This window comes from Paenibacillus sp. J31P13, assembly GCF_056269295.1.
On the sequence record NZ_JBWDNR010000007.1, the window covers coordinates 57,672 to 115,342 of the forward strand.

General features: G+C 43.2%; 55 protein-coding genes and 1 pseudogene (2 of these 56 cut by a window edge). 10 read left to right on the top strand and 46 right to left on the bottom strand.

The window, feature by feature from the left end:
* The 27 genes and pseudogenes from AC0YOD_RS21320 to AC0YOD_RS21450 all read right to left on the bottom strand — a co-directional run.
* Positions 1-1,313, bottom strand: partial view of a glycoside hydrolase family 3 N-terminal domain-containing protein gene (locus AC0YOD_RS21320; protein ID WP_475801354.1) — the 5' portion only. 6,193 nt of this gene lie to the left of the window's left edge; the window shows 1,313 of its 7,506 coding nt (coding positions 1-1,313); the start codon lies at positions 1,311-1,313; its stop codon lies beyond the left edge, outside the window.
* Between the two features lie 248 nt (positions 1,314-1,561).
* A complete protein-coding gene (locus tag AC0YOD_RS21325; RefSeq protein WP_475801355.1) occupies positions 1,562-2,152 on the bottom strand; it encodes a thymidine kinase in 591 nt (196 codons plus the stop codon).
* Positions 2,153-2,224: 72 nt separating this feature from the next.
* Positions 2,225-3,028 carry a TerC family protein gene (locus AC0YOD_RS21330; RefSeq protein ID WP_475801356.1) on the bottom strand — a complete coding sequence of 268 codons (804 nt, stop codon included), beginning with the start codon at positions 3,026-3,028 and terminating at the stop codon, positions 2,225-2,227.
* A 271-nt stretch (positions 3,029-3,299) separates the two neighbouring features.
* Positions 3,300-3,869 (bottom strand): hypothetical protein, encoded by a 570-nt coding sequence (locus AC0YOD_RS21335; RefSeq protein WP_475801357.1) that lies wholly within the window; start codon positions 3,867-3,869, stop codon positions 3,300-3,302.
* A 303-nt stretch (positions 3,870-4,172) separates the two neighbouring features.
* On the bottom strand, positions 4,173-5,267 hold the full coding sequence (locus tag AC0YOD_RS21340; protein ID WP_475801358.1) for a toxic anion resistance protein: 1,095 nt from the start codon (positions 5,265-5,267) through the stop codon (positions 4,173-4,175).
* 17 nt (positions 5,268-5,284) lie between these two features.
* Positions 5,285-5,980 carry a hypothetical protein gene (locus AC0YOD_RS21345; RefSeq protein WP_475801359.1) on the bottom strand — a complete coding sequence of 232 codons (696 nt, stop codon included), beginning with the start codon at positions 5,978-5,980 and terminating at the stop codon, positions 5,285-5,287.
* Between the two features lie 144 nt (positions 5,981-6,124).
* The gene (locus AC0YOD_RS21350; RefSeq protein ID WP_475801360.1) at positions 6,125-7,138 is read right to left on the bottom strand and encodes an ATP-grasp domain-containing protein; all 1,014 of its coding nucleotides are present in this window, start codon (positions 7,136-7,138) and stop codon (positions 6,125-6,127) included.
* A 51-nt stretch (positions 7,139-7,189) separates the two neighbouring features.
* Positions 7,190-8,017, bottom strand: a complete 828-nt coding sequence (locus AC0YOD_RS21355; RefSeq protein WP_475801361.1) for an HAD family hydrolase — start codon at positions 8,015-8,017, stop codon at positions 7,190-7,192.
* Entirely contained in the window at positions 8,014-9,111 is a 1,098-nt protein-coding gene (locus AC0YOD_RS21360; RefSeq protein ID WP_475801523.1) for a cysteine protease StiP family protein, read from the bottom strand. Before AC0YOD_RS21360 ends, AC0YOD_RS21355 begins: the two co-directional genes overlap by 4 nt.
* 34 nt (positions 9,112-9,145) lie before the next feature.
* Positions 9,146-10,537: a phosphoribosyltransferase family protein gene (locus tag AC0YOD_RS21365; RefSeq protein ID WP_475801362.1), complete on the bottom strand. Its 1,392-nt coding sequence runs from the start codon at positions 10,535-10,537 to the stop codon at positions 9,146-9,148.
* Complete coding sequence (locus tag AC0YOD_RS21370; protein ID WP_475801363.1) at positions 10,479-11,684, bottom strand: HpcH/HpaI aldolase/citrate lyase family protein; 1,206 nt, start codon at positions 11,682-11,684, stop codon at positions 10,479-10,481. Before AC0YOD_RS21370 ends, AC0YOD_RS21365 begins: the two co-directional genes overlap by 59 nt.
* A gap of 111 nt (positions 11,685-11,795) precedes the next feature.
* Positions 11,796-12,590: a TerC family protein gene (locus AC0YOD_RS21375; RefSeq protein WP_475801364.1), complete on the bottom strand. Its 795-nt coding sequence runs from the start codon at positions 12,588-12,590 to the stop codon at positions 11,796-11,798.
* A 25-nt stretch (positions 12,591-12,615) separates the two neighbouring features.
* Positions 12,616-13,908 carry a TerD family protein gene (locus AC0YOD_RS21380; RefSeq protein ID WP_475801365.1) on the bottom strand — a complete coding sequence of 431 codons (1,293 nt, stop codon included), beginning with the start codon at positions 13,906-13,908 and terminating at the stop codon, positions 12,616-12,618.
* 72 nt (positions 13,909-13,980) lie between these two features.
* Positions 13,981-14,559, bottom strand: a complete 579-nt coding sequence (locus tag AC0YOD_RS21385; protein ID WP_475801366.1) for a TerD family protein — start codon at positions 14,557-14,559, stop codon at positions 13,981-13,983.
* A 31-nt stretch (positions 14,560-14,590) separates the two neighbouring features.
* On the bottom strand, positions 14,591-15,169 hold the full coding sequence (locus AC0YOD_RS21390) for a TerD family protein (RefSeq protein WP_475801367.1): 579 nt from the start codon (positions 15,167-15,169) through the stop codon (positions 14,591-14,593).
* Between the two features lie 79 nt (positions 15,170-15,248).
* Entirely contained in the window at positions 15,249-15,830 is a 582-nt protein-coding gene (locus AC0YOD_RS21395; RefSeq protein WP_475801368.1) for a TerD family protein, read from the bottom strand.
* A 27-nt stretch (positions 15,831-15,857) separates the two neighbouring features.
* Positions 15,858-16,451, bottom strand: coding sequence for a TerD family protein (locus tag AC0YOD_RS21400; RefSeq protein ID WP_475801369.1), 594 nt, complete (start codon positions 16,449-16,451; stop codon positions 15,858-15,860).
* Positions 16,452-16,659: 208 nt separating this feature from the next.
* The gene (locus AC0YOD_RS21405) at positions 16,660-17,433 is read right to left on the bottom strand and encodes a VWA domain-containing protein (RefSeq protein WP_475801370.1); all 774 of its coding nucleotides are present in this window, start codon (positions 17,431-17,433) and stop codon (positions 16,660-16,662) included.
* A gap of 387 nt (positions 17,434-17,820) precedes the next feature.
* A complete protein-coding gene (locus tag AC0YOD_RS21410; RefSeq protein ID WP_475801371.1) occupies positions 17,821-18,630 on the bottom strand; it encodes a WD40/YVTN/BNR-like repeat-containing protein in 810 nt (269 codons plus the stop codon).
* Positions 18,631-18,721: 91 nt separating this feature from the next.
* Positions 18,722-20,818 (bottom strand): annotated as a pseudogene (locus AC0YOD_RS21415) (glycosyl hydrolase 115 family protein).
* Positions 20,819-20,894: 76 nt separating this feature from the next.
* On the bottom strand, positions 20,895-21,746 hold the full coding sequence (locus AC0YOD_RS21420; RefSeq protein ID WP_475801372.1) for a DUF4362 domain-containing protein: 852 nt from the start codon (positions 21,744-21,746) through the stop codon (positions 20,895-20,897).
* A 165-nt stretch (positions 21,747-21,911) separates the two neighbouring features.
* On the bottom strand, positions 21,912-23,756 hold the full coding sequence (gene abc-f / locus AC0YOD_RS21425; protein ID WP_475801373.1) for a ribosomal protection-like ABC-F family protein: 1,845 nt from the start codon (positions 23,754-23,756) through the stop codon (positions 21,912-21,914).
* Between the two features lie 369 nt (positions 23,757-24,125).
* The gene (locus AC0YOD_RS21430) at positions 24,126-24,905 is read right to left on the bottom strand and encodes a hypothetical protein (RefSeq protein WP_475801374.1); all 780 of its coding nucleotides are present in this window, start codon (positions 24,903-24,905) and stop codon (positions 24,126-24,128) included.
* Positions 24,906-25,111: 206 nt separating this feature from the next.
* Entirely contained in the window at positions 25,112-26,359 is a 1,248-nt protein-coding gene (locus tag AC0YOD_RS21435) for a TraB/GumN family protein (RefSeq protein ID WP_475801375.1), read from the bottom strand.
* 232 nt (positions 26,360-26,591) lie between these two features.
* Entirely contained in the window at positions 26,592-27,791 is a 1,200-nt protein-coding gene (locus AC0YOD_RS21440; RefSeq protein WP_475801376.1) for a serine hydrolase domain-containing protein, read from the bottom strand.
* A gap of 310 nt (positions 27,792-28,101) precedes the next feature.
* Positions 28,102-29,082 (bottom strand): ring-cleaving dioxygenase, encoded by a 981-nt coding sequence (locus AC0YOD_RS21445; RefSeq protein ID WP_475801377.1) that lies wholly within the window; start codon positions 29,080-29,082, stop codon positions 28,102-28,104.
* 31 nt (positions 29,083-29,113) lie between these two features.
* Positions 29,114-29,527: a MarR family winged helix-turn-helix transcriptional regulator gene (locus tag AC0YOD_RS21450; protein ID WP_475801524.1), complete on the bottom strand. Its 414-nt coding sequence runs from the start codon at positions 29,525-29,527 to the stop codon at positions 29,114-29,116.
* A gap of 179 nt (positions 29,528-29,706) precedes the next feature.
* Here AC0YOD_RS21450 and AC0YOD_RS21455 point away from each other — a divergent pair, with 179 nt between their 5' ends.
* Both AC0YOD_RS21455 and AC0YOD_RS21460 read left to right on the top strand, forming a co-directional pair.
* Complete coding sequence (locus AC0YOD_RS21455; protein ID WP_475801378.1) at positions 29,707-30,342, top strand: M15 family metallopeptidase; 636 nt, start codon at positions 29,707-29,709, stop codon at positions 30,340-30,342.
* Between the two features lie 221 nt (positions 30,343-30,563).
* Positions 30,564-30,704, top strand: a complete 141-nt coding sequence (locus AC0YOD_RS21460) for a hypothetical protein (protein WP_475801379.1) — start codon at positions 30,564-30,566, stop codon at positions 30,702-30,704.
* A gap of 302 nt (positions 30,705-31,006) precedes the next feature.
* Here AC0YOD_RS21460 and AC0YOD_RS21465 read toward each other — a convergent pair whose 3' ends face one another.
* From AC0YOD_RS21465 to AC0YOD_RS21500, 8 genes are all read right to left on the bottom strand, one after another.
* Positions 31,007-32,023, bottom strand: coding sequence for an LLM class flavin-dependent oxidoreductase (locus AC0YOD_RS21465; RefSeq protein ID WP_475801380.1), 1,017 nt, complete (start codon positions 32,021-32,023; stop codon positions 31,007-31,009).
* A gap of 225 nt (positions 32,024-32,248) precedes the next feature.
* Positions 32,249-32,674, bottom strand: coding sequence for an RrF2 family transcriptional regulator (locus tag AC0YOD_RS21470; RefSeq protein WP_475801381.1), 426 nt, complete (start codon positions 32,672-32,674; stop codon positions 32,249-32,251).
* A gap of 67 nt (positions 32,675-32,741) precedes the next feature.
* A complete protein-coding gene (locus tag AC0YOD_RS21475; RefSeq protein WP_475801382.1) occupies positions 32,742-33,650 on the bottom strand; it encodes an aldo/keto reductase in 909 nt (302 codons plus the stop codon).
* A gap of 63 nt (positions 33,651-33,713) precedes the next feature.
* Positions 33,714-35,024 (bottom strand): PQQ-binding-like beta-propeller repeat protein, encoded by a 1,311-nt coding sequence (locus AC0YOD_RS21480; protein WP_475801383.1) that lies wholly within the window; start codon positions 35,022-35,024, stop codon positions 33,714-33,716.
* A gap of 133 nt (positions 35,025-35,157) precedes the next feature.
* Positions 35,158-36,561: a serine hydrolase domain-containing protein gene (locus AC0YOD_RS21485; protein WP_475801384.1), complete on the bottom strand. Its 1,404-nt coding sequence runs from the start codon at positions 36,559-36,561 to the stop codon at positions 35,158-35,160.
* Positions 36,562-36,607: 46 nt separating this feature from the next.
* On the bottom strand, positions 36,608-37,723 hold the full coding sequence (locus AC0YOD_RS21490; protein ID WP_475801385.1) for a nucleotidyltransferase domain-containing protein: 1,116 nt from the start codon (positions 37,721-37,723) through the stop codon (positions 36,608-36,610).
* Between the two features lie 181 nt (positions 37,724-37,904).
* The gene (locus AC0YOD_RS21495) at positions 37,905-38,318 is read right to left on the bottom strand and encodes a DUF2203 family protein (RefSeq protein WP_475801386.1); all 414 of its coding nucleotides are present in this window, start codon (positions 38,316-38,318) and stop codon (positions 37,905-37,907) included.
* 64 nt (positions 38,319-38,382) lie between these two features.
* Positions 38,383-38,778, bottom strand: a complete 396-nt coding sequence (locus AC0YOD_RS21500) for a DUF2500 domain-containing protein (RefSeq protein WP_475801387.1) — start codon at positions 38,776-38,778, stop codon at positions 38,383-38,385.
* A 236-nt stretch (positions 38,779-39,014) separates the two neighbouring features.
* Here AC0YOD_RS21500 and AC0YOD_RS21505 point away from each other — a divergent pair, with 236 nt between their 5' ends.
* Positions 39,015-40,772 (top strand): ABC transporter ATP-binding protein, encoded by a 1,758-nt coding sequence (locus AC0YOD_RS21505; RefSeq protein WP_475801388.1) that lies wholly within the window; start codon positions 39,015-39,017, stop codon positions 40,770-40,772.
* On the top strand, positions 40,769-42,562 hold the full coding sequence (locus tag AC0YOD_RS21510) for an ABC transporter ATP-binding protein (RefSeq protein WP_475801389.1): 1,794 nt from the start codon (positions 40,769-40,771) through the stop codon (positions 42,560-42,562). Before AC0YOD_RS21505 ends, AC0YOD_RS21510 begins: the two co-directional genes overlap by 4 nt.
* 91 nt (positions 42,563-42,653) lie before the next feature.
* Here the strand turns inward: AC0YOD_RS21510 and AC0YOD_RS21515 are convergent, their stop codons facing one another.
* Both AC0YOD_RS21515 and AC0YOD_RS21520 read right to left on the bottom strand, forming a co-directional pair.
* The gene (locus tag AC0YOD_RS21515) at positions 42,654-43,574 is read right to left on the bottom strand and encodes a copper amine oxidase N-terminal domain-containing protein (RefSeq protein ID WP_475801390.1); all 921 of its coding nucleotides are present in this window, start codon (positions 43,572-43,574) and stop codon (positions 42,654-42,656) included.
* 184 nt (positions 43,575-43,758) lie between these two features.
* The gene (locus AC0YOD_RS21520) at positions 43,759-44,679 is read right to left on the bottom strand and encodes a copper amine oxidase N-terminal domain-containing protein (RefSeq protein WP_475801391.1); all 921 of its coding nucleotides are present in this window, start codon (positions 44,677-44,679) and stop codon (positions 43,759-43,761) included.
* Positions 44,680-44,915: 236 nt separating this feature from the next.
* Here AC0YOD_RS21520 and AC0YOD_RS21525 point away from each other — a divergent pair, with 236 nt between their 5' ends.
* Together AC0YOD_RS21525 and AC0YOD_RS21530 are read left to right on the top strand one after the other, a co-directional pair.
* Positions 44,916-45,641 (top strand): hypothetical protein, encoded by a 726-nt coding sequence (locus tag AC0YOD_RS21525; RefSeq protein WP_475801392.1) that lies wholly within the window; start codon positions 44,916-44,918, stop codon positions 45,639-45,641.
* The gene (locus AC0YOD_RS21530) at positions 45,634-46,401 is read left to right on the top strand and encodes a hypothetical protein (protein WP_475801393.1); all 768 of its coding nucleotides are present in this window, start codon (positions 45,634-45,636) and stop codon (positions 46,399-46,401) included. Before AC0YOD_RS21525 ends, AC0YOD_RS21530 begins: the two co-directional genes overlap by 8 nt.
* A gap of 85 nt (positions 46,402-46,486) precedes the next feature.
* Here AC0YOD_RS21530 and AC0YOD_RS21535 read toward each other — a convergent pair whose 3' ends face one another.
* The 4 genes from AC0YOD_RS21535 to AC0YOD_RS21550 all read right to left on the bottom strand — a co-directional run bounded on the left by AC0YOD_RS21535 (position 46,487) and on the right by AC0YOD_RS21550 (position 49,756).
* Positions 46,487-47,473 (bottom strand): phosphotransferase enzyme family protein, encoded by a 987-nt coding sequence (locus AC0YOD_RS21535; RefSeq protein WP_475801394.1) that lies wholly within the window; start codon positions 47,471-47,473, stop codon positions 46,487-46,489.
* A gap of 36 nt (positions 47,474-47,509) precedes the next feature.
* Entirely contained in the window at positions 47,510-48,508 is a 999-nt protein-coding gene (locus AC0YOD_RS21540) for a phosphotransferase (RefSeq protein ID WP_475801395.1), read from the bottom strand.
* Positions 48,509-48,758: 250 nt separating this feature from the next.
* Positions 48,759-49,229: an oxidoreductase gene (locus AC0YOD_RS21545; protein ID WP_475801396.1), complete on the bottom strand. Its 471-nt coding sequence runs from the start codon at positions 49,227-49,229 to the stop codon at positions 48,759-48,761.
* Between the two features lie 71 nt (positions 49,230-49,300).
* A complete protein-coding gene (locus AC0YOD_RS21550) occupies positions 49,301-49,756 on the bottom strand; it encodes a hypothetical protein (RefSeq protein WP_475801397.1) in 456 nt (151 codons plus the stop codon).
* A gap of 353 nt (positions 49,757-50,109) precedes the next feature.
* Between AC0YOD_RS21550 and AC0YOD_RS21555 the strand changes: the two genes are divergently transcribed.
* Positions 50,110-50,319, top strand: a complete 210-nt coding sequence (locus tag AC0YOD_RS21555; protein ID WP_475801398.1) for a hypothetical protein — start codon at positions 50,110-50,112, stop codon at positions 50,317-50,319.
* Positions 50,320-50,364: 45 nt separating this feature from the next.
* On the opposite strand, the gene AC0YOD_RS21560 is transcribed toward AC0YOD_RS21555, so the two are convergent.
* Entirely contained in the window at positions 50,365-51,594 is a 1,230-nt protein-coding gene (locus tag AC0YOD_RS21560; RefSeq protein ID WP_475801399.1) for an RNA polymerase sigma factor, read from the bottom strand.
* A 215-nt stretch (positions 51,595-51,809) separates the two neighbouring features.
* Here AC0YOD_RS21560 and AC0YOD_RS21565 point away from each other — a divergent pair, with 215 nt between their 5' ends.
* The gene (locus tag AC0YOD_RS21565) at positions 51,810-52,475 is read left to right on the top strand and encodes an AlkZ-related protein (RefSeq protein WP_475801400.1); all 666 of its coding nucleotides are present in this window, start codon (positions 51,810-51,812) and stop codon (positions 52,473-52,475) included.
* A 65-nt stretch (positions 52,476-52,540) separates the two neighbouring features.
* Here the strand turns inward: AC0YOD_RS21565 and AC0YOD_RS21570 are convergent, their stop codons facing one another.
* Positions 52,541-53,350, bottom strand: coding sequence for an AAC(3) family N-acetyltransferase (locus AC0YOD_RS21570; RefSeq protein WP_475801401.1), 810 nt, complete (start codon positions 53,348-53,350; stop codon positions 52,541-52,543).
* Between the two features lie 110 nt (positions 53,351-53,460).
* Between AC0YOD_RS21570 and AC0YOD_RS21575 the strand changes: the two genes are divergently transcribed.
* Entirely contained in the window at positions 53,461-54,492 is a 1,032-nt protein-coding gene (locus AC0YOD_RS21575; RefSeq protein WP_475801402.1) for a matrixin family metalloprotease, read from the top strand.
* A 59-nt stretch (positions 54,493-54,551) separates the two neighbouring features.
* On the top strand, positions 54,552-54,923 hold the full coding sequence (locus tag AC0YOD_RS21580; RefSeq protein ID WP_475801403.1) for a hypothetical protein: 372 nt from the start codon (positions 54,552-54,554) through the stop codon (positions 54,921-54,923).
* An 81-nt stretch (positions 54,924-55,004) separates the two neighbouring features.
* Here the strand turns inward: AC0YOD_RS21580 and AC0YOD_RS21585 are convergent, their stop codons facing one another.
* The 3 genes in view from AC0YOD_RS21585 to AC0YOD_RS21595 are tightly spaced (each overlapping or abutting the next) and all read right to left on the bottom strand, a layout consistent with a single transcriptional unit that may run on beyond the window.
* On the bottom strand, positions 55,005-56,117 hold the full coding sequence (locus AC0YOD_RS21585) for a Ger(x)C family spore germination protein (RefSeq protein ID WP_475801404.1): 1,113 nt from the start codon (positions 56,115-56,117) through the stop codon (positions 55,005-55,007).
* Positions 56,114-57,214, bottom strand: coding sequence for a GerAB/ArcD/ProY family transporter (locus AC0YOD_RS21590; RefSeq protein WP_475801405.1), 1,101 nt, complete (start codon positions 57,212-57,214; stop codon positions 56,114-56,116). Before AC0YOD_RS21590 ends, AC0YOD_RS21585 begins: the two co-directional genes overlap by 4 nt.
* Positions 57,201-57,671, bottom strand: the 3' end of a protein-coding gene (locus AC0YOD_RS21595) for a spore germination protein (protein ID WP_475801406.1). 1,137 nt of this gene lie beyond the right edge of the window; the window shows 471 of its 1,608 coding nt (coding positions 1,138-1,608); its start codon lies beyond the right edge, outside the window; its stop codon occupies positions 57,201-57,203. The genes AC0YOD_RS21590 and AC0YOD_RS21595 overlap by 14 nt, the downstream gene beginning before the upstream one ends.

The following is a 57,671-nucleotide window of genomic DNA, read 5'->3' on the forward strand; positions in this document are numbered from 1 at the left end:
ATTGGAGCACCATTCACGACATCATTTTTCAGAAGCACGAGTGATTCGGCAACCGCTTGACGCGCAAGCTTCCGATGCTCTGCTGCCCCAAAGTAGCCTGCAAGATCAGAATCTGTTTTTGGAAACTCGAATAAACCAGAAGCTATTTTCACCTTCAAAATACGAAGCACCGCATCATTCAAACGTTGCTCCGAAATGCTCTTATCCTTCACTAGACTGATCAAGTGATCGAGGCTTGCTTTCCAATCACCTGTCAGCATGAACATATCCACCCCTGCGTTCACAGACACGAGCAGCTGATTTTCCAAGCCGCTAACCGCATGTCCGTCCTGATCACGGGTAATTTGCTGAATCGCGTTATAATCGGAAATAACAAAGCCTTTAAAGCCAACCTCTCCCTTAAGCACATCCGTCAGGAGCCGCTTATTGGCATGCATTTTCAAGCCTTGAATACTATGATAGGAAGCCATAACGGTTTGTACACCTGCATCAATCGCAGCCTTGTACATGGTTAAGTCACTAGCAAGAAGCTCGTCCTCTGTATATTTGGTGATATTGCCTTGGTTCGTGCCGCTATCCGTGTAGCCTTCCCCGATAAAATGCTTAGCTGCCCCGACCACATGCGTCGTTTGGCTTCGCTCGGCATCCGTTTCCCCTTGCAGCCCTTTGATATACGCTGCCCCAAGGACCTTCGAAATGGCTTGATCGCTGCTATAGCCCTCATAGGTACGACCCCAACGAATATCCTGAGGAGCAGCAATCGTAGGCGCGAAATCCCAGTTTGCTCCGGCAGCTCTAATTTCTTTAGCCGTTGCTGCGCCAATCGCCTTCACCAGCTCTGCATTATTCGCAGCACCGAGCCCAATATTATGAGGGAATAGAGTAGCTCCCTTCACATTGTTATTACCATGAACGCCATCAACCCCGTACAAGAGCGGAATGCCTAGTCTTGTTGAGAGTGCTCCGTCCTGATAGCTGTCAATTAGCTTTGCCCAGTTTTCACGGGTGCTGTCCGTTTGCTTCCCATTTGGGAAGGAGCCGCCTCCGCTGAGTACTGAACCAATAAAGTAGTTCTTTACTTCCTCCGGCGAAATATTACCTTTCTCAGGCTGTATCATTTGTCCTACACGTTCTTCAAGCGTCATTCTAGACAATAGATCCGTCGCTCTTGCTTCTACGCTTTTGGAAGGGTCCAAATACGCGGGTAGCGCCCCCGCTGCATGCACGGAAGTGGTCATCCCGGTTGAAAATAAGCCGGTAACCAATGAAACGATCAATAGCGTTGCCGTCATCATCGACATCTTTTTTCTCAAGCCCAATCCTCCTCAAAACGATAATTGCACTCTCTCGCGCTTCAGCTCCACTTGTTACAGAAACGGCATAAGCATGAGATTACATACAAGTATAGAATTGATGACCGCTTGAAAACATGACGCATTATTATGATCATATGTGTTGTTTTTTGGAAAATGTAATCGCATACATGAATAGAGACATAAAAAGAGCCTCCAGCCAATAACTCTGACTGAAGGCTCACAATCACCCAATTAATCCTCTATTACTATACTGTACGGAAGGCATTATTATAACAGCGTCTGCAAACCGGCTTATAATCCTCATTGCCGCCGATCTGAATTTGCTCGCCAGCATTCATAGGCTGTCCATTATTGAAACGAATAACCATCGTCGCCTTACGATCGCAATACCAGCAGATTGTCTTGATCTCTTCGATCTTATCTGCCTGCACGAGCAAATTATAGCTGCCTTCAAACAGCTCGTTCTGAAAATCATTTTTGAGCCCAAATGCCATGACCGGTATATTAAGCTCGTCCACAACTTGGGTAAGCTCAATAATATGATGTTTCTTCAGAAACTGTGCCTCATCGATAAGCACGCAATAAATTTCTGCATGAGTGGATGAATCAACGAACGCTCTCACACTTTCAAATAGATTCGTTCCCTCATATACGGGAATAGCATCACGTTGAAAGCCGACCCTGGAGCCTACGCGATCCGCCTCGCCACGCGCACTAATCGACGGTGAGTAAATCAGAACAGTCTTGCCTTGTTCCTCATAATTATATGCGACCTTAATAATTTCGAACGACTTGCCGCTGTTCATCGTTCCGTATTTGAAATACAAATGTGCCAAAAAAAATCTCCTCCAGAAAACAGTTCAATACGCCTATTATACAGGAAGAAATGTCAGCACCCAAGGACTTCCTTAAGCTGTTTTAGCGCTGCCTTCTTTTTCTTCATCTTTATCGCTCGACATAAACCATCCGCAAACGGCGATCAGAACGAGAACGATATAGAAGGTTGCTTTCCAGCCTGTCGAATGTGAAAATTCTGCAGGAATTACATTCAATGATGGATGGGATAACGTAATGACCGCTAGCTTAACCCCTACCCAACCTACGATAAAGAATGCTGCAACTTCAAGGCTAGGTTTACGTTCCAGCAGCTTGACGAATACGTTCGCCGCAAAACGCATAATGACAAGTCCGATGAATCCGCCTGTAAAGATAACGATAAAGTGTCCGCCATCCATGCCGCCGATCTTCGGCAGGTTTGTTGCAGGAAGTGCAACAGCGAGAGCAACCGCAGCTAGAATAGAATCGACCGCAAATGCAATATCTGCCACTTCAACCTTAAAGACAGTAAACCAGAAACTGCTTTTCTTCTTTCCTGTTTTCTTTTCTGTTGTGTCGCCCACAGCAGGTTCTTCTTTATGCTTATTGAATAATACTTTTCGGAAAATATGATTTAACGCAATAAACAATAAGTAGAGCGCACCTATTGCTTGTACTTGCCATACATCTACTAAGAACGAGATCGCAAATAATGAACCAAATCTAAAGACAAATGCGCCTGCCAACCCGTAAAACAATGCCTTCTTTCTTTCCTGCTCCGGTAAATGCTTAACCATAATCGCGAGCACAAGCGCATTATCCGCCGCCAGCAACCCCTCAAGCACAATCAAAACGAGCAATACCCAGCCGTACTCCATCAATAAGCCAATATCCATTTCCATTTCCTCCTCATTTTGGTTCGGTTAAAGGGCATAAAAAAAGAGACCTTTGCCTTGTGTAGGCAAAGGTCTCGCAAACAACGTCGAAACGTTGCCAGTAAAGCCGGGGAAGGTCAAATCCCGTATTGACGACTTTACTGTAGCAGCTACTCCCCTTTGGAGTTTGTTTTAACCGATATTGAACTAACTTGCTCCGTTCATATAGGTTGATACGCGCCTAGTAATCTTATGGTTCCACTTATTTAAAAAAATATTGAAATTTTTTTTATTAAATCGACTGCAGACGAGATTTCGCCTCACCATACGTTTTAACCACTTGCTGTATCCTTTGAAACTCCACATCTGATGGGCCTAAGTTAGCCATAAACATCCGATGCAGCACTTGATTATATATATTTTGACGTGATTCAATGAGCTGTATCTCCATACGAATAAGATCCTCCAGCTCATTTTCTTCGATGAGCTCATCAATGTCAATGGAAGGAGAGATGATGTCATTAGGCTTGTCTATAATGATATCAGATTGACGATCTAAGCGAGGCAAATCCTCATACCTGACCGTTTCCTCTTCCACTTCCTCTCTGCCAAGCGGTACAGATGTATTAAGCTCTGATAATATAATCCCTTCTTTAGCAAGCATAACCTGAAAGGGTTTATGTTGAAGCAGATCTGCAATGACGAGTCTGCTCATATCCTTATTACGGATTAGTGAAGAATCAAATGGATGAAGTATCCACTGTCCCTCCCGATTGAACAGGTTGAAGGTGAACCATTCCCCGCCATAGATGTAACGAACATTAATATTTGATTCCGAAATAATCTCAAAAGTAAATTCCAAAGGGAATCCCTCCAATCATTTAGTATCATTTCATACAGTATACCAAATGATAGAGGGATTCTAACAGTGACTAGTTATATTTTTCCAGAATAGCGTCCGCTTTTTCATAGCTTGCAACGATTATCAACAGCACAATGATTACGCCTAGAACAATACGTTCAAGCATGAGTGCTCACCTCGTTTTTTTCTTTAAAATATGCGGGTACGGGACCATTTATGAGCTACGAGCCCTCCAAGATAAACGCTGCCTGGCATACAAAAAGGACGAGCTCGCATAGAGCTCGTCCTTCATTAAAAGCTTTATTATTCCAAAAATCCTTTTGTCGCAGAAGCAGGAAGCTCGGTTTGGCTCGCTCCATTACCCGGTCCAATTCCGAGACGTTGTCCAACCTGTTGGTTGATTTGCGTCATCTTCTCGGTTTGCTGTGATACCGTTTGAATGATTTGACGATTTGAGTTCTCGTACTTATCCATAGCCGAGAAGAGATCTGTCATCGCACGCTCGACAAGCTCCATGCTCATTGCAGGCTTCGTAAGCGCTTGGTTAGCTCTATCGCTCGTTTCATTTAGAAGGCGCGCGTTCTCAGCAAACTGATTGCCAAGCATTTCATTCGTTGAATTAACGGCTTCAATCGCTTTCATCTGATCGTCAATGGCACTGGCGATGAGCACAGATACCGACATGAGATGCTGTGTCTTGTCAATGGAGCTATCCAGCGCATCCATCAGCTTATCATTCGTATCATTGATAATATCGGTAGCTGCGATAGCCTGCTGATAAAGCATAATCATTTCCGTATACGTCTGCAGCTTCGTTACTACTTTACGCAGACCTCGCTCTAGATACGATTTTCTATGCTCATTTTCAGGCTTAGCTATTTCATCTTCGAACATTTTCTTCAGTCGATTGCCGTATTCGACGAGCAGCTGAAGATCATAGACATTATCCAAGCTGCTCCGCTTTAGGTTTCTCATATGCACGACGTTCTCTTCTAACGTATCACGACCGTCACGCAATGATTTCACGATTGCCTGCACATTCGTTTTCGCAGATTGATATTTATAAATATAGTTCTTCATCGGGGCTTTACGAAGCAGCTTTTGAAACAGGCTTTGCTGTCTGCTCTTGCTAAGATCCTCGACTTCGCTTCGCAGCTTCAACATATTGCTTGCGACTTCCGTCCTTTTGCCGGACATAAGATCAGAGAGCGGCCTCTCCAGCATCGTGAGGGTTTGTCCAGAGCGCTCAAGCGTCTTCTGGCCTTTTTTCGTAATCTCATCCATCAGCGAATCCAAATTCATCGCATCGGTGGTAGCGACCTTTTGCATCGTGTTTTGCACTTCTTGCTCCAGCTTATTTAAATCTTCACTCTTCAATTGAACCAATTGTTGCGCCATTGCCATTTCCCCCTTGATTAGTCGGTAAGATGATAACGTTGATGCATTAATTCAGCTTTCGTTCTTAGCTCCATTAAATCCTTTTGTTCAATTGTTTTCGTATAAAAGGTTAGTTTCGAATCGACATCCTTAATCCCATCCAGCAGAAGCCGTCTGTTTTGACGTTTGGCTTCACCGCTTAAGCGCAGAAACGGATTAATGGTCGAATTTAGATCCTTCCTTACTAGTCGAACAATGTTGTGGTTTATGCTCGCGTCGCCCAAGGCAACCAAATCGGGTATCAAACGATTTAGACGCGCTAGCAATGCCAACGTTTTCTGCACAATCTCATCATCAAGATTATTCTGCTCACCTTCCAGTAGAATCATATCTTCAATAATGCCAATGTACTCTAACGCAGAAGCAAGCTCTGGATCACTCACCGCCGGTGTCGCAGGCGCTGATGCTGCTGCTTGTTGCACAGACTGCGGATTCGTTCCAGCAGCCGCGGGTGCTTCTATATGGGGCTGAGGGATTGCCGGATTCTGTGCTCCCTGCTGAAGCTCCGGTCCTCCTGTTTGCTGGACTATCTTCTTTAAGTCACGCTGCCTCCACATCAATGCGCCAAACATACCAATAGCAGGGATAGCAATCGCCAAATAAGGAGAGAACATCCAGTAAACAACAAGAGCAACCGCGTAGCTGCCTAAAGCAAGAAAGAATGTTTTTTTCATCGCTGCACCTCCATCTTGATTATGCCGTAACATGATGTTAGTAAAATCATTATGATTCAATTATCTCGTTTCTACTGTACACAAGTCAATTTTTAATCAAAAAAAAATGGGCTTTCGCCCGTTTTTTTCTTTATCGAACCTTATTTACTTCATAATTAACGGTTGCTCCACATATCCAGCCTGAATGCCGAACTGAGGTACGGGAACATCAACGACTTTGCCTTGCAGAGCTTGTACAGCCAGATAAGGCATATTTACCCCCGACAGACAAGTAATATAAAGCCCGCCAGACATACGCGGATTGATTTCAAGCAATTTTGGAATACCATTGTTATAACGAACTTGAATATTGAAGGCATAAGGAATCTTTAGTACTCTGGCGATACGTCTTGCAATGTCCAGCAGCTCTGGCGTATCCTCCAAATAATAAAGCCGTCCTGATGACTTTCGGCGCGGAATAGCTGTTAGCAGCTCACCTTCTGCAGTAGAAACGCAATCGATACTATATTCCGTACCGCTTAGCAGCTCCATAACCATCAAATTATCGAAATGCTCAACACTGGACAAGGTTTCATAAGCCTGTTCAAAGCTGGTAGATAAGGTTACATAACCATACAGCTCGGCAAGCGGATCACGATTATTGTCTATAATCCGAAAGCCCATTCCGCCCTCCGACTTTGTCGGTTTAAAGCAAACCTGATGGCCTGCAGCTGTAAGCTCCTCATACGCTTGCTTAAATTGCTCAGCCGTATTCACTACACGATAATCTGGAATTTCAACAAGCTCCATATCAGCGAGCGCCTCATAAAACTTATCCTTCTCTATCATTGAATCGAGCAGCTCAATATCACGACATACCATTACTTTAGTGCCAATATCATCAAACAAATGAGCATGCCTTGAAATATCCTCCATATGAAGCCTTGGAATGAATATGTCGATGAGATTTCGTTTGCAGAAATCCACACAAAACTCTACATACTCCAAGCCCGTTACTTCTGGCTCGATGTCCTTATGGTCAGCCGCAATGAGTGATAGATGATCAATATCAGGATGTGTCCCATAAAATACATATTTCTCGCCATTTGGATTATTCCGAATCATATTAATATAGTGGTACGCAACCGAAAACCAACGATTCATATAAACTCGTGTCATCTTTCTATTCCTTCTTTCGTCTCATCAAGGATAGGCATGCTAGTTTTATATTTATAATAATACGGTTTTTCTGCCCGCTGCTTCTAAGCCAGATCGATGCGCTATAATTGTGTCCAACAATTCCTCAGACGCTACGGCACCTCTTGAAGTTGTAAAGCGGATATGAGGATGCGACTCATAAGAGCTTCTCAGCTCGCCATGCGAAGGCGAAATCGCATAATCCGCCGCTAGAAGCAAGCTTTCATCCAGCAGACTGTCGCCTGCTGCATATACGAAGGAGGAAGACAGCTTCTCTTTTACGTATTGGATTGCCGCTCCCTTGCTTACCTTCTCCGGTACCAAATATATTTTCCTGCCCTGCAGCGAGTAGCTCCAGCCTCTTGCCGCAAGATCTCCCTTAAGCAGCTCTAGTTGCTCCAGCGGCAGATTGTCTCTTTCAATGGCAATGGAATAGAACAGCTCATCACAAAGAGTCGAAGATCTTACCCAGTGAGGAGAGGCAATTTTTTCGAGCAGTCCGCCAATTTCAGAACTGTCTGCACAGTGCTGTCTTACAGCCTCGCGTACAATGCTATTCCATTCCGCATCGACTTCTCCGTTCTTCAATATCTGGCCGCCATTGCTTACAATGACATATTGCGGCTTGAACATATCTTTGATACCGAAGAGACGATTGTATTGGGCTGGAATTCGTGTTGTAACCGGAACAAAAGCAATCTCAGACGCTAATTGCTTCAGCTTCTCAATGGCAGGCTTCGTCATGTAGGAAATATGTCTTCCTTCATAAAGCTCGACGGGAACCATCTCTTCCAAAGTGATATCTCCTTTGGAATTATCTGAATAAATGAGGGTTTGATCCAAATCACTAGCAAAAATCATTCGCTCTCCCCCTTAAGCGCCTTGATGATCCCACAGCAGGAATAGGTCATATTCGGATATTCCTCAACGGGAACTCCGCGATCCTTTGCCAGCAGCAGAACATGCTTCAGAAGGGGATTGTCTAGACGATCCACAAGAATTTTCCACGGTACTCTGCGCAGCAGAACACGTGTCGTTTCGCCTACTCCAGGTTTAATGAAATTAACATCCGGGACGGAAAACTCCTCCTGTATCTTCTGAATCGCCTTCATCCCGCTCCAGGTAACGAGACTCGCATTCGGATCGCTGTTTAACGTCTCCGCTTTCGCATCAGAAGCAGCCTGCACCTCATCGTAATGAGAGCAAATGGTATCAATAAATGAGTTGGAGAGATCCGCGTCCGCCCACTCGCTGTAATATTTAGCTCCGTGAAAGTCATCTGGACCTATTAGGTCATCCCGCAAAACCGTTCTGCTCACCAAGCCAGAAATAGTAGAGTTCAGACATGCGCTCGGTATTAGGAAATCATCTCGCGTTCCATACATGCTGGCGCAATAGGCAGGATCAGCGAGTACAGCCAGCTCATCATGAATATTAAGACCATGCTTCTGCTTCATATGTTGGCAAGCTTCGATAAGTACCTCTCTGATTGCTCCTTTTCCAGTCCAGCCGTCCACGAATTGAATTCGTTTACCCTCATGCTCCTGATTGATATAAAGCATCGCGTTCTCATCGATACCTTTGCCGCGAATAATGGAGATGCTGTAGTGAGGAAGATCAATGTCATACGCATGCTTAATATAACGCTTGATCAGAATGCCAATCGGAGTTCCTGCTCTAGCCAATGAAGCTAGCACAACATCGAATCCATGCTTCTTCACCATCCATTCTGCTACGATTCCGACAGCCTCTGCGATTTTCAAAGATGATTCTGCGAGTGTATTATGAAACAGCTCGATGTACTCTTTAGTCGGTTGATATTCGATGGGCAAGCTTTCGGAATAATGCCCTCCTGATTGAATGGTAGCTTCGCGATCTTCCGTTTTTCCCTCTAGCGGAACATGACTCAGATCCTTGAGAAGGAAAATAACGTCCTCCTTCTTATAGCTGCCCATCGGTGCTGGAGGATGGATTCGTTTCTCACTGGTGTTAGCTTTCAATAGGGGTAACCTCCTTATGCTTACTGAAATATACAACATGAATACGCGGTATCGCTAACGTCATTAGCATCTCTCTTAGCTCCGCGAATTGTCCTTCCGACACCTCTCGTTCCATAAATAGAAACATCTCATCATAATGCCCCTGAGGGATGTTATACATAAAATTCATTACGCCCTCATGCTCCGGTGAAGCAAAGCGGTAGGCTGATTTCACCGCATAATGCGCGCTCGTATGGGGATGAATAGGACTGCGGGTACTGGATTGATACCATGTATTGGAGCCTAGCTCCGCCGCAACTCGCATCGGAACATACATAAACTCACCTGTCCCCATACATAGAACGTTATTGCCTTGCTTGTACGATCTTAAGAAAGCAGCAGCATTCTCAACTTCCCGATCTAACATTTGACTCTCTTCGGCCGTCATGCCAAAGCGTCCTGTATGCGCAAGATAGGATACCTCCTGTCCGGAGGATGGCAGCTTTGCGAACACATCTTCCAGATGCAGATAATCAATAACGGTATCGTACAATTCCCTCGTCTGCGAATCAATCGTATTACTGCTTTCAATTGGCGTCCCCGTAACCGTAATCTGGCCTGAAACCAAAGATAAGCAATCAATGGTTACACCCAACTGCTCTTCAATTTCACGAAAACGCTGAATGTCTGCCTTGGAACGCCAGTCAAGCAAGCTAGCTACTACATATTTTGTCTTGCCGTATTTCGCATGCAAGTCATGAATGATGTTCAACGCGGTTTTCCCCGTAGTTATCTCATCATCCACAAGTATGATCGTATCTGCTTGCTGGAAGATCGAAGGATCACTGGCATAGCAGCGATGAGCAGTAGCATGGGAATGCTCCTCCTCAAAATCGATACAGGAAGAAATATAATCAATACTCTCCCTTGTCGTATGAAGAAAAGAGACCTTTCCATCAAACATATCAAACATGCTGTGTCCCAGTGCAGTAGCTGTTTCTGCGAATCCGATAAATAACGTTTTCTCGTTAACCGTCATTTTATTTCTCTTCATGAGATCATAGATCGTATGAGCTTCCTCCGGTGATTCAAACGCATGCAGGAGCTGTTCGATTGAAACGGGGAGTGTTTCGCCTTTAAATTGCTGATAGAGCAGCCCAAGAGTTGCTCCTGATAGAAGAGTGACATGCGGTCTTACCGGAATATGCTTGCCAAGCACTTTGCTTACGAATAGAAAGCTGCGCTTTTTATTTATTCTTGCTGCCATCTGGAATAGCTGCTCCAGCGGGATATGGAAAGGGTTATTCGTAACCTCTATAGCGATCTCTAAATCTCCTAAAATATTAAACGAATGCAGATTCTCGTTCTTCTGCGAGTAAGCAAGTGAAGTTTTGGTTTTCATTCAGCACCCCATATATGTTAGATCGGATCATAATCCGTCTTGCCCATGTTAGATGGGGCTTAAATTCATTCATTTTATTAGAGTAATGGCTTTTCATTACGCCAAGATCGCCTTGACTGTTTTCCATAATGTGCAGAGCATCCAAGTACTCCTCATGTGTAACGACAAACATCGATTGCACAGGCTTAATATGAGTGGGATGAATAATGGTTTTGCCGATAATACCGTTCTCCTTATCCATCGCTACCTCACGAATAAGACCGTCCACATATCGATTTATATAATCCATGCGCAATATTCGTCCATGCTTGCCCATGCTTTCCTCAAAAGGAGTTTGCCTTAGCTGCGGCTTGAATACACGATCGCTCTTGAAATATTCCCATACCGGTCCAGAAATAACATAATGATTATCCATTCGACCGAAGATATTAACGATATCCGCAATGCAATCCCGTATGACGCCGATATCATAAATTGTATTTTCCGGACTTCTGCGCAATCCGAACAGGCTTGAGAAGTCTGTTGCTCCAATTCGCACATTTAGTATATATTCCTTATATTGCTTCAAAAGCTCGGAAATAGCCAGCAGCGTTTCTGTCCTTTTCTCCCGATAAATAATATCTGCTGTTTCCAAAATCGGCATACCGTAGAGGATGGCGTTTGTTGCCCCTCTGTTTTGATTATACCGATCCAGCAGTTTCAGATACTTCGTTCCTGTCTCCACATTGAATTTAGGAAATACAATACCTGTAACATATGCTATTTCATCTCCGAAGAAGTCTAGTAATCTCTCCAACTGACTAACAGATCGAACTCGAATGAAAATAAGAGGAATATGGTCAGCATTAAGCAATCCGACTGAAATATAACGGCTGATTTTCATGAGTGTTGCTCTAAGCATTTCTTCTGCATATTCCAGTTGATTATCGCCTACTGCATCTTCAAGGTCTATCACCATCGACACGAGTCCCTCGTGCTTTTGAGCTATCAAGTCCTCTGCTATATTGTCCTTGGTTGCCGGCATATAAAGTGCAGCACCAATCGCATGGGCAATGACATCCTTATCCGCATAATTATCAAAATGAGTCGGAAGGGAGTGAAAGTAAGACTGCTCTTCTTCATTGGTAAGATAGTTAAAATACCTCAAAGCTATCCCTCCTTAACGTTTTTATTTGTAACAGAAGTCTCAAATCAAGGGCTAAAAAATATCCCTCACTTTCCATGAGGGATATTTCGACTACCTAGTTATGTGTGCATCTTAAGCTGCTTCGGATGCTCTTTTTTTACGGATAGAACTGTAAATAAGGGTTCCTCCGAAGACTGCGATCAATAATCCGAAGAATACAGCATGAGGGACATGGAAGCCATAAGCGCCTGCAATCATCTTCGCTGCGATAAGGATGATGAGAATGAAAGCTGCTTTCTCAAGCTCAGGAAACTTATCGATCAGCGCCAAGAATACTTGCGCAACGCCACGCATCATGAGTACGCCGAGAATACCGCCCAAGAACAGCACCCACACTTCTTCACTTACGCCAAATGCCGCAAGAACACTGTCAATACTGAATGCAATATCCATTACTTCAACGGCTAAAACGGTACGCCAGAAGCCATAGCCTTTGTTTTGAACTCCTTCTTCATGCTCTTCCGTTGATTTCTTGCCAATGTAAGGAATGAGCGGTATGCCACCGACTCTAGCGAGCTTAAATTCGAGATGGAACAGATTGCTGAGCGCGATCCATAGGAGGTATAAACCGCCCGCCACTTTAATCCACGTAATTTTAACAAGGTAAACACCGACGCCGATTGCGATAAATCGGAATATATAAGCCCCGATAATCCCGTAGAACAAAGCTTTCTTTTGTTCTTTCTTTGGAAGATGCTTAACCATTACAGCTAAAACAAGCGCATTATCCGCCGAGAGCAATCCTTCTAGAATAACCAGCGTTAAAATGATCCCCCAAGTACTTGGACTAGATATCACTTGGGATAAGTTATCCCAGTGAAAAAACTCGCCAAAGTTGGCCATTATATTTTGAAAAAAATCAACCATTCAAGACACCCTCCGAATATTTCAATTATTTGCTGCCTTGCACCCATTTAAGACCCCAATTATAGGCCTCGTCGAGCTGTTTGTGTCCTGAGAAGTACTGAACAAGCCGCTTGATACTGAACGTTTGATCACCGACGTTGTCAATCATTGCAATCGCACACATACCCATACGGTTATTATGCTCGTCCATTCTAACTTCTATCTCTGGACCTCCTGATTGCTTAATCGTTACGACACCGTCTGCCTCTGCCCAGTTCGTAGCCCCTTCGTAGATATAAGCATATACGACAATTCTCTGAATCTCGGAAACCTTGCTTCCGTTGATTCTAAGATTTTCTCCCGTCGTAATAGAGCCCGTCCGATCGTCACCGTCGAGTGAAATGTATGGTGCTCTAGAAAAGTCTCCAAAGCTGTTCCCTAAAGCTTGAACAGAGCCTTTCATTCCGTTCTTAAGCTCAAATAAGCAGCCTACATCCAAATCCACGCCGCCGCTGGATCTGCCGAAAAAGCCTTTTGCTGCTTTCTTTTGATTCCAGTTCAAATTAATAACGATCTCACCAAGAGAGCCTGAACCCTTTTGCAGATTAATAACATCTCCGCGTTTGGTTAATGAAATTTTACTAAGATTGATTGAAGCTGGTTTCAAATCTAACGGTGCTGCTGGAGGCTGTGGTGGTGCAGCAGCTGGTGTTGGAGCAGGTTTTGGTGCCGGGGTTGGTACAGGTGCTGGAGGTGGAGTCGGCGCATCCGCCTTCACTTCAATTCCAAAACTATTGCATAGCGCTGCGAGTCCGCCAGAATAGCCTGAGCCAATGGCATTGAACTTCCATTCGCCGTTATATCTATATAAATCTCCTACGACAATAGCAGTCTCTACAGAGAAGTTTTTTCCAAGTTCATAACGCAAAATTTCGCGTCCTGTCCCTTCGTCAATAATCCGAATGTAGGCATCATTCACGCTTGAAAAGCTTTGTTTTCTCGCTTCTCCTTCATAGACAGTTAGTGTAAAGGAAACTCTTTCAATATCTTTGGGAATGTCATGAATCCGTATCTTAACCTGTTCTTGATCCGTCTTTCCTGCATAACTTCCTTTATTCGCGCCAGCTATTTCGATAGCTCCGCTAGTATCCTTCGGATTGCCATAAAAAATTAAATCTTGATCACCAGCCGTTTTTCCGTTCGCACGCAAAAGAAAAGCTGAGAAATCGACATCAATGCCTCCTCCACTTTGCCAGCCCATTCCAACAAGGAGGTTTTTAAAGGATGGATTGTTTTTTGTAATATCGGCTTTTTGACCTTTCATTAGTGCAAGCTCCATATGTAAACCGCCCTTCACCCGTAATAGGATAGGGTGACAGACTTGTTCATAAGATGCCACCCTATTATCATTTTAAACCGTAAGTCCGTAATTTCTGCAGAGTGCAGCTAGGCCGCCTGAGAAACCAGAACCGATCGCTTGAAACTTCCACTCTGCGCCATGACGATACAGCTCGCAAAATACGATAGCTGTTTCAATAGAAAACTCTTCGCCAAGATCGTAACGCAGAACCTCTCTGCCTGTCGCTTCGTCTACCAAACGGACGAAGGCATTGGATACTTGTCCAAAGTTTTGTTGTCTTGAATCTGAATCATGAATCGTAACGGTAATGCCAATACGATCGATATGGGCAGGAATCTTTTGAAAATCAATTTTGATTTGCTCATCATCGCCATCGCCTTCACCCGTACGATTGTCGCCTGTATGCTCAACCGCGCCGTTATAAGCAATAAGGGCATTGTAAAATACAAAATCCTTCTCATCCTTGGCTTTGCCATCCTGATGCAATAGAAAAGCACTCGCATCAAGGTCAATTTCTCCGCCGCCTGTATACTTATTGGTATCCCAGCCAAGGCCGAGAACCACTTTCGTTAGTCCTGGATTGGTCTTAGTCAGATCGATACGTTGTCCTTTGGAAAGATTAATGGACATGCTTGTATTCCTCCTTTGAAATAGAACTCAATTAGGTTTGAACGCCAAAGTCATTGCATAGGCCAGTTAAGCCGTTTTGATACCCGCTGCCAACCGCACTAAATTTCCAGTCCGTTTGATGACGATAAAGCTCGCCTACAACAACCGCTGTTTCTACCGAGAAATCCTCACCCAAATCATAACGAATTAATTCCGCGCCAGTCTCCTCGTTTACAACACGCACATACGCATTTGCAACTTGACCAAAGTTTTGGTTTCTTTGCACAGCATCATGAATCGTAATGCAAAAGGCTACCTTCAGCGTATCAGCAGGAACATTCGCCAAATTAATTTTGATGCTCTCGTCATCCCCAGCACCTTCACCGCTCCGATTATCGCCTGAGGAAACAATGGAACCATTGGAGTTGGATTTGTTATTGTAGAAAATAAATTCTTTTTCGCTGTTCACCTTGCCGGAAGCATTCAAACAAAATGCCGTTGCATCAAGGTCAAATTCATTACCGCCATCGTATTTATTTACGTCCCAGCCTAGTCCTACTGTGATCTTGGCTAGGCCCGGATTTGATTTAGTTAAATCAACCTTCTGACCTTTAGATAAATTAACCGCCATTAGAATGCCCCCTAAGCCGTATAGGCTATTCAAGAAAAGGGCCGCCGTGGCGACCCTTCATTATACTGAATTCAAATGATTACGAAGTTGCTAGACCGTAATCACGAGCTAGACCGGAAAGACCGTCTTGGAAGCCGCTTCCGATTGCGCTGAATTTCCATTCGCCGGAATGACGGTAAAGCTCGCCAACCACTACAGCAGTCTCAACAGAGAAATCTTCACCTAGATCATAACGGATCAATTCCGCGCCGCTTTGCTCATCGACGATACGAACGAAAGCATTGGATACTTGTCCAAAGTTTTGGCTGCGTTCTTTGCCATCATGGATAGTAATGCAAAATGCGATTTTTTCTGTTTCAGCAGGAACAGCGGATAGATCAACTTTTACTTGCTCATCATCGCCATCGCCCTCGCCTGTACGGTTATCGCCAGTATGCTCAATGGAGCCATTTGAGTTTTTAGTATTGTTGTAGAAAATGAAATCCGCTTCGGAGCCAGCTTTGCCTTGACCGTTCAAGCAGAATACTGATGCATCAAGGTCGAAGTCTTTGCCGCCGTCGTATTTATTCGTATCCCAGCCAAGACCTACAGTAATTTTTGTAAGACCGGGATTTGTTTTCGTAAGATCGATTTTTTGACCTTTGGATAAGCTGATAGCCATTGTTAAATGCCCTCTTTCTTATTTAAATTATTGGTATTGACGAGCAAGAATGTCGACATGAGGAGCGTGAGTGCCCTCACCAATTGCATTAAACTTCCATTCACCATTGTTACGGTAAAGTTCACCGACAACCAATGCTGTTTTACCAGCGAAGTTATCCGTCAAGTTGAAACGAATAAGCTCACTATTATTAGCTGGATTCACAATACGGATATAAGCCGATTTGATCATACCGAAATCTTGTTTTCTAGATTCACATTCATAAATGTTTACTACGCAAAGGATTTTGTGAATGCCTGCTGGTACACGATCAAGTTGAACGATAATTTGCTCATCGTCGCCTTCGCCTTCACCCGTAATATTATCACCGGTATGAACAACAGATTGACAACCGCTCTGCTTGTTATAGAAGCAAACCAAATTTTTCTCGCCGCTTAGCTTTCCATTAGCATCCAATAGTAAAGCAGATGCATCACAGTCTACATTAGCTGCTTTTTTAAGGCCGAAGAAACCGCCTTTAGCTTCAAGAGGATCCCAACCTAAACCAACAATGACTTTAGTTAGACCTGCATTTCCTTTTGTTAAATCAATCTTTTGACCTTTAACGAGAGAGATAGCCATCGTTTTGCACCCCCTTTCCATGAGGCTTACTTCCTAAAGAAGCAATCTCATGTATGATTTCATACAATCTACCCATCAATACGCCTAAATGAAGTCCAAGTTCCAAAAAATTTTATTCAGTACATTATTCTACACAATAAGAGTAGTTCCTCTTACTGCTATGCGTTAAAATCGAAATTAATCATATTTTATATGATTATAGAAAAGTTTAACGTATAAGCTGTTTGCTGCGCGCTTCATTTATCCATGAAGGAAATTCTTGCAGTAATTTGTCGTACAATTCTTCGTCACTCGTTTTCGCTAAATTATTGATTGCGAAGAAGTTTGCATTGTCTATAAAGCGGCCTTTCAAATCATCGAGTTTCCTTAGGAAAGAGAAAGTCTCATTTCCTACTCCAACAAATTGAAAGAATATACCCAATTCGGATGCCTTTTGAATCACAGCCTCTGTATCGCCAGAATCAGAGCAGTTGCCATCCGTTACAAATAAAATATAAACGGGCTCTTGTTTCTTGTATTTTGCAGCATCTAGATGGAGTTCCTTCTTCCCGCCAATACCAAAAAAACCGCCGCCTGTTTTCTTCTCGATGAGTGCACCTGGAAAATAAAAATCTACTATTCTTCGAATGACACCCGCATATTGCGTGCCCGGCTCCAGCTTATATTTACTAGTAACCTCACGCTCAACAAACTCAAAAAAATTACGGCTTTGAATTTCGCCTACAGCATAATCCTTTATTCCGAATAGAAAGACGTCTGCTGCTCCGTTATCATCAAAATTCATAGCCAGTCCCAGCGTTCGCTCGCAGGTGTTTTGAACCATTCCGCTGCGGTAAAGCTGTCCCATAGAGCCAGAAATATCTAGTGCCAATCCAACTCTTGCAGTTACATCGGATAATCCTTTTTTCGTTAAAGAAATCGTCGCTTTCTTCGATAAATCAATTAGCTTTTCCTCTGCTTTTTTCTTCAAATCAATACTCACGCCAGCATTTCCTCCTTCAAAATGATTCTCAATCTTAATTTTATATCATACGTTGTCATAATTACAAATTACTACAAATATAGAAAGATAAAACGAAAGATTCTCACGTTACTGACAGCATGAAATGAATCATGTGACAATTTCATGTAGGATGAAAAAAAAGGTGGAAAAATCAAATAATTAGCGAGATAATTAAGAGAAGCAAATATTTCCTAAACGAGGTGATCTTATGGATTTCATAAGAAAAAATAAAACCGGTCTGATCTTCGGTGCCCTGCTGCTATTTAACGCTATTTTTCTATTGTCGATGCTTCTCTCTAAAGAATAAAAAAATAGATTCATTTCGATACTTTTGTTTAACTACGCCAATTTTTCTACTCTCCTCTCTTATTCGGCTTCAATCGTCCATGTCTCTCCACCGTCATTTGTCTTGTATTCAACCTTATCTCGCCGCTCGCCTCCTGTAAATTCAATAGGGAGAATGCCCATTTGCTTATTTGCAGCATCAAAGCTAGGCGGATATACGTTTCCATAATCGTATTGTCTCGGTAAATCTATTTCCTGTATATTCCAAGTTAATCCAGCATCATCTGTACGATACAAAGGGAGTGCAGGACCCCCATGATAGGTTCCTGTAATCCAACCTACTTTATCATCACGGAAAGAAATACCCGTAATATAGCTGCCGCTGATTACTCGGCTTAGATCCCCTTTGAAAGTCCAAGTCTTTCCGTTATCGATTGATTGATAAACCGATTTCGCCATTAATCCCATAGCAGCATCTGAAGTAAGCAGAAGCCAGCTCGGGATAGCCTCTTGCTTCGAATGCAAAGATACGAATAGCGTTTCCTTATTGATCTCCTTTTCCCATGATTCTTTAGCAGGCAGTGTTGACTGTTCCCAAGTTTGGCCCTTATCAGAGCTATGCCAAATGATTACCTCATTTTCAGCATCTTTTTTCTGAAGGTAAAAATACCATTTATCCGACTCGCCGATGGAATACGATTGAATCAGTTGAGCGCTCGGATCGACATCAGGCGGAGCTGTTATCTCAGGCACAGTTGCATCACTGGGAGTTGAGAACGGATGCGTTTCTGACTGAGCTGAGGATGGAGGTTCTGAGCCCTGCTTAGCCACTGTATTGCAGCCTGTTGTGATTAGTATTAAACAGATAATGAAAACGACTGCCCTTGTCATGAAAATCCCCCAACTCCTTTGAATGATTAAGCATGACCATAAAGGCAGCTTAATAAATGATGCTCTTGTCATAACAACCATTACGCCGCTGTTATATCAAACCGTCCTCCGTGAACTTGTCACGAAGCATAATAGCCAAATCGTCATCCTTAGGTGGATTTCGATGCGTATTTTCCAAATAAATATGCTTCTCGGTCTCTGGCATAATAAATTCCTTATACCAAAGAAACATGTCCGGACTATCCCCATGCATGCGTAAATAACGACGAAGAGTGTCGGTGTGCTGTATCGTATTGTCAATGTTGGTTAGCCAATCAGCTCGGTAGAACTGCGCCCATTTGCCATGCTCCGACTGCTTCAACGCTGATTGCCCGCTTCCATAGCTCCACATGGATTGAGACGCTCTAACGAAGGCAATCGCATACTCGCCTCGCTCATATGCCGCATACGCTTTACATAATGCTGCAAAGCCTTCACAGCCGCTAAGATGCAGCTCGATATGCAGAAGCAGATGGTCTTGCAGCCGCTGCGCTTCAGCGACCGGCATTTTCTTCATAAGTGATAGACAAGCTTCCCTCAGCTTTCTCCACCCTGGTATAGCTGCCTCCGTTTTCTCAGCGAACCAAACCACTTGCTGCTCGAATGGGATATGGCCTGTCGCCCAAATCAGACGTTCATCAGTGGTATGATTTTTGCCTTGCAGCCAATGGCCGATTATTTTACGAGCAGGATGGTGATAAAACTCATCGCCTGCTCTATCATCATCATTTGGTCCATAGGCAATTGTGGCTTCGAAATATTGATTAAATAAATCAAGAATGACATCATGCTCCGACTGGAACAGCCTAGCTATGAAACGCTTAAGATGCTCCTGTGTATTAGCCATGCCGTTATTCCAAAACTGTGCAACGAGGTCCAGCGTATAAATATGAGGTCGAATGTTACCGCAGTTAACAAGCACATACTCCGACGCGCCTGCGTTAAATGATGCCTCGAGCTGATTCGCAATCAGATCGGGCGGAGCTGAGAACATGGCGAGATGATTGGACGCTTGCAGATCATGAAACGTGACATGGTAGTAGATACCATGTTTCCCGCTGTCACTAGCAACCGGCAATGCAGGAATACGAAGGTTCAGACTCCCATGTCTGCGCGATACCATCTGTCCGTAGCCATTATCTGCCCATACTTTAATAATTCCATCCGGCACATCGATATGTCCGGCTTTGTACAGCTCTGCAATTTCACCATACATCGCCATGCAGCACACCGGTTCAGTGACAGCCTAGCGGACCATATCATATTGCCTGCATACTACAAAAGAAATCATTGCTCCGCGCTTCTCTGGCGTATCAAATGAAGGATCGTTTTCCCAAAACGGCTTATCTCCCTGTCCACGGAATGATAATACCCATACGATCCGATCATCCTTCTGCTTCTCAATGGCCTCCCGCCATAGCGTCTCGAATAACTCAGGATGATCCTTGTAGCTGGCTTGTCTGCCTGGATAGGCTCGTAGAAACATTTCTGCGCCAAGCGGCTCCGCATGGTGATGCGTCACCCACAGTCCCATTTCGGCAGCAAGCTTCGTATGAATACCCGACTTGGGCAAATCTGTACCCGGTATTACCATATTGCCGCCGCAGCGCAGCAGTGCCTCGAATACCGGAAGCCATACCTCTTGAGTGGGCGGATATTCGTCTTTCCACCCGAGCAAGCATACCTCGTCATTAACAAACCAGCCGCGATAGCGCACCTTAGGCTGCACAGAATCATAATCTTCAGCAGCTATTTGAATGCTGTCTCTTCTTGCCGGAGGCAAATCTCCCCAGAATGAAAAGGGATCAATACCAAGTACATTCTTACTATAATGGAGTAATCCATATATCAGTCCGAGTTCATCATTTGCGATAATATGCAGCTGAGGCTCATCGCTCTTGTCCTTATGCTGGAACCGAAATGCAAATGCTTCTGGCCAATTTGGACACCGATCCCAAGGCTCCGCATATCGGACGACGATGTCTGCACCGTCATTTTGACTATATTGCCATACAGGATTTTGCCCAAAAACAGCTAGTTGATCGGCCTCTATCATTCGAATAGCATGACCAATCGCTGTTGTCTGCTCCATAAGAATAGCTATTGTGGTATCCTTCGTTAACGACTTCTCTCTTATGCCCGCATTCATAGACGCTCTCTCCTTTAACCATGCACCTTATTAAAATATAGCTATATACTATCACCTTGTATGGTAGTATGGTAGATTATTCGTATGCACCGTTAGCAGGAGGCAAGCTCTTGTATTCATCCTTCGCTCTCACAATCTCGATGATTTCTTTGGCTAATTCCGTCATGGCTAAGCCGTCCTTACTGTTCTCGCAGTTTTCCCACGTATAATCTAGTGTTTTGCCGTTTATTTGGATCTTTAAAGTATAGGGACCCGATGGTATCTGTCTGCAACCGTTAGTGAAATGCTTTTCAGACAAAAAATTAGCCAGTACCATCTTTTTATATATAAGAGCACGCTCTTCTTTCGTTAATTCAAAATCTTTCACTTCGGCTAAACCATCTATAACCAGATCCTTCACAAGCTTTTTCTCCATTGTGTTGATTTCATTTTTTTGGCCTACGCCATATTTCAATGAGAATTCAAACTTGTCTTGCTCCTCAACATCATAAGAGAAATGGAGCAGTAGAAATTCCTGTTGATCACTTCCGCAGCCAACTGCCTTATAGGTTAGCTCCTTATCCGTTTCCTCCCTCTGCAGTTCTTTGCACGAATAAGTATCCACTCTCGGTGAGCCAAAACTATCCTTTGTATTGTCGTAGCGCAGCTTGATTCCGCCTTCGCTCTTATACATTAGATCAAAATATATGGGATCCCCTTCATCCGTATAGTGTATGATCCGCTGCACGCCTTCTCCCTTTTTCATAAAAGCATCTAATTTCGTCCTATCTGAAGCCCCGCTCAATTTAACTACTACATCTTCCTCTTCGTTAATGGTGTAATCGTAAGGACTCCCATCGAGGCTCTTTTTGCTTTGGAAAATGGTTTGGCAGCCCATCAATATCAAGAAGCATGCGGTTATCATAATCGCCTTTTTTACGCTCACCATTCATTTCCTCCTGCCTACATTTATTCCATAAATATGTAGACGATGTTAGACCAGCAATTGTTACGTCTTATCCTAATTCAATCCTTCTTCGCAAAAAAAAGGCGGAGGAGCAGGTTTAGTACCCGCTCCTCCGCTATAAACCGCTGTCTCCTGAAAATGTAGAGGTTACTCTGCCTCTGCTAAACGATTGATTTGAGCGCGAATATTCCGTATTTCCTCCATGAGCAGCTCCTGCTCAGCAGCGGTTTCAGGTTGAACACTGCTCATTAATTGTGTCAGTCTAAGACCCAGCATCTCCTTCTCGTTCTGACTGCCCTGCTGCTCCAATGAAAGGGTAAGACTGCGATCTTTCGAGACATACTCCTCATAGGTGCCCGGAAACAATCTGGGCTGGCTTTTCCCATCCATAATGAGTAGGCGATTCGCTGTTTGACGGATTAAATAACGATCATGTGTAACCAGCAAAACAGCCCCAGGATAATGCTGCAACGCCTCCTCCACCTGCTCGCGAGTGCTGACGTCCAGATAGTTGGTCGGCTCATCAAGCACTAATAAATTCGCTTTTCCAAAAAAGAGCTTCAGAAAAGCGACTCTGCATCTCTCTCCCATGCTCAGATCCCCAATACGCTTGAAAACATCCTCTCTCGAAAATAGGAAGCAGCCCAGAATCGTTCGCGCGAGAGTCTGTGTCATACCAGGCAGCATGAGCAAGCTGTCCAGGATCGTGCTCTTATCCTCCAAACCTTGAAGCTCCTGCTCAAAATAACCAATTCGTGTTTGCGGATGAACCTTAACCTCGCCGAAGAGCGGTGTTAAGCTTCCTGTTGCCAGCTTAAGCAGCGTCGATTTACCCGCTCCATTCGGACCAACTACAGCCAATCGATCGCCTCTGCGAATGGTTAGATCCAAACCTTCGAATAGCAGTTCATGACCACCATAGCCAAAGCTTGCATCACTTATCCTTAGCAGCGTTGCAGCAGCGAAGCCTTCCGTCTCGAACGTCATCCGAAGCTTCGTCTCTTCCCTAGGTTTCTGAACACCATTGTGTTCGAGTCGCTCCAGCGCCGATTCCTTTGCATGCAAGCGAGATACATTCTTCTTAGACTTAGACCTAAGAAAATCATTTTGACCGGCAGCCTTATGTGCTTGCTGGAACCATTCCGCGTACATCCGAATGCTCTCCAGCAGCTTCTCTCGCTCAAGCTCCTTTTTCTTGTACAATGCTTCCTGTGTACGAAGCTCCAGCTCCTTCTGCTGCCGATACGCTGTATAACCTCCCAGATAACGTCTGCTTCCTCCCGGATTCAGCTCCAAAACCGAGGTAGCTGTATGATCGATAAATGTCCGATCATGTGACACATAAATAACGGTACCCGAGTAGCTGCCGACCCATTTCTCGAGCCAATCCAGTGCAGCGGAGTCCAAATGATTCGTTGGCTCGTCAAGCAAAATAAGCTTCGGCTCTCTTACCATCAGCGCCGCTAATTGCGCTTTCGTCTTCTGACCTCCGCTTAGCTGTCCGAATGGTATACGCCATAGCTCAGGATCAAAACCTAACTGTCGCAGACAGCTCTCTACTTTTGACTCCCAGCCATATCCGTCCAGCAGCATATATTTATCGTAAAGCTCGCTATAATGTTCAAGAAGCTCTTCCTCTGACTCCTTGCTATAATCAGGAGCTTGCATCTGATGGGTTAACGCTTGAATGGCGCCCTTTATTTTATACAACTCAGCTGTGCCGGAACTAACGAATTCGATAAGCGTTAAATCAGAAGCCGTTCCCGCCTGTTGATCAAGCCAGCCCCATTCCTCAATAGGCAGCAGTCGCTGCACTTCTCCGCCGTCGAGCGACAGTCTGCCGGTTAATACTTGCAGCAGCGTTGTTTTGCCTACGCCATTACGTCCGAACAAAGCAAGCCGCTCGCCCTCCCTCACCTCGAAGGACACTTCCTCGAAAAGCTTTACGCCATCCCAATCTTTATAGGCTTTCTTCACTTTTAGTAAGATCACAAAACATTCCCCATCTCATTTTGCATAATAAAAAACCGTGGCCAGCGGCACACGGTCGAATACGCAAGGGGATGATCAGGTTCACGAAATGAAGGGACATGTCACGCCGCTATTTAATAAAATGGCGGGCGAACATCTCCTAATTATCGTTGCTGAATAACTATCCATAGGTCCCCAAAACGACACACGTATCCCTGACCGGTTCTCACACTTCTTGAGAACGCCGCTTGTACTTAGACAAGTTGTATACAGGAAACATGTTTCTACTTCATCGCTGGGGGGTCCTCCATCAGTCATCAGTTTTAATATTCCTTTATTATACAGGAACGCCAAAAGCATTTACAAGTAAAACTCATTGCTGACGGTAACTTATGAAGAGGAATCAACCTCCCATTCCACTTTAAATCCACCGTTTAAATGATCGCCAGTGAGCTTAATTCTGTATATTCCCGTCTTTACTGCCGTAAAGCTGTATTTATCACTTTCGGGGCTATCTCTATTATTTAATCCTACATATTTACCTTTATGATTCACAACGGACATGCCATAACCGCCCTCGTTTTGTTTGTTCCAGTTGAGCTTGAATGTCAAAGTTTCACCTTGCTCTAAACGAATCGGTATGTCATGTTCACCATGAAATTCTTTAAAGCTTGCTTCATAGGTCTGATCCGTGCGGATTTCTGACCATTGTTTTTTCACACTAAAATCTATCGTCGCCAGCAAAACTAAAAAAATGAGCATGAGTATCGCTATGACTGTTGAATAGGGTCTCTTCCCCCGCACGAAATAGGACGTCGCGTAAAAACAGAAGGCACATAGCGTTCCAATGCTCCCAGCGATAAATGTAAATACCAGAGCTCCCTTGAACAATACGATAAAAGGAGCAAAGCCCCCCAATATATACAAAAACAAGCTGGCTGCTATTCGATAATTGAGCTTTAATTTGAACAAGACAAAATCAACAAGCATAGAAAAAAGTATAGCGTAGACGTAAAGGAACCAAAAATAAACGTTCCCTACGATTTCAGACCAGTCGTAGAGATTAATACCTGAAGTCACGAAAATAAATAAAAGAGATACAAATCCCGAACCAACAAGCTTTGCCGATAAATAGTCGAGTGCATGAAGCCAGCGTGTTTTACTTTGCATAGCCCTTACTCCCTCTCTGTAATAAGGAATGATTTGCAAATTATTCTTCTCCATCGTAACCATTCCTATGAGAGTGCGGCAGTTCTATCTTTTGTAGGTCCTTCCATCCTTCCCATTTGATCAAAAAAAAGAAGGCTGGCAAGCACCGCATAACATGGGCTTGCCTTCCTTCTCTTTCGAACCGAATATTATCTATCCATGCTATATTATTGACGTACAGCCTTAAAGCCCTTGTCTCCAAGCAATTTTACAAGACCGTCTTCACCAAGCATATGCGCGGCACCGACTACAACAAAATAGGTTTTCTTTTCTTTATTATTCAAATAACCCGTTATCTTGTCGACCATACCCATGTTGCGATCCTTCAGCAATACTTTATAAAGCTCTGGATCAGCAGCTGTTCCATTTGTTATAGCGAGAAGCTGCTCATCATTCCCCGTTACCCACATCTCTGAGAGGAAATCAATTGCAGAATCATCGGACTCCTTCGTGTAATAGGATGCTATGGAACCATCAACCATTTCCTTTTGCAGCCTATCTGAATAATTATCAAACACTTGCAGTTGGAATTCAAAAGACTCAAGTTCCAAAATAGGAAGTTTACTTGCTACTGCCTGCTGCAAGAAATGCATATCGATACCGATATCTGAGCTGTAGCCCGATTTCAATGACGTTAAATAATCAATGCTGGATGCAACGCTCCAAGGTTTGAATGTATCCAATGTCGTTGTCGGCAGGCCATTTTCTTTCAAAATCTCTCCGATCTTTTTGTACGCATCTGCTGACAGATGGTCTTTAAGTGTTGTGCCATCTTTAAGCGTACTTTTATCCAATATAGCTTCCTGTATTTTTGGATCATCCGTTTTTGTAACATCAGCTTCTACTACGAGATAATCCGATGCCTTATAGGCATCTTGAATTTCTTTGCGCAGCGGATACATCGCTTCATTAGCGATATGAATGGAGCCTAGCAGATATACCGTACTTTCCCCATTCTCTACCTTCCATAGAAATCCTTTGCTTGCTTCCCTGATGGTAAGGGAGACAGCTTGCTTCTGACTGTCCCATTTCACTGCATAGCCCGCAGCTTCACTTGCCGTTCGCAAAGGAATATATGAAGTACCCTTCACAACCTTTGGAGCTACGAACAGCTCTTGCTCTACGGAGTTGACGAGAGCTGTATCATTTCCGATTTGGAAAAGGACGACAAGTCCTTCCTTTGCAGCAGTAATAATTTTTTGTTTATTATCCCACGTTACCGTAAAAGAAAGCTTTTCTAGAAACTGCTTTGCAGGAACGAGTGTCGTTCCCTTCTCAATAATCGCTTGGTTACCACCCAGTTGGACCTGCTCATCGCCTATCCAAACGGTTAGAGGTTTTGACTCTGCTTGAACACTAGTAACAAAGGAAAATAATAGAGCTAATGATAGAAATAATGCTGCAAACTTTTTCATTAATCGTCTCTCTCCTTCATGGATTGTTGCGATTTTTCAAATGATGGCGCGTCCTTCACCCTTAGACCGAACAGCCATATTTTACCTAATATACCACGCAAGTTCCACTTCGGAAAACACTAATTTAATATTCGTTGTTGGAATCTCTTAAACACTATATAATGCATCATATTTTTGTAGTTACGTTCAACGTTTGACAGGCTTTGCTTGAACAGAAAGCATAAATATGCTGCTACATACCTGATTCCTTAACCAGTCTTTTAATCATCGAATGAAGATTGATCACTCTCAGGTTTATTTGTATCTCTTGATTAAAGAAAAGAATTACTCCCGATTTATTATCTGGATTGAACATTGTAACCGACATAATGCCGGGATCGGAGCCGTTATGTCCGATGACTTTACCCTGACTGATACCTTTCAGGTAGAGACTATCGAGCGCCGAATAACTCCAGCCTAGTGCCTGATTGCCTTCGTCTGACTGTGGCTTGAACATTTCTTGAAGCGTGGCCGGTGAAAGTATACTGCCGCTCTCAGTCTCCCCGCCGTTCATGATAGCTAGATAAAATTTCGCAAAGTCGGAGGTGGTCGTCTTCAAAGTGCCGTCAGGGTATGTTGGGAATGAATATGGCACCAGCGGCTTCCCCTTCTTGTCGTACTGCACACTCATAACTTCCTTATTCCATACATCCTTGTGCAGCCACTTTGTATTCGTCATGCCTACGGGATCAAAGATATGCTGCTGTGAATATTCAGGAAATGGCGTCTTTGAAATGACCTCGACTAGATAACCTAGCAGTCCATATCCAATATTGCTGTAGCTGAACGTTGAACCCGGCTTCTCTTTCGTAAAGTTCTTCTCTTCGTCATACCATTTGCCGCCTGAGACAAGAAAGTCCTTCATAAACTGTTCCAGCGTGAGAGTTGAGTCGCCCCCGCCAGTGTGAATAGTATAGAGGCTTTCGTAAACATCCCAATTGTTATCGATCCCAGAAGTATGGTTAAGAAGCATACGGAATGTGATTGGTGTATCTGGGAATTTGGGATGTACGATCCGAAAAGGTAAATAGATGTTAATGTCATCATCCAGCCCAATGTCCCCCTTCTGAACCAATTGCATGACGGCTGTCGCCGTCACTGTCTTGGAAACAGAAGCAATTTGGAAAATCGTATCGTTAGTAATCGGCCTGCTTCGATCCTTGTCAGCGTCACCATAATTAATAATACGTTCAATTTTATTGTCTTTAATTAAGGCAATGGATACGCCGGCCATCCCTGATTTCTTCATTTTAGCCTGGACGAATTTCTCTAGATCCTTTGGGCTAGAGAAGTCTACCTGCACGAAAACCACTGTTGCGAGCACCAATAAGATCACTCCAAATATAAGCCCGATGAGCTTCCAAATCCGCCCACTCTTACGTTTCTTCTTCATTCTCACTCCACCTCCGCTGTTTCTTTATGCCGATTCCATTTGATGCTCAACTAACTTTACCTTATTTTGTAAATCTTTAACTCCGACCAAGGGCGTCTTCCTGCCTCGACTTTAGACCAGCTCTTACTGAAAGGGAGAATAGAGAGAGATAGAGTCACTCCTACAGCCTTATACAAACTTTAAAAGGGCATGCCATTCTAAAAATCCAGGGAATTCAAAAACACAAAAAAGACCCGCAGGAGAGTCACTTTTCTTAAAGTGCATCCTGCGGGTCTTTGTATATACTAATTACTTTTGCTTACTTTAGGTCTTAGTTTTGAGAAGATTTGGTTTCGAGCGGTTTCAGTCTTGCTTCAATGGACGCGCGCTTCGGCTCAAGAAATGGCGGCAATGCGAGTGATTCGCCCAAATGATTGATATCCTCATCAGTGTCGAAGCCCGGGCCATCAGTTGCTAGCTCAAAAAGAATGCCGTTTGGTTCACGGAAATAAAGGGAGCGGAAATAGAAACGATCTACGAAGCCAGAGTTCGGAATTCGTACGCCGCGAATATGCTCGATCCACTCGCGCAATTCATCATCATTATCGACGCGGAAAGCGACATGGTGAACACCGCCGTAGCCTTGCTGCTCGCGAGGAAGATCATGACGCTCCTCGATGTGAACCTCTGCACCGCTGCCGCCTTCGCCTGTTTCATACACAATGATGTCAGGCTGACCAGAAATGGTTGATGGATACTTGCCTTTTTCCTTGAAGCCCATCAGCTTCGTCAGAACTAGAACGGTTGGCTCAGGATTTTTCACAGTGAGCTGTACAGGACCAAGTCCGAGAATCCCATATTTCACAGGAACAGCGCTCTTATCCCATGGTTTTCCGCCGCTAACCCCCACATTGTTTTGATCCGATACTAAAACGAGCCGTTGCCCTTCGAAATCTCTGAATGCGAGTGTGCTGCGGCCCGCACGTTCTATAATTTCATCATGGTCAACACGGAATTCCACGAAGCGATCCTTCCAATAACGAAGTGACTCGTCATTTGCCACGCGAAGGGACAAGGAGGAAATGCTGCTTGTACCTTCACGGTTTTTTACGGTCATCGGAAATTCAAAGAAAGTAAGCTCCGTTCCTGGATTTCCTTTCTCATCGCCATAAAACAAATGGTAAACCGAGGTTTCATCCTGATTAACCGTCTTTTTAACTAACCGCAGTCCTAATATTTGTGTGTAAAATTCAAAGTTTCCCGAAGCTGTTCCAGTAATTGCCGATACGTGGTGAATGCCTTTAAGTTGCATATTGAAACCCTCCCAAAAGTTTTTAATCACTTTATTGCTGGATTTTTTTGAGGAGCTCCAGCAGCTGCCTCTTCTCTGCTGCATCCAAACTGTTATATTGCGATGCTTGAAAGTGTTCTTGTATAGGTACAACATCATTAAACAGCTCTTTGCCTCTCTCTGTAAGAGAAACATATTTTGTTTTCCAATCTTGCTCTCGCTTTATGAAGCCCTGCTCCTCAAGCTTGCTAAGCAACTGTGTTATATTGCCCTTTGTAACAAAAAGCTTATCCGCCAGCTGCTGCTGAGTCAGACGGTCATGAACGCCGATTTGAGCGATTAGATCAAATTGAGCAACGGTTAAGCTCCATTTTTTTAAATGCTGCTGTGTTTCTCGAACACTTTGGTTATAAACACGCGACAAGCGATACCATATCATTAAGCCCAACCGTTCATCACGCTTCAATAAGAAGGACTCTTTATCCTTTTGATCCATTTCATCACCTCAAACCTTCGTTATAATCATCAGTTTAGACCTAAACTGATAAAAAGTCAAATGTCTGCTCGAATCCCCTACCTCAGGCTAGGGAAACGTCCAGCTCATTATGATAAAATAGTCGGATACAAAGCGCGAGGTGCACATTCATGATTGAGCGAAATCCTTTACCCCCACATCGGCTGCCTCTTGGAAGCAATCAGACCGATATTATCATTCGAACAAGACGCAAACGAAATAAATTATTATTGTTTATTATTTTGGCGATTTCGGCCGCTTTATTGTGGAAGATAATCGGGTCATTTGAGCTTGAACGCATCATACCTGAAATGAACATTGAACCCGCAGCTCCGATTACAGCACTGCATCCCATTCTATTCAAACAGCAAACAGAGCTCATTGCGGCAACAAAAAAAGCAGGTATCACCATTTTGATTACGGATGGCTTTCGCTCAATTGAAGAGCAGAATGTCATTTATGCCAAAGGTCGTACAGAGGAAGGACCTATCGTAACACAGGTGCAAGGCGGCCACTCTTATCATAACTATGGACTTGCTATCGATTTTGCCTTGCGGACAACGAAAGGCAAAGTGGTATGGGATATGAAATATGACGGTAACGGCAACGGAAAATCAGACTGGATGGAGGTCGTTGAGATTGCGAAGCAGCTAGGCTTCTCTTGGGGGGGCGACTGGGATAACTTCCCTGACTATCCGCATCTCCAAATGGATTTTGGCTATTCCATTCGTGATCTTAGAAAAGGCAAGCAGCCTCCATTGGAATAATGTGACTCTTTAAAATAAATAAATAACCTTTAAATAAAAAGAGAGTGCAACTGTAAATTGGTGCCCTTACACCGGACACTTTGAGAAAAAGGTGAACAGCCTGTCAACCCACTGTCGAGCTAATTTATCTAATGGTATTGACGCAACTGGTATCGATTATGCCAACCACTTTCGAAGTTTAGACTTCTGTTGGGGCTGAGTAGGCGTATGGAGCGTGCGTAGTGGCACGTTTAACTTTTAACGGACAATGGTTCCGCTATTCTATAGAAAACACACCAATTATGATTGTTACGGACCTCAGTTCCGCTATGAATGAGAAAAACGCAAAAATCAATCATTTGAAACCAAATAGCGGAACGTAAGTCCGTTAGTTGGAGAAGAAGCCGCTTAACTTTAGAATAGCGGATCTAGGGTCCGTAAGAAGAGTAATCTATACTTTGTGCTAACTGAAGGAGCATGAATCAGTAAGTGAATATGTTTACAATCGTTTTTGTCGGCTCGGAAACGAACAGTCAATACAAGGCCACTGAAAACGAAGTGATTTCGAAAAACCTATGAAGCTAGGCGTTCACATATGTCCCCCTACAAGCACTCTTTATTTGTTTGTTTGATTTCATACTGCCTTACACTACTCAAATAACACAATATCTCGCCGTTTCTTCTTTTATAGCTCTGAAATAATCTCGTAGGAATGAAGGCGAGCTTTATGGTCAAAAATATGAGCAGCAACCATAATCTCATCTGCACCTGTAGCTTCAATAAAGGCATTCAGCTTTGCACGAACAGTATCAGGTCCGCCGATAATGGAAGAGCCCAGCTGTTGTTGAAGTGCTGCCTTCTCTTGTTCATTCCATATCTTATTCATATCTTCAACAGGCGCCGGCAACGCACCACGTGTATTGCGAATAAATGACAAGAACAGCTGCTGCATCGATGTAGCTAAATAAGCGGCTTCTTCATCCGTATCTGCTGCGATAACATTGACCGCAACCATGCCATTCGGCTTGTCTAGCACATCAGAAGGCTTGAAGTTGTTCCGGTATAGATTCATAGCTGGAACGGTAAAGTTAGGCGAGAAATGACCAGCAAAAGCAAATGGCAATCCCAATTGTGCTGCCAGCATCGCACTGAAATCACTGGAGCCTAGAAGCCAAATAGGAATCTCTAAGCCTTCTCCTGGAATAGCTCGTACACTCATTCCAAACTCTGCTCGCGATGGATCAAAAAACGCACGAAGCTCTTCTAGCTGCTCAGGAAAATCATGCCCATTGCTTCTTCTGCTGCCCCGAAGTGCTGCTGCAGTTAAGCCATCGGTACCTGGCGCTCGGCCTAAGCCTAGATCAATTCGGCCGGGAAATAACGTTTCAAGCGTACCGAACTGCTCAGCTATAACAAGCGGAGCATGATTGGGAAGCATAATACCGCCGGCGCCTACACGAATCGTCGAGGTTCCAGCTGCCACATGACCAATAACAATTGAGGTTGCAGAGCTCGCAATGCTTGCGGCATTATGATGCTCAGCTAACCAATAGCGGTTATAGCCCCATTTTTCCGCATGCTGTGCTAGATCCAAGGTGTTGCTAAGTGATTCAGCTACTGTACCTCCTACAACGATTGGAGAAACATCAAGCACGGATAAAGGAATAGGGAAAGTCCCTCTTTTATGTGTAGTTGTTGACATTATACTCACCTTTTTCTATATATTATGTTCTGATTTTTCAGATCATATGAGATCCATCTTAAGCCAACATGAACTGTATATTTTCAAAATACATTAAGGACAAGCGTAAACGGCTATCGCCGTCTTCAGTGGCAAAAGCTCGTTTCGCGATGAAATATAAGAATCATGTTAACTTGGAATACTTATATATTCTTATATTTCAATAAAAAACGCATGATTGGCGTTTTATATTAATTGGCATTTCTTCACTTTATTTAAAACCCCTTGAATCGTCGTCCGCTCAAGATATTGCTCGTAGTGTGTCTCTGCGTCCGTAAAAATCTCGTCCATAACATGCTCCATATTCGCCGATATGAGACAGGCATCTTCGCGATTGCCTGAACACCAATGCGGCTTCAATGTCCCTGTTGAAATAGCGCGATATACTTGACCCAATGTAACTTCGTCAGGCTCACAGCTTAACAGATAACCGCCGCCAATACCCTCTTTGGTCTTGACGAAACCATGAGTGCGAAGCAAGCCCATCACCTTGCGAATTCGCGTCGGATTAGTAGCTACATTTCGTGCGATAAGCTCGCTGCTTGCCATATGGTCAGGCAAATACGCCAAAAAAACTAAGCAATGGACCGCTACCGTAAACTCGCTGTTCATTGGAATGACTTCCTTTCCCGAAGGATACTGAAATTTTATTGCATACAGTTAGGAATGTCAAATCTTATTAACGATGCCCAGCATATTGATTGCTCTTGCTTATGCCCCGAATAGTCTCTAATTCTACAGGGGACAGCCCCTCAGCCTGACTCGCTTGTAAATTATGCAAGAGCTGCCGAATGGAGCTTGCGCCTGGAATAACCGCAGCTACAGCCGGGCTCGATAACGCATATCGGATTGCCGTATGAGCGATATCACGGGAATCATTTTGCAAGGAGTTCAGCTCTTCTAGTAGAGCTGAAAGCTCCTCTTTACTATAATCCAAATAGCCTTTATCTGCTTTCGATTGTCCATTACTCGTTAAAATCCCTTTCGCTACCGGTCCTCGCGCGATTAGACTTATTCCCTTGTCTTCCAGCAGCGGAAGTACCGTTTCCTCTGGTCTTCGATCTAATATGCTGTACTGGCTCATCACACTTACAATATTGGAGCGCTGTGCATATTCCCTAATGACATTAGGTCGGATAGATGATACTCCGTAATACCGAATAACACCTTCTTGTTTTAGCTCCTCGAAAGCCTGAATCGTCTCATCTATCGGATCATCAAGCGTACCGCCATGCAGCTGATACAAATCAATATAATCCGTTTGCAGCCTGCGAAGGCTGTCTTTCACTGCCCCCTTGATATAGGCCTTCGACGGGTCCCAGGTCCAGCCTTCCTTCCCTGTTTCCCACCGATTTCCAACCTTTGTCGCCAAGATGACATCGGAGCGCCGTCCGCGCAGCGCTTCCCCGATGATTTCTTCATTGCGACCTTCATCATACAAATCGGCCGTATCCAGAAAATTAATCCCGTGATCCATCGCTTCATGAAGAAGAGATATTCCCTTCTCCTTGTCCTTACCAAGAGACATGCAGCCTAACCCTATTTCACTAACAAACAGCTCTGAATTTCCTAATCGATTGTGTTTCATCAATGATACTCTCCCTTCAACTAACCGACTATTTCTGCGATGAATGACTCTAAAATAACTATTTTATTCTGCCTTAAGACCTTTAGGCTCTTTGAATGCTAGCAGCTTGCCTTTGGCTTGAACAATAATCATACCGTTTTCCTCCAACGTCGGCCCAAATGCTCGTCCGCCAGTTTGAAATTTCGCAATGCTTTTCGTAGTGACCAAATTTATCGCCAGCATAGTCCCATCAATCCCAGCCACATACATGCCATGACCAATAAGATCAAAGCGCGCAATCGGTCCAGACATTTCTTTACCGTAAGAAACGCTACCATTATTAACTAATTTAACTCCTGTAATCTCACGACCATCTGTAAAAATCATTTTACCATCATGAGGGCCGGCTGCATAAGGCATTCCCCCAAAGTACTGCTGGGGAACCTCCGATTTTTTCGATGCCTTTGCTCCATCCCCATTTTCTAGATAAGAATAGACCGAAGAACCGATATTGATATAAACAATACCATCCTTCATCCAAGCTGTGCCCGAATTTCCATAGTTCTCATCGTCCGGATTAACATTGAGCGGGTTAAACTTCACCGTCTTCATGATCTTACCCGTTTTGAGCTCTATCGTATCAAGGGTTGTTAAGGCGTTCTTGTCTCCCTCGCTTCGGATGACCTGAGATAGTATGGTTCCGTTCTTCGCATCTATCGGCAATCTGTGATTGGGAATGTTCCATGCAAGCTTACCTGTTTTTTTATTGAAACCTAATAGAACGGAGTAGCTAAATATGCTGCCACTCTCCCAATTTTCTGTCAAAATCATATCATCTACGACCCTGATTTCTTCTCCCATTAATATCTCGTTGTAACCCTCATCACTCCACTGCTTTTTTCCATCCTTTAGGTTAAAAGCCTGGATAGTCATATTCAGTATGAATAGCTGGTCGCCTTCAACAATCATGTCTTTAATGTAAGTATTTGCAACCGTATTCGCCCATATTTTCTTGCCTGAAACAGCATTCACTGCATGGATGTAGCCTGTATCTGTACTTACATACACTCTGCCATCCTTATAGAGGATAGGACCCTTTAATTTCCCGCCATATTTCCATACTCTTTTGCCTGTCACGCTATTTACTGCAATCATTTGACCATTGGTAATATAAAAAACCTTACCCTCGCCGGTCGCTACCAAACCATCACTCATGTCGTAATCATCCGCTGGAGCATCCATCTCATAGGTCCACTGCGGCTTTGCAACAGGTACAGTACTCGAATAATCGCGATTGTCTCCTACATAAGCGGTATGTGGATCACCCGCTGCTGTCACCACTGTGCTTAATAGCAATAACGTACAGCTCGCAATTATGCCCCCGCGTATCAACATTTTCCCTAATCTATTCATACTTCACCAGCCTCTTTTTCATATAAAAGCACTGATTACATAACGTATCTAACATGTAAAATGTTTCCACTTTGATGATAGGATTTATAGAATAAGCCTCTCATAGGGCAAGCTTTTATCGTGATGAGATTAATTCGCCAGTGAAGCTGCAGGCAGTAAGGCCAAAGGATACATTTTGATCAAAATGCAGCTCTATACGCTCATTGAAAAAGGTAATCTTATAGGTAACAATATAAGGCGTTTCAATATAGAACAATTTAAGCTCCAAAACATCGTTAGAGAGCCAAGCCGCGCAGGTCACAACTTCCTGTTGATGGAGTGATAAATCCTTTCTAAATATATCCACTGCATGCAGTTCATGCTGAAAGTTAAATGTCAGCTGACTTTCCCGATCTCCGAAATGGATGGTTAAATCAAGTTCATTCTTCTTTGCCTTAAAGCGAAGTTGTTGCATTCCAAGAGGGTTTTCATTTAAAAGAAAACAAGCGTCGCTAAGATCGGGGTGATCGGCTGAAGCTGAACCGGACTGCTGCGGAAATATGGGGTATCCATTGGAATTAGAAAACGTCAGTTCCTGAAGCTTTCTATCCGCAAGGGTTGAACTTCCATTATCCACCCCGCTCAAAATATGCTCGTAGATGAGATCTAGGAGCAATTGAAGCTCACTCATACTCCGCATGCTGGAAGTTGCTGCAATCACAATCCCTTTCTTTGGCGCAACGAAGCATAATTGACCAAACCCGCCATTGCCCATAAAGCACTCATCTCGACAAAGAAAGAACTGATACCCGTAGCCTTGTGCAAAATCAATGCGCTTTTCATTCAGACGATTATCACTCTGCTCGCGGGTCGCTTGTTCAATAAACGCTTCAGAAACCAATCTTTGACCGGCATATTCGCCCCTGTTCAAGAGCAATTGACCAAACCGAGCAATCTCTTCTGTCGATAAGCTCAGTCCCATTCCTCCGGCTGTTTTTCCCATTGGACATGTTTCCCAAATTGGTCTCGGTATGCCTAGCGGCTCGAATAAGCGCGGCATCAGAAAATCAATCAGCTTCTCATTTGTTGCTTGCTCCAATATAGCTGCCAGCATATAGGTGGAAGGCGTACTATATCGATAGAAGCTTCCCGGCTTATGCTTAACCTCTAAGGCTAGGAAGGTTCGTACCCAATCCTCCGATTCACTCACTTCAGCATAAATATTGTCATGATGCCCAGCATTCATAGCAAGCAGATGATGAAGGGTCATGCTCGCTAGATTGTCTGAAATTTGCGGGGGCAGCTTGTCTGGAAAAAAGGAGATCACATGGTCCTCTAAGCGTAAGAAGCCATAATCGCAAGCTATTCCTACTGCAATGGAAGTAAAGCTCTTGCTAAGTGAAAACAATAATTGCTTGCTGTCTTTGCGATACGGCTTACGCCAAAACTCGGCTAGCTTTATACCATCTTGCTGTAAAATAAAGCTGTTCACTGCAAGATTGCTTTCATTAATTCCCTTGAAAAGCTCGTTTATATTCAATGGTCGTCATCCATTTCTCGTCATTATTTTGAAGAGGCTGATCTAATCAATTGTTTTGCAAATAGGACGCGAATTCCTCTATCGAATGAAATTGAATGATTTCTACACCTTGAGCACGAAGATGATTGACCAGCAATCTATCCAGCTCCTCTACTGCCGATCGAAGCGGTTCAAAATCATCCTCGTCAACAAGAATAGCGAGATCCGGCAGCCCTATCCTTTGATATATATTTTGATAATCCCTATTCGTTTCAAGTATGCAAGGGTCCAGCCCTTTTTCCGAATAATGCAGGAAATTAGCAAGGATGGCTTGTACGGCAATAGCAGAATAATAAGCAGTATCATAGTCCTGCTGTTCACATGCTGTAATGATCTTGTCAAGCACTCCCTTCATCTCCTCGTAGCAGCCCTTCATCCGATCGGGATAAGATGGGGGAGACGAATAAGACTCTTTTTTTAATACGACCAGCTTAAGCGTATCCTCCGTCAATTGCTGGCATGCAGCGAATATTTCTGCGGGAAGCTTTGATCTGATGATGATGTCATGAAGCTCTTCTAGATTCATAGGCTTTATGGGCAACCGCATGATCTGCTCCCTATTTCTGCCCCAGCCTTTCGTGAAATACGTCTGATTGAGCAGCGCAAGTGCTTGTATAACATTCGTTAGAACGTCATCTGCCTCCATTCGGAAAAAGGACAGATCATCGGGTTGATCCGCTTTGCTCATTTTATACAAATGGACATAAGCATCCTTCAGCATAGACTCTGCCTTCTCCGTCAGCTTACGTCCTTGTTCAGGCTCCATCATTGATGTTGTCTTATCGCGAAGCGCCATAAATCGACTATGATCCTCATCCGAACGCATATATAGAAGCTTAGAGTCCTTAATAATCGTCGTTTTCGAATCTTCTAAAGCAGCCATTCTCTCCGCCCGCTCCCAGCTAATAGGCCAGAAATCAAAGCTAATATCATTCAAAACAAACTGAATACTTGCCTTGTAGCCTTCAGACTCAGCTGGGATGAAGAAGAAATCCAAATCCGATCGTTTTGTCGCCGTTCCTTGGGCATACGAACCGTAATAAGCAACAATAGCTATCTCATTAGCGTAGTTTTTCTTTATATGTTGAACCAATATTTCAGCAACCGCAAATACATCCAGCATAATAAATACCTCCATTTTTTGGTATCCCAACTATAACATGCGAGGATAAGATGCGCCTCCAAATAAACAGTTATAATTAAACTCGCCAAGGGCATTTCTTCTGTCCTCACGCATCCGAATGAGCAAAAAAAATGACCAGTTGAGGATTAGCCCCACTGATCATTTTTTATATAGGATTGACTTAAGCATCAGGAAAAGGTCTACGGCCAATAAAGCCGTCCTCCCAGCCATGGTAATGAGAGGCCTGCTCCTCCCCTTCCTTCCAACAAATCAAGATTTTCTCCCCATCTAATACCGCCGGGAAGTCGATCAGTCCAGGACTAATCATTTTCAGCAAAACGCCTTTTCGCGAGAAATTCTGGACTAATAGTTCCGTTTCCATTCGCATAAAATCAAGCTGACCCTCTATTTCAAAAAATGGATCATTATTTACAGTCACGTAACTGGCATCTTTTCTAAGCTGTGCTTTTTGCTTCTGATACGACAGAAACTGCTCCTCAAATTGAGCCGTCAATTGCTGCAGCCTATATAAATCCACCTTTAATTGCGGCAGAAGCTCATTCGCTTCTTGTAGCGTGAAAAGCTTGTTTTCCATTCTGCATCCCTCCTTATTCGACATACCGTATTTCCTGATTTTTTCACTCTTCATTATTATGTTCTTAAACCTTGTGCACGTCCGTCAATCTTTTAAATTCCTTAAATCTTGTTCCTTGATAGGAAAGCTCGCCATAATCGCCTACAACTATCATTCCAAAATGTTGGTCCGGAATATGTAATTCCTTGCGTGTCTGATCATCAAATTGAAAGGTAATAAAGTAATTGGTATTTGCACTTGAGTCACCTGACCCGCCCCATACCTCTGTCCGCTTGTCTACTACTTTAGCCGATTGATGTATAAGCTCCGCTGCTTGATTTGAAAACCAGGATTTTAAACCGAAAATAATGACATATAAAAACCCACCCACAACTAATACAATTAAAGTACCACCAAATATTTTAAAAAATAAAGGGATTTCAGCAAAAAATTCTAAAAATTCATTCGGCTCTTCGTACATTTTGATTTGGCTCCTTTGGTAAATAGGAATGAAACCTGTTCTTAACAGTCATACGTTACTGGTTTGATTACCGTTTCTCATTTATCTGTATGATTTTAAAATTCATCCATTCAAGCCGCTTCATTTCCGCTTTAACAGCTATAGTCATTCTTTACCTTGCTCCGAGCGGGAGATACCCCCTATTATTAAACAGGTATTGTATTAAATTCCCAATCCGTTAGCAGAGGAGCACCACCATGAACATCCCCATACGCCAGTATTGGCGATTGTTACGTACCTATTTGCAGCATGAACGTCGTAAGCTAGTTCTTCTCTCCGTCCTGCTCCTTGCCGGTATTGGTCTGCAGCTATGGAATCCGCAGATCGTAAGGCATTTTATAGATAGCGCTTTGCAACCAGGTGTTTCACTTAACGTCTTACTGGGCAGCGCTTTGCTGTTCATCGTCGTAGCTCTTCTAAATCAGCTGGCTACCGTTTCCTCTGGCTATATTGGCGAGCAGGTTGGCTGGACCGCAACAAATGAGCTTCGGGGAGATTTGGCAAAGCATTGCATGCATCTGGATCAAGCCTTCCATAAGGAGAGAACGAGCGGTGAGATGATTCAGCGCATTGATGGCGATGTCAACGAGCTATCTCACTTTTTCTCTAATTTCGTATTTGTCTTATTTGCCAACCTGCTCCTTATTATCGGCATACTCGTTCTCATGTTTCGTGAGAATTGGCTGCTCGGCGCCGGCATGACCGTCTTTGTCATCGTTACCATCTTCGTTCTGCAGCGTATACGACAAGCATTCTCTGCTGTATGGGTTAAATCCAGCGAAGCTTACGCCGCCTTTTTCGGATTCATTGGCGAGCACTTGGCAGGCACAGAAGACACGAGAGCGAATGGAGCAAGCGGGTTCGTTATGCGGAAGTTCCATAGCTTCTTGCGAAAGCTTCTGCCCATTAGTCTAAAAGCCAGCCTCGGCGGTTACACCATGTGGGTATCAACCATATTTGTATTCACCCTAGGACGATCCGTTGCCTTGCTCTACTGCGCCTATTTATGGGCTACGGATTCGATTAGTCTTGGTACTATTTATTTGATCTTCACATATACGGAGCTGCTCAATCATCCACTGGAGCAAATCCGAACACAAATTCAAGATTTGCAGCGTGCAGATGCGAGCATCGTAAGGGTGAGCCAGCTGTTCGCGACCCAGTCCTCGCTGAAAGAGAAGGAAATGCCGCTTTACCTGCCTAACCAAGCATTATCAGTTGATTTCAAGCATGTTTCCTTCGCCTATGGGGAAGAGGATGAAGAACAAGTACTGCGTGACATTAACTTTCAGCTTCAGCCTGGCCGAGTTCTCGGTTTGCTTGGTCGGACAGGAAGCGGCAAAAGCACTTTAGCTCGTTTGCTCGTACGCTTCTATGATGTCAGATCCGGCTCAATTGAGCTGGATGGAACCAATATAAGAGATGTCTCTCTCTCTCATTTACGCGGTCGAATTGCTATGGTCACTCAAAACATTCAATTATTTCAAGCGTCCGTCCGTGATAATCTCACGTTATACCACTCATCCATTCCCGATGAGCGATTGTATGAGGTTCTCTCTGAGCTCGGACTAATGAATTGGCTGGATTCCCTTCCTGAGGGTCTGGATACAGAGCTCGCTTCTGGCGGGAGCGGCTTATCCGCTGGAGAAGCGCAGCTCCTTGCATTCGCACGTGCATTTCTATCCGATCCTGGTCTCATTATTCTCGATGAAGCATCCTCAAGGCTGGACCCTGCCACAGAAGCGCATATCGAGAGAGCCATTGATAAGCTTCTTGCAGGAAGGACAGCCATCATCATTGCACATCGACTGACTACCATTAAAAGAGCTGACGATATTCTCATTCTAGATGGGGGAGCAACGTTAGAATTCGGTCAAAGAACCCAGCTTGCTTCCGATCCAAATTCAAGACTTTATCAATTACTGCAAACTGGTGCCGAGGAGGTACTTGCATGAACAGCCAAGAAAAATCCACCTTACAGTCCATGTGGCAGCTCATTCGCTATCGCCCTGTTCTATATACATTTAACGCTATATTCTGGGCGGGTGTCCATCTGTTTCCACTCCTGCCGGGCTTACTCATCCAGCAATTTTTCGATTCTCTGTCTGGTCATTCAAGCTGGTCGCTCAGCCCCTCGAATGTGGCTGTCCTATTGATCGTGACAGCTATTGCCCGAATCATCAATATATACGCTGGTGCCATAACGGATACGATTCACCGATTCAGTATGGGCGCCTTGCTTCGCTGGAATATGCTGCAATGGATATTGCGACAGCCGGCAGCAGCCGCTATTCCAATCTCACCAGGCGAAGCGCTCTCACAATTCCGCGACGACTCCAATCAAGCGGAGGATGCTATTAGCTGGACGCTGGACTTCATCGGTAAAGTATTGTTTGCGGCGACGGCGATCTTCATTTTGTTCCGGGTAAATGTGAAGATTACCTGCTTTGTCTTTATTCCGATCGTGTTTGTTGTCTCTATTACCCAAATTGCTTCCAAACGGCTTCAGTCCTATCGTGCCAATAGTCGTGAAACAACGAGTAAGGTGACGGGTATGGTAGGTGAGATGTTCGGCTCTGTGCAAGCGATACAACTTGCTGGTGCAGAGGAACGGTTCATCGATAGGCTTCGCACATTGAACAACCAGCGCAAGCAAGCTGCGTTAAAGGATCGTTTGTTCAGCTCCTTGCTGGATTCCGTCTTCTCCAACATTGTAAATGTAGGAACCGGACTTATATTATTGCTTGGCGCCGCCTCCATGCAGCGTTCCCAGCTGAGCGTTGGTGATTTTGCCCTATTCGTTTATTATTTAGCTTTTGTCACTGATTTCACATCGTTTTTCGGAAGATTTCTGTCTACCCTTCAGCAAACGGGTATTTCATTTAAACGCATGAATGCGCTGCTGCAGAACGCTTCAGCCGAAACGCTGACCGAGCATAATCCTTTATATTTGCGCAGTGATATTCCAGATCATGTCCATCCACAGCACATTCAGCTAAACTCCGAGGCTCCCTTTCATTCTTTAACCGTTCGGGGTTTGAGCTACCGCTATTCGGATTCCAATCGAGGAATAGACGATATTAGCTTCGAGCTAAAGCGGGGCAGCTTCACCGTTATTACAGGAAGAATCGGATCTGGCAAATCAACATTGGTTCGTTCTGTACTAGGACTCTTGCCTCTGCAAGCTGGCGAGATCCATTGGAATGGCAAGATAGTTACAGACCCTGTCTCCTTCTTCATACCGCCAAGAAGCGCTTATACTTCACAGGTTCCCAATTTATTTAGCGAAACGCTTCTCACTAATATTTTGCTGGGCTTGCCTGAAGATCGGCAGCGTCAAGAAAACGCCATCCATACGGCTGTGCTTGATCAAGATGTGACAATGCTAGAGCATGGATTGGATACTATGATCGGTCAAAAGGGCTTGAAGCTGTCCGGCGGACAAGCGCAGCGGACAGCCGCTGCTCGTATGTTCATTCGCCAGCCGGAGCTGCTCGTATTTGATGACTTATCAAGTGCACTCGATGTTACGACTGAGAAGCTGCTTTGGGAGCGCGTAGAGCATACGCCGCATGCAGCATGCCTAATTGTGTCACACCGCAAAGCGGCTTTGCAACGGGCCGATCATATTATCGTCATGAAAGACGGTCAAATCGAAGCACAAGGTACACTTGCTGAGGTGCTCCGCCATTCAAAAGAAATGCAGCTGCTTTGGGATGAAGAGCTTACAGCAGCTAATGAATAGCGCATAATTCTGTGGAAGCATATAAGTAAAGCGGCATGCCTAAGCATGAAAATGATGCTCGGCTGCCGCTTTAAATTGTATTACGTCAAATCTACTTTGATTTTGTTAACTTTGTCTGACTATCCGTCCGTTCTTCATTAGGAATCGGCATAATAATCACATTCTTATACTCTGGATTTTCATATCTGAATATATTATCGATTTCAGTAAATTGACCATTGGCATCAGTCGTACCATAAATCAGCGTATCCGCCATAAAGCTATCTATGAAAGAAACTGATTCACCGAAAGCCTCAGGCTTCTTGCCTGCCTGACCATTTGGACCTATTTCGTCGATTTGCCATTTCACTACAGCAAGCCCATCCTTATTGATCTCAATGTAGGTTAACAGCCCTTTATACTGCATCTTATAACGCAGAGCCTCTCCCTTCGGAAACGTATATTCTGTAGTGAATCCTTCTCCATAGGGCCCTATTTCTTTATTCTCATAAATAGGAATAGCTCGAAGCGCATATTCTCTCGCTTTTACTAAATCGCCGCTCATTAGAATGCTAAAGCGTTCTTCACCTGAAGGGGTACGAACAATGACCTGCTTAGCTGCGCTATTATAATTCACATATCCTCCCAGTGTATCCGAGAGAAAGCGCAATGGCAGATATGTACGGCCTTGTTTGATCGTTACCGGCGCATCCAGCTTCACATTTTTACCGTTTACTGCCGCTGTGCTTGCGTCAGCTTTAAGCCGTACAACAAGATTTTTCTCTTTGTAGGTAATGACAACTGTCTTCGTCGATTGCTCGAAGGAATAGCTTAATTTCTCAGGATCTTGAAAGGCGGCTAGCTGCACCATCGTTCTGCCGTTTACAACTAGAACATTCTCCTGCACTTTTCCGTCAATGAATACTTTTAACGATGCTTGAGGTGCTGCTGAGACTGGAGAAGCTGCCGACAGCACACCAATAATGGCAAATGATGCAACTAGAGCAGACCATACTTTTAACCATTTTTTCAATTTGCTAACCTCCTATTCCTTTTTTTCTATAATAATCACGACGTTAAGAGAAGCTCAATAGTTGCGATATGATAATAAAAGTTTCAAGGAAATGCAGAAGCATGCTTATACATAAGTAAAGCGACAGTTCCAAGTGTGATAATAATACCTGGCTGCCGCTTTTTTGATTAATATGAAGTTCATCCTATTTTTCTTTTGTTTTCTTTGACTGCATATCAGTCCGTTCTTCATCTGGAATTGGCATAATCGTAACCGACTTATATTCTGGTTTTTCATAGGTATAAATGAGACCCATTTCAGTAAATGTTCCGGCAGCATCATTCGTGCCATAACGCAGGAACTCGCCCATAATGTTCGTTATGAAAGTAACCGATTCACCGAACGCCTCAGGCTTCTTGCCAGCCTGACCATTTTGACCTCTGGTGTCACTTTGCCATTTCACAGAAGCAAGCCCATCCTCGTTGATCTCAACGTAGGTTAACAGCTGTCTATACTCTGTCATATAACGCAAAGCTTCTCCCCTCGGAAACGTGTATGCCATGGAGTAGCCTTCTCCTGAGAAAACAATTTCTTTATTCTCATAAATAGGTTGTATATGAATCGCAGCTTCTCTCGCTTTTACCAAATCACCGCTCATGAGTGCTTCATAACGCTCTTGGCCTGAAGGAGTACGTACAATAACCTGATTTTTTGCGCCATTTAATTTCAAAAACCCTCCAAGCGTATCCGAGAGAAAACGCAATGGCAGATAAGTATAACCAGCTTTAATCGTAACTGGTGCGTCAAGCTTCACGCTTTTACCATTTACATCCGCTGCATTTGCACCTGCTTTAAGTTTTATAACAAGATTTTTGGCTTTATAGGTGATAACAACCGTCTTTGTCGATTGCACGAAGGAGTAGGTTAACTTATCTGGATCATGAAAGGCGGCTAACTGGACCATCGTTCTGCCATTTATAACGAGCGTTTTTTCCTGAAGCTTGCCATCAATGTATACCTTTATTGAATCTTTAGGTGCGGCAGAAACGGTAGACGCTGCTGAGAGCACACCAATAATTGCAAATGATAGAACAAGAGCAGTCCAAACTTTTAACCATTTTTTCAATTCCATTACCTCCCATATTTTTCCTGTAATTATAACGTTAACTTAGAATCAAATGTTGCTTTGAAACAGTAAACGTTTAAATAAAAACTTCAAAAAAAACACCACTATTAATGGCGATGATTGAATTCTATACGTTTCATTTTATTTGTATAACCTTCCTATTGAAGTGGTTTTATAATACAATGACTAGAAATTGTCAAATATTAGGGGTGCTCTATTCCCTGAGGAGGCGAATCATGCAATTCCAATTTGAGCTGCCGAATAACATCATATTTATTGCCCTCTCTGTCTTAGGCTGGGGGTTAATCATTACTCTCCATTGGCGTCAATATTTAAAGCAGCAGGAAAAACCTGTGATCTGGAAAGTTGTTCTTATTGCCTTGATCGGCATGTTCTCTATCTCCCTTACGACAACTCTATTTCAAATACCTGCTAAAATTTCAATTTTGCCGCTAGGGATATTTATGATATACGTGCTGCTGCGCAAGTCATCCTGGCAAATGTATCGAAAATACGCTTGGATTGGATTTTGGTCAAATTTCATTCTCTTAACCGTGACTTTACTGTCCGCATCTGTCCATCACTTTGTTTATCCAAAAGCGAAATTATCCACTTATATCGCAAATATAAATGATGCCGCTATTATACAAATTCATCCCACAGCTTCTGAGGCTATTTTCAACAAAGAAAAATTCAAGAAGCAGCTTCAAAACCTTGAACCAACTGCTGTAGAGAGTGACAAGTGGTACCAAGCCTCTGTTTTTGAATTGGAACCCTATTACCATAAAGAGAGATTTCCTTATCAGCTAGTTGGAATAGAGCCTCGATGGGGCAGCGGCTTACAGACCGTCATTTATGTAGAGGACAACGGTAAAGGTATTCTCATTACAACGCCTGATCAGCAATATTATTACCGCTCGGAAGAAGCTTTCATAGAAGGGGGGCTTCAGCAAGATGAATAAGCTCAAGAAAATATCTATAAAAAAAATAATCATCACTCTTATTGTGATTGTCCTCATAGTCATCGTTTATTTGAATTATAATATGAGGCCTCGAAGCTTCCCTCCAGACGAGCTTGTAATCCAGGGTCTGAATAAGCTTTATCCGGTAGCAAGTGCAAGTAGGGTTTTAGAAACCATGCAGCTAGATGAGCGTCATGTATTCGTACCGTTTGTCTCTAGTGAAGAACGTTATGGCGTAAGCTACTGGGTTTGGAAAAAGTTCAAATGGCATGTTGTCCAGATCAGAACGACTGGTTCGCCCGACATATGGAGGATTAACGCAAAAGATCCTTCTACCCACTATATGCTTTGGAACATTGATCCTAAAGACCAACTAAGTCGTATCGATTATTACTTGATTAGAGATCGAGGATATTCCATTACGAGTGGTGATCGAGAATCTAATATCTATACACCGAAAATTCAGAAGCATATTTCAGTATCCTTAGAGAAGCAGTCCTATGGGGCGCTTCAGCCCTCGAAAGAGTGGGAGCAAATTATGCGGGAGGATCTTCAGTTGATGAATAATAAGCAATCATTCTCCCTATTTGATTCATTTCGAGCAAACAGTTACATGTATGTTGGATGGATTCCCTACAACCAACAAGGAGAGTCAACATTTCCTCGCAATTCCGTTAATGGGGGGAACTATGGCGGGGGCGGTAATGACATTGGCTTTGTACGTATTTTGAATGAATCTGAATTAGAGATAATTGAATGATCTCAATCAAAAAAAGTAACGAATAATCAAAAAACGGCTTTCTCGCAAATTTGCGAGCAGAGCCGTTTTTTATTGTTTACCATAATTAAAAAGAATAAAAGATACGTTCTCCCTTAATATAAGGCAAGCAGCGATTTTCACATAATAACGGCATTCGTTCCGAAATCCAAGGATGGACCCGCTCATTTTCCATTTGAAAGGCATAGTAACCCAAGACCGCCATCAGCATAAAGCCTTCTAGGATGACGATATTATTTTCGGGCGTATCCCCCTTGCCAAAATACCCTTCCAGCACGAAATCTCTATCTTCCGCAGCAGCATTTAAAGCAACCATCGCCACATCAAGCAAATAATATCCGTAGCCAAATAATCCAAAATCGATAAAGACGAATTCCTCTTGCTGTGTGATAAGCAAATTACTCATATTCAGGTCAGCATGAATGATTCCGAACATATCCGGTTCATCCCCTACTGCCGTTAGTCGTGTATGTATCATTTGGACGCATTCCTCAACTAGGAGAAACTCCTTTTGCCCAAATAAACCTTTGTCCACACCTCGTGATATTTGCTGAAGAATAAGCTCGCCTCGTTCGAGTCCGTAGGAGGGACGATGCTCCGGGCTCGTTTTGCTGTATGTACGCAAAAACTGATGCAATTCTGCCGTTAAAGCCCCTAATTCCTTCGCAAGCCGTTCATTTGCTAGGTCTACTTTTTCGATGACTCGCCCCTCAATCCAATAGAGCAGCGAGCAATAGAGCGTTTTCCCTCCGACAATAAGCTCTGTAATCATAGCTCCTGAACGTGCAACAACTGGCTTTCGGACGATAAGCTCCGTTTCCTTTGACATGTCCTGAAGCAGTTGGAGCTCCGCATTTAATCCATCATAGCTATGCTGTATGCCAAACAGGTTTGCTGTTACGGGCTCGTGTATGCGTAATAAATAGGCGGTGTCATCAAGATCATCTATCACTTTATAGGTTATATTCTCATTATGTCGAAGTAATGTAACTTTGGGTTTTTCTACTCCATATTGTAAAAGCAGTTCATGAAGCAGCTCCTCACGTATTTGCATTTCAACCCTCCTCCTGCCATTACCGTGCACCTCATTTTACTGTGGGACGATTTCCATTCCTCGAAACTCATCTACGAACGCATTCAGCCAATCATCGGAAAAATCAAGCGCACCGCTATCCGTTTCAATAAAAGTAACATCTAAGCTCATGACCCAGAACCGACGTGCTGCTATAAAGAGATCTACAGCTTGCTCATCCTCTGTAGAGAAAGCTCTAACCGAGCGATAGCCAGTAAGCACAGCATCCCAAAGCTTGTCCGCCTGATCTCCCTGATTTCGTTTTCTAGATATTTTTACTTGCGCCAAGTCATAAGCACGCCAACCCTTGGCTGACCACTCAAAATCAAAATGAACAAAGCCCTCGCCCAGCATATAAGCGTTATTGCTGCCATGCATATCTCCGTGGCAAATGCCGTATTCCAGCCCGCTCGCAGCGGCGACTGTCATACGTTGCTTAAGAGCATGAGCAAATGCATTCAAAAAATCGGTTGATTGATGATCCTCGCCAATATAGCTCAAAATCCGTTTTAACGGTTTATCAATGAGAAATACAGTGTCCAATTCGTAACGTGGCTGATCCATGGATACAGCAACTGCATCCATCGCACTATGTAATTGGGCAGCAGAACGTCCAAAAGAATAACATGCAGCCTCATCGCTAAGCCTATTTTCTGAACCCTCACTATAGCGAAAAAGAACGGCGCAGCGCATTCCTTCCGGCGCTTCGATAACCGTGTAGTAGCTGTTATCTTTTAAAACAATGGGCTCCGCTACTTGTGTATCACTAGTCTTCAGTTGTTCCTTTAATTGAATGATTAGATTCAACTCATATGAAACATCAGACTCTGAAATATCTCGACGGTATATGCGTAAAATATATAATCCCTGTTCAGTCACTATTTTATATGTATCATTCAATCCCCGAAGCCAGTACGTACATTTTTGCCATAAGCCAATATCATATTTGTCCTGCAATAAATACTCTATATATTTAGGATCGAGTACGGAGCGAACAACCGGATGCTGCAAATACATGATGACACCTCTTGGTTTTTCCTTTTATTATAAGGAATGCCATCCTGTACATATAGGTAATGTTTGACTATAGTCATTGTTTATGCCGTTTAAAAGTGTTGGGAGACGAGAAGTTTGGTAGAATTGGGTGTGCGCGCTGCTTGCTTTATAAGAGTTCACCAAATGATAAATACAATGCCATAAGTTTTATAAGCGAGTAATTAACACATCACTTTATTATAAAATGCTTTCGAGAACAAAAAATCTGGATTCACCATTTATCACTATGCCAATAATTAGGTTCGCCTAATAACATTGTGCTTTGAATGATTTCCTCGTAATCTTTCCTTCTAAAATAAAATGGACCAATTCCCTCAAATATTTTGAAAGTTGATCGGTACTCTAGAATATCTTCTATTCCAAAATCTGACCAGACGATAAAATCACCCTGTACTTCAATCTTTAATGATACAGCCCCGCACCCTAGATCGGTACAAGGGCATACATAAAGCGAGTAGCGATGGTCCTTAAAATCAGGATTTGAACGTAACAATAATCTATTTATTTGCTCTTGTTGATAGTCAATCGGTCCCCATCCCAAACAAGAAACGAAATCTAATTGACTAATTTCCTCATAATTGGTTAAAGGTTTTCCGTCGATTACTAAGTTTGCATAAACAATTTCGCCTGGATAACCCTCGCGCCATTCTTTCTTCACACTGATTGTTGTAGGTAAACTCACTCTTACACCTGCTTAGTCTCAATTAAATGACCTGTTCTTATCTATTCGTACTCCGTATCCTTATGTTATTCTCACACAACACTCTCTACTGCCTTTTGAATTTTATCTCCGTACGTTGTTTCGGATAGCTTTGGTGTCTGGGTCGTCGAGTCCGTATTGCTATAGTAGAGAATGAGCTGCAGATTGGTCTGATATACGATTGGCGCATGTGAGCTCATAATCATTTGGCGCTCAATATGCTGCTTGTAAGCCTCTTCACGCTGCTCCAATGTATCAAAATAATAAATGCTTACGTTATCATCATTATCAAGCTTATAATTAACGCCTTTCGTACCAACCAATTCTGTTTCCTCTGGCGAATCGCTATCGGTAAGTTGAATCCCTTGCGCTTTAATTGCATCCACTACGGAAATTTTTATACCTTTTTCAGAGTGAGTGAGCTCGATTCTTGTTTGATTATCATCTGGTGAGGAGCACGCACTAAGCAGCAAAAAGGTTAACAGCGTAAAATATATCGCCTTACTCATCCTATTTCCCCCTTGTCGCTATCGCTAGCGGTCTTAGCCTAATTTATCTTCATAATCTGAAACTAAACGATTACTTTACCTTCAAATGGACTCACTACTATCATATTTTGAAGTTAATGAGGTCCACTTATTCCGCTTTGTCCGAGCTGGTTGCTTCTAGTTTCAAACCATGATACTAATTCTTCAACTTCCCTTATGTTTCAGTAATTAACTTCATTAGTTGAAACTAGTCTTCCGCACATAACATAGCGGTTCTGACGTTTTCTACTTTTTTCGCATATCGAGGTTTTATTGTACAATAAAGGAATACGTTGGATGGGGGATTAAGGTTTCTTAAAGGGAGGGACAATCATATGCAAACGAATGATGAACGATCTGACTCACAAATAAAAAACATACTAAGAGATCTCACCTATAAGTCTCGGGACATTCGCAACAGATATAATCTAGTTGGTTCCGAAACAAATAGCGCCGCAGAATTGGAAATTAATCAGCTTTGTGAAGAAAGCTTTCAACGCATAAGCGAGCTCCGTGCTAAAAAACAAACGCGTAGCCAAAAATAAAAGCCCGGTTCTTAACCAACCGGGCTTCACGTCGTATCAAAGAAATTATTTTTTTCCTTTCATATACGCCACCCATTGCTCATGCAGCTCTAGCTCCGAATGTTGAAAAATACCATTAAAATCATTTGGGTTTCTAATCGATTTATTCAATGCATCCAACCCATATTTATCTACTATGAATTCTACAATTAAATATGAAAATTGAAATCCCTTCATCGTTTCAAAATCCCAAGTATCATTATTCAATTCTTGAAATGACGGGATAACAAGACTATGAATGTGATCCAAAGTGCTGCTTTTAATAAACTCTTCGCTCATTCCTTTTGATTCATAGCCTCCAATACCCTGACGCTGCCATTTCGGAGCGAGTGGATTAATGTCGGTAATTAACCACATCGTGAACAAGTGTACGGTGGAGGTCAGGATGGATTGATACGTATGCTCCGGTCCGGGATTCAAGGGAGAAACAATTTTCAAATAATTATCCTCGAACGTACCCATGAACCAATTAGGCGCATTTTCTTCCCCAACCGCTTGATGGAAAGTCGGGAGATCTGGATAAATTTCAATGATAATTTTTTTGGATGGCTGATGTTTATATTTAAGAGTGATCCTATCCACATTATCCTTAAGCTCATTAAATAAGTCCTGATGAACCTTTTGCAGGCTGTCGCTCATATCATTTGTATCACTTTTACTTACAATTGATATCATATCTTGAATAGACATTATTGCAATGTCACCCCATTCTTTTAATTCTCTTCTTAGTTTTTCAAGTGATCGATACAATCTGTTTTTTACCGCACTTTCACGCATGCCAACGATTTTGGAAATCTCCAACAACGTACAATCAACAAAATAGCGTAATGAAATAATCTGTTGATCTAGCTCACTTAGCTTTTTTAATGCAGAACCAATATCAATCCGAATTTCAACATACTTAGCGTAATCAACCGAGATAGACTGTGATTCATAACTTGTAAAATCATAGGGTATCTCTTTTTTTCGTGATAAACTCCGAAATTCATTTTTCACTGTATTCTGAGCTATCTTGAAAATCCAAGTGAATAAACTGGAATTATCCTTGAAAGAATGAAGATTCTCTATCGCTTTTAAGAAAACCTGTTGTGTTAAGTCATCCGCAACCATTGGATTTACTTTTAATGCAATATATTTGCAGATTCTTTCACGATATAGATTATAGGTGTTTTCAAATTTTTTGATGTTCTCCTGTTCATCCGGATAAACAGGGAAATTGTCATGAGCCCCAGACATTGTAAGAACCTCCTCTTGACCTTACATTCCATTAGACACCGCAGAGAGTTAAATAGCCACATACATGAAAAAAATATTTTTGGTGACATACTGTTGTCAACAATAGACAATTATAATAGCTTTATTCCGATTCACCTTACTCTTGCATTCGTGTGAGAGAGGATAAAATTGGATATAACTAGAATAGTTTACTAATCCAATTTAGGAGTGAGTGTATGAATACATCGACTTACGAGGAGTTTGTAGAGCTGGTTAAGCAATATAAAATTTTTCCGTTTTCCGATCTTATCCCTGAGCATCCATCGCTTACATCTGTAGCATCCGATAATGGCTGGCACACAGGGGACGAGCTAGACCCATGGCTATGGCGCGTGAAAATTGTGGAGGATGAGCACGCCGCATATGGCAAGTTTTTTGGGACGAAGGCTTCCTTCATTCAAGTTGATCTCTTCCCTCATATTCATTCCTTACTCACAAGAGAACAAAGCGTTGAGGAAAGATATAACAACGGTTTGATGTCGCAGCATGCTCGGGATATTTTCAACATCATCAAAGAAGCCGGCAATATCGATTCACGTAATCTGCGGAAAGAATCTGGATTGACCCATAAGGATCAAAAGAAGGATTACGAACGTGCACTCGTTGAGCTTCAGAATTTTGCAGATATCGTAATCACCGGCGCACAAGAGACTGATTTCGAAGGCGGCTGGAGCAGCATGTGCTACGAAACCTCCCAGCATTGGCTTAATAAGACGCTTGGCAGAGAGGTTGCATCAGCGGCTGATCTTGATACAGTGAGGGCTTCCGTCAAAGAAGAGCTCAGTGAGGTATGTACGGCTAAAGCAATGAAGTATTTGGATAAAAAGATCAAGTTAACGTAGCCAATGAAAAGGGGTTATCCTTCAACCATTCAGATGACTGATTGATTAAAAGGATAACCCTTCTTTTACGATGAAGATCTATTTGCTTCCAACCACGTAATCGCATAATCAACTAGCGAGCGCATGGGCATAAGTATCGCATCCGAGTTAGCGATTTTCCCTCTTCGGATTTCATAGGTATCCCGCTCAAAGGCTTCGCCAATTGCCTCAAAATCCCCAGAACTAAAATTGATATCTTTAAAATCAACCCACTTCTTCTCTCCGTCTATAAAGACAGGGGCTTGATTAATTTCTTCCTCTTTCCCCTTATAATCAGCTCGATATTCCGCCAAATGGATAGAAGTGTTGTTCTTATGGCTTACGCCAAGCAAGAGAACATAGCCGCCAGCTTCATAGATTCTTGCTAATGGAGAATTTTCACCCAAGGCATAAGCTAAGCTGTGTTCTTGAATGATAGAATCCTTTTTGGAACCCCAAGCCGCAAACGAAACCTGAGGATGGCTGCTTCTTAGAACACCCTTTTGCTTACGAAAGCATTCTGCTATGATCCCCATCCCCGCGCAAGGAATAAGCGACTCATCGAATGCGGGCATTGTATCTTTTATAGGCTGCCACCACGCTTCTCTCACAGGAGGATAGCGCCAGTTAGCTGGATCAGATAAATCAGGTGTATGAGTCGGCATAACAAGTGTTCCATCATTGCCCAAACATTCTTCCAAAGCCAAAATGACAGCAACTGGTCCACCTACGACCCAGCCGCCTATCGATTTCATGGATGTATGTACTAATAGTGTCATGCCCGGTGAAATGCCTAACGCCATTAAATCAGCCTTCAACGTTTCAGAGGTAACGAGATCCCCTTTCATTTCTTCCATATGTATCAAACCTCTCAAAATATTTTATTAAAAAAGATTCTATCAAAATTGGTAACATTTTCTATTATGGCAACGTTCTAAACAATGTAGTGAATAAAGGAGGTTAGCTAATGTTCAAAATGACGAAAAAAAAATCAAGATTGGGAACGGCTGCTTTAGTCGCATTTCTGAGTGCCTCACTCCTGATCAATAGCTCCGTTTCCGCAGTTGCACCTACAACCGGTAAATGGGCCAGCAGAACCAAGGTCATTTATGCAAGCAGCGGCGCAGTGCAATGGTCTGCCGGTGCAGCTAAATGGAAAAACGCTACTAACTTCAATGTATCGACTGGCGGAACCAATACAAACTATTACGCTTATACCTTAAATGATTCTACTGTAGATTGGGATGGAATATGTGCGGCCGTAATAAAATCAGGCATCATTCAAAACGCTACTTTAAAGCTGAATACCTACTATACCTCTCAAAATCATTACACTGCCGCTATTATTAACGGCGTGACTGGCCATGAGGTCGGACATTCACTAGGATTGGATCATACGAGTGTTGTTGAGACCTCATCCATTATGCATCCCTATACGTTCAATAGCAGTTATGTGCCTCAAAGGTCATTATCACCTTCTACATCAGATATTACGGTTACCAATAGCTTATATCCTTTGCTTCCTTCGGCCAATAATACCACTAGCCTGAGCAGCAAGGAAGCAGATGGCATTTATTTATCGCCATCTTGGGCTATTTATTACGAGGATGAAGAAGCTTTAACGAAAGCTGCTGATCTTGTTGTGAAAGGGACAATCTCTCAGAAACAGGGCAGTAAAATCAAATCAATAGGTGACTATTCAACCTATCGTTCTGAATCTCTTTTAGAAGTGAATGAAGTGCTAAAGGGTGAATTGAACACAAAAGGAGATTCGATTATCGTCTCACAAATGGGCGGATCGAACGGACTAGTCGGCGTATATAGCGAACATACAACACTTCTGAACAAGAACCAAGAGGTTTTATTATTTTTACGCAAAACAAGCGAAAATACTTATGTTCCCATTAATGAGGATGATGGTGTATTCGTCATCAATGGAACGGGACATATTAGTAATATTGCAAGCAACAAAACATTGGACCTAAGCCAAATAAAATAAACCCATCCCCAAAACATATGGTTTGAAGTTTACGTCTAGACATTGAGGTGATGATGAGCATGCGAAAATTACTAATTGTTTTAATCATCGTTCTTATTTGCGGGTGTTCTGCAAATAATGCTGCGAAGAACGATTCAACTCCCTTAGGTGAAGAGATCATTGCAGCTTCTATTCCCTTCCCTTTAGTAAAGTGGAATAATCAAATTTATAGGATTTCAACCGATACCGTGTCTCGCGTTTTTGAAGAAATCGGTGAAATTGAGCACCAGTCGCTTAACGAAATAGCAGAAACACCTGACAACTTCTCTACCACATACCCTAAAGGAACCAAATTATTTTCGTTAATTGACGTGGATACTTCTGAAGCTATCGCCATTCGGATTAAGGATGACGAGTACGTTAAAGCGATCTCTGTGCAATACGGAAAATGACGACAGCTTCTTAATACTCGTAAAAGTCAGCATAAGAGAATCCCTTCACTTAGTGAAGGGATTCTTATTTCTATAGCTTATTTATTCCGTAATCCCCGTATTCACGATTTGCAAGGATACGCTCGTATCAAAAGGAATTTCTGGATACTCTTTCATCCAGTCGATCTCCTTCCAAACCTTGGGGTGAAATGACATAAGTCTGCGGGCAATACCGAAACCGTCATGACCGGCTCGCTGCATTTTTTGTACAACGACTTTCGATTCTTCCGTCAGCTGTGCCGATAGATACTTCTCCAAGTCGTGCATCACGTCCATATTGTACAAATGATCACTGGGGTCTTCCACAACGGTGACCCTCAGCTTCAGTTGAAGCTTTACTTTGATGTCTTGATTGTCTGAAACCATTACTTTAAGCTTTCTTTTTATTTTTCTTATTTCAATACTCGCATACTCATAGCTCTGCGGTTTATTGGGGTCCTTCGTCTTCAATGTAAGTCTTATATTCCCCTTATTGTTACCTGATAACAGCATATAAAGCTTCGATTCATCCAAATTCAGCGTACCTGTCATCCGAATTCCTCTGAATAAAGCAATGCCGCTTACAGTTGGCATTCCTTTATGATCTACCAAATAAGGCAAGGAAAAATCAAATCCTCGATCTAATGGATGCAGCGTTTGAATATTAACATGAGGAACTGTCGTTGATTTCTCCATGCTATTCAGAAGGTCATCAACATATAAGCCGATCGTCTTTGAGCCTATCTGCTTATGCCCAATCATATCCCCTGCATTTCCTCTCATTATCGCGACTCTGGCGTTCAAAGGACTCTTTGGATCACGGTAATACACATCGAGGTAAGGCATCATATCTTGGTTTCTTACAAAATCCTCTCCCATTAGAAGCACGCGCATTTTTGCAGATGAATAGGATCCAGATACCTCCTCATTAATTTTTTCTCTGGCATGCTGGGTACTTCTCGCCAGTACAGAATGTACTTCGCTCGTATCCTTGCTTCCCGATTCTGTAATTGTGATATCACGAATCGATACGGTTGCCCGAATTAATCCATCCGGACCTGGATCTAAACCACCTATGCTCACGTTTCTCTCGTTCTTCATTAATTGTTGATCCCAGCATCCGCATAAAAGAAGAGCCGCTGCCCCAATCATGATCCAAACCAGATTACTTCTCATGTTTCCGCCTGTTCCTCTCCTTTGATTTTCCGTAAATAAGAGATACAGAGTAAAAACAACGGAAGAGCCACAAGACAGATGGTAGTCAAGATACCAACGATAGTTCTCAGCTTGTTAATCAAGCTTTGGTCATGTGGATAAAGCGAAATACATAAAATGAATAGGGCAACGAACGGGGCAGACCCCGCGTGCTGCTTCTTGCCGAACAGGGAAGCTACCGACTTCGCTGACATGAACAAATAGGCCATAACTGTCGTAATGACCACGACGGTCCAGATCGTTAAGAAATAGAGATCGGCGCGCTCAAATACCGTGAACGACAACGTTTTAACCATATACAATATGGGCTGAGGAATAATTCTAAGCTCCTCATTACTAAAGACGATCAGACAAGTAAACACCATAAACGTATACACCAAGGTCGAGAATATATTGGCGAAAACAGTTGCTTTTAGAATCCCCTTTCCTTTCCCTTGCACAAATGGATAACAAAATAAAAGAATTTCAAACCCATAAAATGAATTCAGGGATATTAACATTCCTTTGAAGATATTTGGAAAACCAGCCTGGTTGATCGGCAGGATGTACATGAGATCGGCGTCTTGGTACGCATACGTTGCGATTAGGACTAAGACCAAAATTAGTCCAACGGTGAGGACGAAAAACCGTGCGATCAATTGAATATTTTCCCTGATCATATAAAGAGCTATCGCTAGCGTAAGGAACAAAACGACCCAGCTGGGTGTACTTGGAAAAATCCAATCTCTCACCACGTCAGCGAATAGAACTAATATTAAACTGCATTCAAGGATAAGCATCATTGCAAAAACGAAGTTCACGATTTTACCAACGAACTTACCAAGCAGCAGCGGCAAATATTCAAAAAGGGTCAGCGCAGGGAATCTTCGGCTCAGCCCCCACATAATCAAGAGAAGTAATAACGAGACACATCCGGCCATAATGATCGAAATCCAAGCATCATTTCGAGCAACGGATTCCACCATAGATGGCAGGAACAAGATGCTTACGCCAATCTGCGATTGAATAACCAGAACCATCAGCTGCCCCGGTGTGATCTTGTCTTTAGCCGCGATCATTTTTCTTCTCCTCCATCGTGCCACTTTCCTGAACCAGTTTCTGTGGATGCGGGTCTAAAGGTCGTTCGTTTAACTTCCAGAAGGGAAGACGGACAAGCGCGTCCTTCCAATCCTTCATCCGCATAGGCGTGATCGGTGCGAAGTAAGGCGTACCAAAGGACTGCAGCTTGCAGAGATGAATAATAATGATCGTGAAGCCGAAAACAATACCCATAAAACCAAGCAGCGATGCTGCGATCATCATTGGAAACCGCAGCAGCCGAACAGAATAACTCATTTCATGGGAGGGAACGACAAAGGAGGCGATCCCTGTCAAGGCTACGACAATGATCATCGGGTAAGACACAAGACCAACTCGAACAACCGCATCTCCAATGACTAATCCGCCAACGATACCTATCGATTGACCAATTGGGGCAGGCAGGCGCATCCCCGCTTCCCTAAGCAGCTCTATCGT

Bases quoted from the DNA above. Each gene is read 5' to 3' on its own strand.
- AC0YOD_RS21330 (WP_475801356.1), bottom strand. From the start codon at position 3,028: ATGGATATTGGCTTATTGATGGAGTACGGCTGGGTATTGCTCGTTTTG.
- AC0YOD_RS21340 (WP_475801358.1), bottom strand. From the start codon at position 5,267: ATGGCGCAACAATTGGTTCAATTGAAGAGTGAAGATTTAAATAAGCTG.
- AC0YOD_RS21345 (WP_475801359.1), bottom strand. From the start codon at position 5,980: ATGAAAAAAACATTCTTTCTTGCTTTAGGCAGCTACGCGGTTGCTCTT.
- AC0YOD_RS21350 (WP_475801360.1), bottom strand. From the start codon at position 7,138: ATGACACGAGTTTATATGAATCGTTGGTTTTCGGTTGCGTACCACTAT.
- AC0YOD_RS21355 (WP_475801361.1), bottom strand. From the start codon at position 8,017: ATGATTTTTGCTAGTGATTTGGATCAAACCCTCATTTATTCAGATAAT.
- AC0YOD_RS21360 (WP_475801523.1), bottom strand. From the start codon at position 9,111: ATGGGCAGCTATAAGAAGGAGGACGTTATTTTCCTTCTCAAGGATCTG.
- AC0YOD_RS21365 (WP_475801362.1), bottom strand. From the start codon at position 10,537: ATGAAAACCAAAACTTCACTTGCTTACTCGCAGAAGAACGAGAATCTG.
- AC0YOD_RS21375 (WP_475801364.1), bottom strand. From the start codon at position 12,590: ATGGTTGATTTTTTTCAAAATATAATGGCCAACTTTGGCGAGTTTTTT.
- AC0YOD_RS21380 (WP_475801365.1), bottom strand. From the start codon at position 13,908: ATGGAGCTTGCACTAATGAAAGGTCAAAAAGCCGATATTACAAAAAAC.
- AC0YOD_RS21385 (WP_475801366.1), bottom strand. From the start codon at position 14,559: ATGTCCATTAATCTTTCCAAAGGACAACGTATCGATCTGACTAAGACC.
- AC0YOD_RS21390 (WP_475801367.1), bottom strand. From the start codon at position 15,169: ATGGCGGTTAATTTATCTAAAGGTCAGAAGGTTGATTTAACTAAATCA.
- AC0YOD_RS21395 (WP_475801368.1), bottom strand. From the start codon at position 15,830: ATGGCTATCAGCTTATCCAAAGGTCAAAAAATCGATCTTACGAAAACA.
- AC0YOD_RS21400 (WP_475801369.1), bottom strand. From the start codon at position 16,451: ATGGCTATCTCTCTCGTTAAAGGTCAAAAGATTGATTTAACAAAAGGA.
- AC0YOD_RS21410 (WP_475801371.1), bottom strand. From the start codon at position 18,630: ATGACAAGGGCAGTCGTTTTCATTATCTGTTTAATACTAATCACAACA.
- AC0YOD_RS21420 (WP_475801372.1), bottom strand. From the start codon at position 21,746: ATGGTGAGCGTAAAAAAGGCGATTATGATAACCGCATGCTTCTTGATA.
- AC0YOD_RS21430 (WP_475801374.1), bottom strand. From the start codon at position 24,905: ATGCAAAGTAAAACACGCTGGCTTCATGCACTCGACTATTTATCGGCA.
- AC0YOD_RS21435 (WP_475801375.1), bottom strand. From the start codon at position 26,359: ATGAAAAAGTTTGCAGCATTATTTCTATCATTAGCTCTATTATTTTCC.
- AC0YOD_RS21440 (WP_475801376.1), bottom strand. From the start codon at position 27,791: ATGAAGAAGAAACGTAAGAGTGGGCGGATTTGGAAGCTCATCGGGCTT.
- AC0YOD_RS21445 (WP_475801377.1), bottom strand. From the start codon at position 29,082: ATGCAACTTAAAGGCATTCACCACGTATCGGCAATTACTGGAACAGCT.
- AC0YOD_RS21455 (WP_475801378.1), top strand. From the start codon at position 29,707: ATGATTGAGCGAAATCCTTTACCCCCACATCGGCTGCCTCTTGGAAGC.
- AC0YOD_RS21465 (WP_475801380.1), bottom strand. From the start codon at position 32,023: ATGTCAACAACTACACATAAAAGAGGGACTTTCCCTATTCCTTTATCC.
- AC0YOD_RS21470 (WP_475801381.1), bottom strand. From the start codon at position 32,674: ATGAACAGCGAGTTTACGGTAGCGGTCCATTGCTTAGTTTTTTTGGCG.
- AC0YOD_RS21475 (WP_475801382.1), bottom strand. From the start codon at position 33,650: ATGAAACACAATCGATTAGGAAATTCAGAGCTGTTTGTTAGTGAAATA.
- AC0YOD_RS21480 (WP_475801383.1), bottom strand. From the start codon at position 35,024: ATGTTGATACGCGGGGGCATAATTGCGAGCTGTACGTTATTGCTATTA.
- AC0YOD_RS21490 (WP_475801385.1), bottom strand. From the start codon at position 37,723: ATGCTGGATGTATTTGCGGTTGCTGAAATATTGGTTCAACATATAAAG.
- AC0YOD_RS21495 (WP_475801386.1), bottom strand. From the start codon at position 38,318: ATGGAAAACAAGCTTTTCACGCTACAAGAAGCGAATGAGCTTCTGCCG.
- AC0YOD_RS21500 (WP_475801387.1), bottom strand. From the start codon at position 38,778: ATGTACGAAGAGCCGAATGAATTTTTAGAATTTTTTGCTGAAATCCCT.
- AC0YOD_RS21505 (WP_475801388.1), top strand. From the start codon at position 39,015: ATGAACATCCCCATACGCCAGTATTGGCGATTGTTACGTACCTATTTG.
- AC0YOD_RS21510 (WP_475801389.1), top strand. From the start codon at position 40,769: ATGAACAGCCAAGAAAAATCCACCTTACAGTCCATGTGGCAGCTCATT.
- AC0YOD_RS21525 (WP_475801392.1), top strand. From the start codon at position 44,916: ATGCAATTCCAATTTGAGCTGCCGAATAACATCATATTTATTGCCCTC.
- AC0YOD_RS21530 (WP_475801393.1), top strand. From the start codon at position 45,634: ATGAATAAGCTCAAGAAAATATCTATAAAAAAAATAATCATCACTCTT.
- AC0YOD_RS21535 (WP_475801394.1), bottom strand. From the start codon at position 47,473: ATGCAAATACGTGAGGAGCTGCTTCATGAACTGCTTTTACAATATGGA.
- AC0YOD_RS21540 (WP_475801395.1), bottom strand. From the start codon at position 48,508: ATGTATTTGCAGCATCCGGTTGTTCGCTCCGTACTCGATCCTAAATAT.
- AC0YOD_RS21550 (WP_475801397.1), bottom strand. From the start codon at position 49,756: ATGAGTAAGGCGATATATTTTACGCTGTTAACCTTTTTGCTGCTTAGT.
- AC0YOD_RS21555 (WP_475801398.1), top strand. From the start codon at position 50,110: ATGCAAACGAATGATGAACGATCTGACTCACAAATAAAAAACATACTA.
- AC0YOD_RS21560 (WP_475801399.1), bottom strand. From the start codon at position 51,594: ATGTCTGGGGCTCATGACAATTTCCCTGTTTATCCGGATGAACAGGAG.
- AC0YOD_RS21565 (WP_475801400.1), top strand. From the start codon at position 51,810: ATGAATACATCGACTTACGAGGAGTTTGTAGAGCTGGTTAAGCAATAT.
- AC0YOD_RS21570 (WP_475801401.1), bottom strand. From the start codon at position 53,350: ATGGAAGAAATGAAAGGGGATCTCGTTACCTCTGAAACGTTGAAGGCT.
- AC0YOD_RS21575 (WP_475801402.1), top strand. From the start codon at position 53,461: ATGTTCAAAATGACGAAAAAAAAATCAAGATTGGGAACGGCTGCTTTA.
- AC0YOD_RS21580 (WP_475801403.1), top strand. From the start codon at position 54,552: ATGCGAAAATTACTAATTGTTTTAATCATCGTTCTTATTTGCGGGTGT.
- AC0YOD_RS21585 (WP_475801404.1), bottom strand. From the start codon at position 56,117: ATGAGAAGTAATCTGGTTTGGATCATGATTGGGGCAGCGGCTCTTCTT.
- AC0YOD_RS21590 (WP_475801405.1), bottom strand. From the start codon at position 57,214: ATGATCGCGGCTAAAGACAAGATCACACCGGGGCAGCTGATGGTTCTG.